This window comes from Nocardiopsis sp. B62 (assembly GCF_018070675.1).
GTDB classification, from domain to species: Bacteria; Actinomycetota; Actinomycetes; order Streptosporangiales; family Streptosporangiaceae; genus Nocardiopsis; species Nocardiopsis prasina.
This window is the reverse complement of the sequence record NZ_JAGPXK010000008.1, coordinates 172,397-228,662: the sequence shown is the minus strand read 5'-3', so window position 1 is coordinate 228,662 and position 56,266 is coordinate 172,397. Positions and strand designations below refer to the sequence as shown.

Annotated in this window: 56 protein-coding genes (2 of these 56 cut by a window edge); 24 read left to right on the top strand and 32 right to left on the bottom strand. The window is 71.8% G+C overall.

Annotated features, from left to right (window positions below; genetic code table 11):
- Both KBX21_RS12055 and KBX21_RS12050 read left to right on the top strand, forming a co-directional pair.
- Window positions 1–62, top strand: the end of a protein-coding gene (locus KBX21_RS12055) for a response regulator transcription factor (RefSeq protein ID WP_210841924.1). It extends 595 nt beyond the left edge of the window; only the last 62 of its 657 coding nucleotides appear in the window; its start codon lies off the left edge, out of view; the stop codon is at window positions 60–62.
- A gap of 1 nt (window position 63) precedes the next feature.
- The gene (locus tag KBX21_RS12050; RefSeq protein ID WP_307869193.1) at window positions 64–1,305 is read left to right on the top strand and encodes an ATP-binding protein; all 1,242 of its coding nucleotides are present in this window, start codon (window positions 64–66) and stop codon (window positions 1,303–1,305) included.
- A gap of 464 nt (window positions 1,306–1,769) precedes the next feature.
- Here KBX21_RS12050 and KBX21_RS12045 read toward each other — a convergent pair whose 3' ends face one another.
- The 6 genes from KBX21_RS12045 to KBX21_RS12020 all read right to left on the bottom strand — a co-directional run bounded on the left by KBX21_RS12045 (window position 1,770) and on the right by KBX21_RS12020 (window position 6,044).
- On the bottom strand, window positions 1,770–2,285 hold the full coding sequence (locus KBX21_RS12045; RefSeq protein WP_049579710.1) for a GNAT family N-acetyltransferase: 516 nt from the start codon (window positions 2,283–2,285) through the stop codon (window positions 1,770–1,772).
- An 11-nt stretch (window positions 2,286–2,296) separates the two neighbouring features.
- The gene (locus KBX21_RS12040) at window positions 2,297–3,871 is read right to left on the bottom strand and encodes an asparagine synthase-related protein (RefSeq protein ID WP_210841923.1); all 1,575 of its coding nucleotides are present in this window, start codon (window positions 3,869–3,871) and stop codon (window positions 2,297–2,299) included.
- A gap of 41 nt (window positions 3,872–3,912) precedes the next feature.
- Window positions 3,913–4,071: a hypothetical protein gene (locus KBX21_RS12035; protein WP_199560701.1), complete on the bottom strand. Its 159-nt coding sequence runs from the start codon at window positions 4,069–4,071 to the stop codon at window positions 3,913–3,915.
- A gap of 318 nt (window positions 4,072–4,389) precedes the next feature.
- Window positions 4,390–4,674: a hypothetical protein gene (locus KBX21_RS12030; RefSeq protein ID WP_210841922.1), complete on the bottom strand. Its 285-nt coding sequence runs from the start codon at window positions 4,672–4,674 to the stop codon at window positions 4,390–4,392.
- A gap of 218 nt (window positions 4,675–4,892) precedes the next feature.
- Entirely contained in the window at window positions 4,893–5,447 is a 555-nt protein-coding gene (locus KBX21_RS12025; RefSeq protein WP_210841921.1) for an ATP-binding protein, read from the bottom strand.
- 90 nt (window positions 5,448–5,537) lie between these two features.
- Window positions 5,538–6,044 (bottom strand): hypothetical protein, encoded by a 507-nt coding sequence (locus KBX21_RS12020; protein ID WP_210841920.1) that lies wholly within the window; start codon window positions 6,042–6,044, stop codon window positions 5,538–5,540.
- Between the two features lie 536 nt (window positions 6,045–6,580).
- Between KBX21_RS12020 and KBX21_RS12015 the strand changes: the two genes are divergently transcribed.
- The 6 genes from KBX21_RS12015 to KBX21_RS11990 all read left to right on the top strand — a co-directional run bounded on the left by KBX21_RS12015 (window position 6,581) and on the right by KBX21_RS11990 (window position 9,566).
- The gene (locus KBX21_RS12015) at window positions 6,581–7,426 is read left to right on the top strand and encodes a helix-turn-helix transcriptional regulator (protein ID WP_049578537.1); all 846 of its coding nucleotides are present in this window, start codon (window positions 6,581–6,583) and stop codon (window positions 7,424–7,426) included.
- 17 nt (window positions 7,427–7,443) lie between these two features.
- Complete coding sequence (locus KBX21_RS12010; RefSeq protein WP_082206698.1) at window positions 7,444–7,638, top strand: DUF397 domain-containing protein; 195 nt, start codon at window positions 7,444–7,446, stop codon at window positions 7,636–7,638.
- 211 nt (window positions 7,639–7,849) lie between these two features.
- Window positions 7,850–8,038, top strand: coding sequence for a DUF397 domain-containing protein (locus KBX21_RS12005; RefSeq protein WP_017544326.1), 189 nt, complete (start codon window positions 7,850–7,852; stop codon window positions 8,036–8,038).
- Window positions 8,039–8,266: 228 nt separating this feature from the next.
- On the top strand, window positions 8,267–8,464 hold the full coding sequence (locus tag KBX21_RS12000) for a DUF397 domain-containing protein (RefSeq protein WP_210841919.1): 198 nt from the start codon (window positions 8,267–8,269) through the stop codon (window positions 8,462–8,464).
- A 180-nt stretch (window positions 8,465–8,644) separates the two neighbouring features.
- Window positions 8,645–8,920, top strand: coding sequence for a DUF397 domain-containing protein (locus KBX21_RS11995; RefSeq protein WP_307869192.1), 276 nt, complete (start codon window positions 8,645–8,647; stop codon window positions 8,918–8,920).
- Window positions 8,921–9,143: 223 nt separating this feature from the next.
- Entirely contained in the window at window positions 9,144–9,566 is a 423-nt protein-coding gene (locus tag KBX21_RS11990) for a VOC family protein (protein WP_083927642.1), read from the top strand.
- Window positions 9,567–9,638: 72 nt separating this feature from the next.
- Here KBX21_RS11990 and KBX21_RS11985 read toward each other — a convergent pair whose 3' ends face one another.
- The 9 genes from KBX21_RS11985 to KBX21_RS11945 form a co-directional block, all read right to left on the bottom strand.
- Complete coding sequence (locus tag KBX21_RS11985) at window positions 9,639–10,535, bottom strand: DMT family transporter (protein WP_110051001.1); 897 nt, start codon at window positions 10,533–10,535, stop codon at window positions 9,639–9,641.
- Between the two features lie 42 nt (window positions 10,536–10,577).
- A complete protein-coding gene (locus KBX21_RS11980; protein ID WP_247665591.1) occupies window positions 10,578–11,666 on the bottom strand; it encodes an ATP-binding cassette domain-containing protein in 1,089 nt (362 codons plus the stop codon).
- A 3-nt stretch (window positions 11,667–11,669) separates the two neighbouring features.
- Window positions 11,670–12,497 (bottom strand): ABC transporter permease, encoded by an 828-nt coding sequence (locus KBX21_RS11975; protein WP_210841940.1) that lies wholly within the window; start codon window positions 12,495–12,497, stop codon window positions 11,670–11,672.
- A gap of 31 nt (window positions 12,498–12,528) precedes the next feature.
- Complete coding sequence (locus KBX21_RS11970) at window positions 12,529–13,335, bottom strand: ABC-2 family transporter protein (RefSeq protein ID WP_210841917.1); 807 nt, start codon at window positions 13,333–13,335, stop codon at window positions 12,529–12,531.
- A gap of 183 nt (window positions 13,336–13,518) precedes the next feature.
- Window positions 13,519–14,382, bottom strand: coding sequence for an ABC transporter permease (locus tag KBX21_RS11965; protein WP_210841916.1), 864 nt, complete (start codon window positions 14,380–14,382; stop codon window positions 13,519–13,521).
- A complete protein-coding gene (locus tag KBX21_RS11960) occupies window positions 14,375–15,175 on the bottom strand; it encodes an ABC-2 family transporter protein (RefSeq protein WP_210841915.1) in 801 nt (266 codons plus the stop codon). The genes KBX21_RS11965 and KBX21_RS11960 overlap by 8 nt, the downstream gene beginning before the upstream one ends.
- A gap of 178 nt (window positions 15,176–15,353) precedes the next feature.
- Entirely contained in the window at window positions 15,354–16,109 is a 756-nt protein-coding gene (locus KBX21_RS11955) for an SDR family oxidoreductase (RefSeq protein ID WP_049578528.1), read from the bottom strand.
- Window positions 16,110–16,384: 275 nt separating this feature from the next.
- Complete coding sequence (locus KBX21_RS11950) at window positions 16,385–16,993, bottom strand: DAK2 domain-containing protein (protein ID WP_049578526.1); 609 nt, start codon at window positions 16,991–16,993, stop codon at window positions 16,385–16,387.
- 11 nt (window positions 16,994–17,004) lie between these two features.
- Entirely contained in the window at window positions 17,005–18,000 is a 996-nt protein-coding gene (locus KBX21_RS11945; RefSeq protein ID WP_049578524.1) for a dihydroxyacetone kinase subunit DhaK, read from the bottom strand.
- Window positions 18,001–18,206: 206 nt separating this feature from the next.
- On the opposite strand from KBX21_RS11945, the gene KBX21_RS11940 reads away from it, so the two are divergent.
- On the top strand, window positions 18,207–19,418 hold the full coding sequence (locus KBX21_RS11940; protein ID WP_210841914.1) for a DUF418 domain-containing protein: 1,212 nt from the start codon (window positions 18,207–18,209) through the stop codon (window positions 19,416–19,418).
- A gap of 122 nt (window positions 19,419–19,540) precedes the next feature.
- Here KBX21_RS11940 and KBX21_RS11935 read toward each other — a convergent pair whose 3' ends face one another.
- From KBX21_RS11935 to KBX21_RS11920, 4 genes are read right to left on the bottom strand one after another with little or no spacing between them, the layout of a single operon-like run.
- Entirely contained in the window at window positions 19,541–20,149 is a 609-nt protein-coding gene (locus tag KBX21_RS11935) for a hypothetical protein (RefSeq protein WP_210841913.1), read from the bottom strand.
- Window positions 20,146–20,802: a DUF6286 domain-containing protein gene (locus KBX21_RS11930; protein ID WP_210841912.1), complete on the bottom strand. Its 657-nt coding sequence runs from the start codon at window positions 20,800–20,802 to the stop codon at window positions 20,146–20,148. Before KBX21_RS11930 ends, KBX21_RS11935 begins: the two co-directional genes overlap by 4 nt.
- Window positions 20,796–20,987: a hypothetical protein gene (locus KBX21_RS11925; RefSeq protein WP_049578515.1), complete on the bottom strand. Its 192-nt coding sequence runs from the start codon at window positions 20,985–20,987 to the stop codon at window positions 20,796–20,798. The genes KBX21_RS11930 and KBX21_RS11925 overlap by 7 nt, the downstream gene beginning before the upstream one ends.
- A gap of 45 nt (window positions 20,988–21,032) precedes the next feature.
- Window positions 21,033–21,545 carry an Asp23/Gls24 family envelope stress response protein gene (locus KBX21_RS11920; RefSeq protein ID WP_210841939.1) on the bottom strand — a complete coding sequence of 171 codons (513 nt, stop codon included), beginning with the start codon at window positions 21,543–21,545 and terminating at the stop codon, window positions 21,033–21,035.
- 212 nt (window positions 21,546–21,757) lie between these two features.
- On the opposite strand from KBX21_RS11920, the gene KBX21_RS11915 reads away from it, so the two are divergent.
- The 10 genes from KBX21_RS11915 (at window position 21,758) to KBX21_RS11870 (ending at window position 33,733) form a co-directional block, all read left to right on the top strand.
- The gene (locus KBX21_RS11915) at window positions 21,758–22,309 is read left to right on the top strand and encodes an RNA polymerase sigma factor (RefSeq protein ID WP_210841911.1); all 552 of its coding nucleotides are present in this window, start codon (window positions 21,758–21,760) and stop codon (window positions 22,307–22,309) included.
- Window positions 22,300–22,866, top strand: coding sequence for a hypothetical protein (locus tag KBX21_RS11910; RefSeq protein ID WP_049578510.1), 567 nt, complete (start codon window positions 22,300–22,302; stop codon window positions 22,864–22,866). The genes KBX21_RS11915 and KBX21_RS11910 overlap by 10 nt, the downstream gene beginning before the upstream one ends.
- A 153-nt stretch (window positions 22,867–23,019) precedes the next feature.
- Window positions 23,020–24,264, top strand: coding sequence for a hypothetical protein (locus tag KBX21_RS11905; protein WP_210841910.1), 1,245 nt, complete (start codon window positions 23,020–23,022; stop codon window positions 24,262–24,264).
- 66 nt (window positions 24,265–24,330) lie between these two features.
- Window positions 24,331–25,089, top strand: a complete 759-nt coding sequence (locus tag KBX21_RS11900) for a L,D-transpeptidase family protein (RefSeq protein WP_049578506.1) — start codon at window positions 24,331–24,333, stop codon at window positions 25,087–25,089.
- 66 nt (window positions 25,090–25,155) lie between these two features.
- A complete protein-coding gene (locus KBX21_RS11895; protein WP_049578504.1) occupies window positions 25,156–25,902 on the top strand; it encodes a hypothetical protein in 747 nt (248 codons plus the stop codon).
- Between the two features lie 433 nt (window positions 25,903–26,335).
- On the top strand, window positions 26,336–26,797 hold the full coding sequence (locus KBX21_RS11890) for a hypothetical protein (RefSeq protein ID WP_049578502.1): 462 nt from the start codon (window positions 26,336–26,338) through the stop codon (window positions 26,795–26,797).
- Window positions 26,798–27,143: 346 nt separating this feature from the next.
- Entirely contained in the window at window positions 27,144–27,671 is a 528-nt protein-coding gene (locus tag KBX21_RS11885) for a PadR family transcriptional regulator (RefSeq protein ID WP_017545795.1), read from the top strand.
- Complete coding sequence (locus KBX21_RS11880) at window positions 27,668–28,396, top strand: ABC transporter ATP-binding protein (protein WP_210841909.1); 729 nt, start codon at window positions 27,668–27,670, stop codon at window positions 28,394–28,396. Before KBX21_RS11885 ends, KBX21_RS11880 begins: the two co-directional genes overlap by 4 nt.
- A complete protein-coding gene (locus KBX21_RS11875; RefSeq protein WP_210841908.1) occupies window positions 28,393–30,774 on the top strand; it encodes an ABC transporter permease in 2,382 nt (793 codons plus the stop codon). Before KBX21_RS11880 ends, KBX21_RS11875 begins: the two co-directional genes overlap by 4 nt.
- Window positions 30,775–30,883: 109 nt before the next feature.
- Window positions 30,884–33,733 (top strand): DEAD/DEAH box helicase family protein, encoded by a 2,850-nt coding sequence (locus KBX21_RS11870; protein WP_210841907.1) that lies wholly within the window; start codon window positions 30,884–30,886, stop codon window positions 33,731–33,733.
- 371 nt (window positions 33,734–34,104) lie between these two features.
- Here KBX21_RS11870 and KBX21_RS11865 read toward each other — a convergent pair whose 3' ends face one another.
- Complete coding sequence (locus KBX21_RS11865; protein WP_234004125.1) at window positions 34,105–34,416, bottom strand: metalloregulator ArsR/SmtB family transcription factor; 312 nt, start codon at window positions 34,414–34,416, stop codon at window positions 34,105–34,107.
- A 193-nt stretch (window positions 34,417–34,609) separates the two neighbouring features.
- On the opposite strand from KBX21_RS11865, the gene KBX21_RS11860 reads away from it, so the two are divergent.
- Genes KBX21_RS11860 through KBX21_RS11845 form a run of 4 tightly spaced genes read left to right on the top strand, consistent with a single transcriptional unit; the run spans window position 34,610 to window position 39,659 of the window.
- Entirely contained in the window at window positions 34,610–36,217 is a 1,608-nt protein-coding gene (locus KBX21_RS11860; RefSeq protein ID WP_210841906.1) for an ABC transporter substrate-binding protein, read from the top strand.
- Window positions 36,214–37,242: an ABC transporter permease gene (locus tag KBX21_RS11855; protein ID WP_247665589.1), complete on the top strand. Its 1,029-nt coding sequence runs from the start codon at window positions 36,214–36,216 to the stop codon at window positions 37,240–37,242. Before KBX21_RS11860 ends, KBX21_RS11855 begins: the two co-directional genes overlap by 4 nt.
- On the top strand, window positions 37,235–39,022 hold the full coding sequence (locus KBX21_RS11850; protein ID WP_210841904.1) for a dipeptide/oligopeptide/nickel ABC transporter permease/ATP-binding protein: 1,788 nt from the start codon (window positions 37,235–37,237) through the stop codon (window positions 39,020–39,022). The genes KBX21_RS11855 and KBX21_RS11850 overlap by 8 nt, the downstream gene beginning before the upstream one ends.
- Window positions 39,006–39,659, top strand: coding sequence for an ABC transporter ATP-binding protein (locus KBX21_RS11845; RefSeq protein ID WP_210841903.1), 654 nt, complete (start codon window positions 39,006–39,008; stop codon window positions 39,657–39,659). The genes KBX21_RS11850 and KBX21_RS11845 overlap by 17 nt, the downstream gene beginning before the upstream one ends.
- Before the next feature lie 221 nt (window positions 39,660–39,880).
- Here KBX21_RS11845 and KBX21_RS11840 read toward each other — a convergent pair whose 3' ends face one another.
- The 6 genes from KBX21_RS11840 to KBX21_RS11815 form a co-directional block, all read right to left on the bottom strand.
- On the bottom strand, window positions 39,881–40,657 hold the full coding sequence (locus KBX21_RS11840) for an urease accessory protein UreD (protein WP_049578349.1): 777 nt from the start codon (window positions 40,655–40,657) through the stop codon (window positions 39,881–39,883).
- Window positions 40,654–41,355, bottom strand: coding sequence for an urease accessory protein UreG (ureG, locus tag KBX21_RS11835; RefSeq protein WP_049578365.1), 702 nt, complete (start codon window positions 41,353–41,355; stop codon window positions 40,654–40,656). Before ureG ends, KBX21_RS11840 begins: the two co-directional genes overlap by 4 nt.
- 52 nt (window positions 41,356–41,407) lie before the next feature.
- Window positions 41,408–42,124, bottom strand: a complete 717-nt coding sequence (locus KBX21_RS11830; RefSeq protein ID WP_210841902.1) for an urease accessory protein UreF — start codon at window positions 42,122–42,124, stop codon at window positions 41,408–41,410.
- 8 nt (window positions 42,125–42,132) lie between these two features.
- The gene (locus tag KBX21_RS11825; RefSeq protein WP_049578355.1) at window positions 42,133–43,842 is read right to left on the bottom strand and encodes an urease subunit alpha; all 1,710 of its coding nucleotides are present in this window, start codon (window positions 43,840–43,842) and stop codon (window positions 42,133–42,135) included.
- Complete coding sequence (locus KBX21_RS11820) at window positions 43,839–44,714, bottom strand: urease subunit gamma (protein ID WP_210841901.1); 876 nt, start codon at window positions 44,712–44,714, stop codon at window positions 43,839–43,841. Before KBX21_RS11820 ends, KBX21_RS11825 begins: the two co-directional genes overlap by 4 nt.
- A gap of 688 nt (window positions 44,715–45,402) precedes the next feature.
- Window positions 45,403–45,963, bottom strand: a complete 561-nt coding sequence (locus KBX21_RS11815; protein WP_049578357.1) for a TetR/AcrR family transcriptional regulator — start codon at window positions 45,961–45,963, stop codon at window positions 45,403–45,405.
- Window positions 45,964–46,047: 84 nt separating this feature from the next.
- Between KBX21_RS11815 and KBX21_RS11810 the strand changes: the two genes are divergently transcribed.
- A complete protein-coding gene (locus KBX21_RS11810) occupies window positions 46,048–46,998 on the top strand; it encodes an SDR family NAD(P)-dependent oxidoreductase (RefSeq protein ID WP_210841900.1) in 951 nt (316 codons plus the stop codon).
- A gap of 55 nt (window positions 46,999–47,053) precedes the next feature.
- On the opposite strand, the gene KBX21_RS11805 is transcribed toward KBX21_RS11810, so the two are convergent.
- The 6 genes from KBX21_RS11805 to KBX21_RS26620 all read right to left on the bottom strand — a co-directional run.
- On the bottom strand, window positions 47,054–47,860 hold the full coding sequence (locus KBX21_RS11805; RefSeq protein WP_210841899.1) for a siderophore-interacting protein: 807 nt from the start codon (window positions 47,858–47,860) through the stop codon (window positions 47,054–47,056).
- Window positions 47,857–49,143, bottom strand: a complete 1,287-nt coding sequence (gene entS / locus KBX21_RS11800; RefSeq protein WP_049578375.1) for an enterobactin transporter EntS — start codon at window positions 49,141–49,143, stop codon at window positions 47,857–47,859. Before entS ends, KBX21_RS11805 begins: the two co-directional genes overlap by 4 nt.
- A gap of 117 nt (window positions 49,144–49,260) precedes the next feature.
- On the bottom strand, window positions 49,261–49,467 hold the full coding sequence (locus tag KBX21_RS11795) for an MbtH family protein (RefSeq protein WP_210841898.1): 207 nt from the start codon (window positions 49,465–49,467) through the stop codon (window positions 49,261–49,263).
- Between the two features lie 42 nt (window positions 49,468–49,509).
- The gene (locus tag KBX21_RS11790; protein WP_307869191.1) at window positions 49,510–50,490 is read right to left on the bottom strand and encodes an ABC transporter substrate-binding protein; all 981 of its coding nucleotides are present in this window, start codon (window positions 50,488–50,490) and stop codon (window positions 49,510–49,512) included.
- A gap of 264 nt (window positions 50,491–50,754) precedes the next feature.
- Window positions 50,755–54,861, bottom strand: a complete 4,107-nt coding sequence (locus KBX21_RS11785; RefSeq protein WP_210841897.1) for an amino acid adenylation domain-containing protein — start codon at window positions 54,859–54,861, stop codon at window positions 50,755–50,757.
- Between the two features lie 142 nt (window positions 54,862–55,003).
- Window positions 55,004–56,266: the final stretch of an AMP-binding protein gene (locus KBX21_RS26620; RefSeq protein ID WP_247665588.1), read on the bottom strand. Its footprint extends 2,565 nt past the window's final position; only the last 1,263 of its 3,828 coding nucleotides appear in the window; its start codon lies off the right edge, out of view; the stop codon is at window positions 55,004–55,006.

Below are 56,266 nucleotides of genomic sequence, written 5' to 3'. Positions count from 1 at the left end.
GCCGCAAGCTCGGTGCGCCCGCGGTGATCGAGACCGTCCCCGGCCACGGATACCGGATCTGACGTGGCCGCCTCATCCGCGGTCTCCGGAGTGACGCGTCGGTGGCTGGACCGGTTCGCCAGCCTGACCCTGCGCACGAAGCTCGCCCTCGTCTACACGGGGGTCTTCGCGCTCGGCGGGGCGCTGCTCCTCGCCGCCAACTACGCGATGGTCTCCGCGAGCCTGGAGATGCGGGGGGTGGAGCTGTCGACGACGGCGGTGATTCCCAACGGCGACCCGGCCGAGACCCTCGTCGCCCCGGCACCGACCGTTCCCGCGCAGACCGGTGAGGCGGCACCGGTCACCGGGTGGGAGGAGACCGAGCCCCTGGCCGTCCTGGTCGACGACTACCAGGTGGGGGTGCTGTCGGACCTGCTCCTGAACTCGGTGCTGATCCTGCTGGGCGTCACCCTGCTGGCCGCGCTGGCCGGGTGGGTGATCGCGGGCGGGCCGCTCCGGCGCCTGCACCGGGTGACCGACGCCGCGCGCACCCTGTCCGAGAACGACCTGCACAGCAGGCTGGACCTGCACGGGCCGGACGACGAGTTCCGGGAACTGGGCGACACCTTCGACGGGATGCTGTCCCGACTGGAACGGGCCTTCGACTCCCAGCGCCGGTTCGTCTCCAACGCCTCGCACGAGCTGCGCACGCCGTTGTCGGTGCAGCGTGCGGCGCTGGAGGTGCCCCTGGCCCAGGACCGGGTGCCCGACGACCTGCGGCCCGCCTTCCGCAGGGCGCTGGACTCGGTGGCGCGCAGTGAGGCGCTGATCAGCGGGTTGCTGTTGCTCGCCCGGTCAGATCGGGGGCTGGCGCGAACCGAGGAGGTGGACCTGGCCGAGGTGGTCCACGGTGCGGTCGCCCAGCAGGCGGGCGCGGCCGAGGAAGAGGGGGTGGACCTGCGGTTGGACGTGGAACCCGCTCCGGTGGACGGCGATCCGGTTCTGTTGGAGCACCTGGTGCGCAACCTGGTGGAGAACGCGGTCCGCTACAACACCGCCGACGGGTGGGTGGAGGTGCGGGTGCGCACGGCGGCGGGACGCACGGTGCTCAGGGTGACCAACTCCGGGACGGAGGTGCGTGACGCGGAGGAGCTGTTCGAGCCCTTCCACCGGGGAGACGCGGTCAGACTGCACCGGGACCGGCCCGGGAGCGGGCTCGGGCTGTCCATCGTCCGTTCGATCTCCACAGCCCACGGCGCCAAGGCCACCGCGAGGGCGCGGCCGGAGGGGGGTCTGGTGGTCACCGTGGGTTTCCCGGAGCTCTGAGTCGGGGGCGGCGCGTGTCCCCCGGTCCGGGGTTCGCGGCGCCGAGTTCCCCGGTTCCCGGGCGTAGGAGTAACGCGGTGACCTGCGGCGGAACGGTCGCGGGGACGCAACTCACCGTGACGAAAATACGCAACGAAAGCCGACCCCTGCCGCTGGGGCGGTCCCGGCGGCGGTCGTCGTAACGTTTCTCGACCGGTTATCCACAGGCTGGGGACGGAACCATGCCCCAGCCACCCGTGTCCCTCGTCCAGGAACACCTCAGCCGCTTGTGCTGCCCGAGCATCTGACTCCGCTCCCGGCACGCCGGGGATGGTCCCAGACGGCCGGGGTGCGTTGGTGACGCATGGACGGCGTCCACCCCGAAGCGCGCCGCACAGCCGTCTGTGGCGACTTGTACGTCGTCGCCATGTGAAGCACCCCAGGCCGCCGTGGCGGCCTGGGGGCGCTCTTCGTCGTTGGTGGGGTCAGGCCGTCATCAGCCCGAGGGCGTCGAGGTCCAGGCGTTCAGCGCGACGCGCGAGTAGGTACAGGTGTCCGGCGCTGCGGTCCTGCTCCTTGATCAGGTCGTACCCCTGGGTCTCGTAGTACTTGACCAACTCGGGGAAGTAGCAGCCACGTCGTACCCACTGGCGTCCCTGCCGAGCGGCCTGGTCGACCGCCCACAACGCGATCAAGGTCCCCGGCTTGTGCTCTCGGTAGGCCGGGTCAGTCACGGTCGTGAACAGGTAGAGGGCAGGGTCAGCCGCTTCCTCTGGGGTCCAGTCCTTCGGCGGTGAGTGCGTGGTCACCGTGGTGCATCCGACGACCCGGCCGCCATCTTCGAGAACCCACATGAACCCGGAACCGGCCTGCCCGGCGAGATCGTCGACTTCCTCGCGCCAGGACTCCAGACCGCGCTGTTCCTGCCACCCGCAGCGGGCACGGATCATCTCGGCCACACCCGTGACGTCATCCTCGGTGGCCGGTCGCATGGTGAACACGCTTCGTCCTCTCAACCAAGGAACGCCGAAGCGCTCATGTGCAGACTCAGAACCTCTAGAAGCTTCGCGTCTCGCTCCTCGACGTAGCTGTCGGCGGTCAGCCTCTCGACCGCGACCCTCAGCCCGTCCGGGTCGACCAGACCATCGAACAGAGGCGAACCCCCGGCCAGCATACGAGCGAACAGCTTCGGCGCGTGAGTAGTCAACGAATGTCCGATGACCTCAGCGAACGACTCGCGCTCCACCGGGTGAATGACGTCCTCACTCATACCGAGCGCGCCCAGGCGTCGCCGCTGCACCTGCTTCAACTCGCGCCACGCGAACGGCAACTGCTCGCCCAGTTCAACCATGGCCGGATCAGCGAACGGGTGCACCGGCCACAACCCTTCCCGCAGCAGGGGCGGGGCCGTGGTCTCCAGCGACAACAGCGTCATGGAGTTGACCAGGGCCGGGGGCGCGATGCCGTCGTCGGAGAACTCCAACGCGGACTGAGCGCGCGGTCCGACCCACGGCAGGATCTGGGCGTCGGTGATCTCGCCCAACCCCTTGTGGGGCTCTTCCGCCTGGGTGAGCGCGACCATCTCATCACCGCCCAGTCCGGTCACCACCGTGCGGGCGCCAGCCTCGGCCACCGCCCGCGCCATCTGCGTGAACGGGTAGTGCAATGGCTCCTCGGTCGGCGCGGTCACACCTCCGCGAACCCACCGGCACTCGGGCGCCAGGGGCGGGTACTTCATGGCGTCGATGACGATGTCGAGGTCAGCGAACCTCACCCGGTCGCGGAGCTCGGCGCGGCGCCGGATCTGCTGCTCCCGCCCCGGGCCGCCGATCACCAGGGTGGCTGTGGGGAACAGGCCCGGATGGCGCTCGGCCGCGCGAGTGGCCACGGTGCCCGAGTCGAACCCGCCGGTCAGGTGAAACAGGGTGCTCCCTCGGGCCCAGGGGCGGCGGTCCATTGCGGTGTCCATGGTCGCGACGAACGCGCCCAGGACGTCGGCGCCTGGCGCCAGCTCCCGGGGAGTGCGGTGCAGCGCTGGGGCGGGGTAGCTGATCCACAGGTGCCCGCCATAGTGCGCGGTCGCGCGTTCGGTGAGCCGCTGGACGCCCCGGAACAGGGTGTCGGTGCTGTACCGGGGCCGGTAGATCAACAGCCGTGCGGCCTCCTTGGGGTTGATCCCGGTGGCGTGGGCGCGCAGATCGGCCATGTCCCAGGAGCCGAACAAGGTTCGCCCGTCGTTGGCCAGGTAGAGCGGCGTGGTTCGAGCTGATCCGGCGGTCACCCGCACGGGGCGTGCGGGTTCGGCCTCCACGAGTACGAAGTCGGTCGGCCAGTGGGTGGCGGCCTCGCGCGCCTGGTCGTACTCGGCCGAGGTGAGGGTGCGGACCTCGGGGTCACAGGCCGGTCGGTTGGCGACGCGCTCCCGGACGACGATCAGGGTCCGGCGCTCGTCAGTCGCCGCCAAGTGCTCCACCATCGAGTGGGTGAAGGGTTCGATTCGGCTCCTGGTGTCCTGGGAGATGTAACACGCCCCGGACCAGCTCCAGGTGAGATTTTCGCTGTAGGGGGTCAACTGCAATCGCAACATGGAGTGCTCCGGGGCGTGCGTTGATTCAGCGGGTCAGATGGTTAGCGCTTGGTGGTGTCGTAGGTGTGCGCCGCGTCGGAGGAGCCGGAACTCTTCTTGTACTCGTGGCTCTGCTCGGGGCTCTGCACGACGTCCCGGGGCGGGGACGTGAACAGGCCGGACGGAACGTTCACTGTGGGTGGGGGCATGAAGTCGGACAACGTAGGTCTCCTTCCGTGAAACGGGGGTTCCTGCCCGAAGGGATCTACCCGCTGGACAGGGGTTCGCCGCCGAGCGGGGCGACGTTCGGACCCGCTCGCCCGAGACGGGTCTCCGGGCCCACGGGGTTCGGGGGCGAAACGGGGCTCTACGTGTAGTCACCGCACGGCTTGCCTTGGCACGGCTCACCGCACTTTTCGCAGGCGGTCCATGTCGTCCATGGCGTCTCGCTTCCTCTCTCCAGGCAGTGGTCGCCTGCTTCCCGCGTTTGCGGGGGTGGTCGGGGCCCGGCGGGTGCCGGGCCCCGGCTTCTCGTCGGTTCAGGTCGGGATGCCGATCTCGTGGGTGAGGGTTCGGCTGAGGGTTTCCAGGGTGGTCAGGCCCAGGAGGAGGGTGGAGCTGATGGCGGTGGCGGGCCATCCCCACCATCGGCGGGGTGCTCGGTGGCGGCCCCGGGGGAGGGCGGGTTCTGGTTCGGCCTGTGCGGCGTCGGCTGCCCTTTGGGCCTCTTGGGTCTTCTGTTCGCGTTGTTGGCGGGCCACTTTGACCCAGTGTGGGAGGGGTCCGTGTTGAAGCATGTAGGCCACCCGGGGGTTGTCGCTCATCTGGCGCAGCAGGCGTTCCTGCCGGGCCTGGTGGGTCTCGTCCCAAGGAGACTCCGACGCTGGAGGCGGGACGGCCCGGGCCCGGGGCGACTCTGATGCCGGGGGCGGGACGGTCCGGGGAGAGGCGGGCTTGTGTGAACGTGCGTTTGGGCGGTGGAAGCGGTGGCCTCGGGGTGCGGTCAACACCGACCGCACCTCTGCGCTGACCTGGTGACCGGTCATCGGGCACCCCCGCCACGGGAGTCGCCAGCGCAGCTCAGAGCGGGGTGGGTGAACTCGGCCCAGATGACGGTGCCCAACCCCTGGCAGAAGGGGAAGTCCAGCACCGGGCGGGTTCCCCATCGGGTGGCGAGGTGGTCGAGCAGCAGCAGCCCCCGGCCGCGTTCTGCCCGATCCCATTCCTTCCTGGTGCGCCTGCGCGGGACCTTGGGAGAAGAGTCCGTATGGGTGTCGGTGCGGGTGCCGTCGTCGATGATCGAGATTCGGACTGTTCCCGGGCGGGGCGTGTCCAGGGTGCGGACCACACACCCTTCGGGGTCCTGCCCTGAACGGGAGTGGTCGCAGGCGTTGGCGAACATCTCGCTCAGACACAGCACCATGTCCTGACGGGCCTCGGCCCCGATACCGGTCAGCCCGTTGAGGTCTACGGCCAGGTCGGCGCGGACTTGGCGGATCTGGGCGAACTGTCCGGGGTAGAGGCGGCATTCCCACCGGTGCCCGGCGGGTGGGTGGTTCGTGTGGTCGAGGGCAGGGGTGTGCGGCACAATAGCCATGTCGGCAATTCGCTTTCTCTTAGACAGGGGTGGTTGTCGGCCTGCTCTGGGGGTGTTGACGCACCCGCCAGAGCTTTTTCATGGGCTTCTTCAGGCGGCGGTTGGGGGTTCGGGGCCACGTCGGTGGACGCCGAGGTGGCGGTGCGCGAGCAACCGCAGCAGTTCAGTGCGGTCGGGCGCGGTGATCCTTTCGTAGGGGTCTCCGTCACCGGTCCAGCCCAGAGGGCGGCGGGCCACGTAGACCTCGTGTGGGGGTGCGCCTTCCACGGTCATAGCCCAGTGCTTGTAGAGCAGGGCACAGAGCACGTGCTCCGGTATAGGGAGTCCCTGATCGGCGGTGCTCAGGTGCAACACCGACCCGGCCACGGCGGTGACGGTGGTGGTGGGATGGTCGTGGATGGCCTGGTCGATGAGCTGCATCGCCAGTTCCGCGTCACCGTGCTCACGGGCGCCGCGCAAGGCTTCCTGGATCAGCGGGAGGCGGTGGCGCAGGGTGTGGGAGTGCCACTCCGCGAGCTGGGCCGGGGTCAGGTGAGGGGGAGCCGTCAGGGCGTCCTCTGCCACGGCCAGCAGATCCCTGGTGCCAACGTCCAACATCACTGCTCTCCCTCGATCAGGGTCGGGTTGTTGGTCAGGTCGCAGAGCGGGAGGAACCAGTCCCGCTGGTGGGCCTGTTCGGGGGCGAACACGCTCACGAGGTCACCGCCAATCGCCGCAACCCGGCCAGGGCGGCCCCCAGAACCTCCAAGGGGACGGCGTCGACCGGCCGCCGAGGCGAGGGGATCAACGGGCTAAGCGGGCGAGAAGTGGTGCGGCGGGGGTTGGCGGCGAAGGCACGCACCCGCGCGGCCTGCCTGGGACGACGGCGACGGAACGCCTCAGACGCGAGAAGGCACATGCATGCCAGCGCGGAGAGATTCAGGGATCGGGGCGCCATAGGCGCACACCTCCTGGGACGGTTGCCGGGTGGGAGCCCAGCGGGAGTTAGACGTAACATCAATCATCGTTTCGAAAATTTAGAATCTCAAGTACATGCCTGAAATTCGCCACGCAATCATTTAGGTCCGAAAGATGAAGGTTGGGACCAATGATGTCGACGGCGATACGATCAGAGGTCTCAGGAGGAGGTCACCTTGGCAGGTCCCACGATCAGCAGGAGACAGCTGTCCGGTGTGCTCCGGCGCCTGCGTCGTGAACGACAGATGACGTTGGAGCAGGTGGCTGAGCGTCTGGAGTGGTCAACCGCGAAGGTCTCAAACTTCGAGACTGGTAGGACCGCGAAGCCATCAGTGACGGATGTGAGTGCACTTCTTCGCGTGTACGACATCTCAGCGGGGTCACCCGAGGACAGGGCAATCCTTGCTCTCGTGAGGCAGTCACGTCAGCGGGGTCGCTGGGCTCAGTACGGTGATGTCCTTACGGGTGAGTACGCCGGGCTTGAAGAGGAAGCCTCGCGGATCTCCAGCTACGAGCCGATTGTCATCCCTGGGCTTCTCCAGACTCCGGAGTACGCGCGACTGCACATGCAGTCGGCATCCGCTCCGCGTGTCGATAGCGAGATCGACCGAACCGTCGAAGCACGCGTGCAGCGACAAGAGGAAGTACTCCAGGGCTCAGCGCCAGAGCTGTGGGTGATCATCGATGAAAACGCTCTTCGCCGCATGGTGGTTGATCAGGAGGTCATGCGCGGTCAGATCGATCATCTGATCACGGTCTCTGAAGACCTCACCAACGCGATCACAGTTCAAGTTCTACCAGTCGCAACGTCCTTCCACAGCGGGCTTGTAGGGCCGTTTGTCATCCTGGAGTACGCCGATGAGGACATTGCGCCGTTCGTGTTCCTGGAGACTGACACGGATGGGCTGTACCTGGAGCGCGAAGAGGAGGTTGGCAGGTATCGGAGGCTCTTTGAGCAAGCTCAGTCCGTCGCCTTGGGGCCTCAGGACTCAGTTCAACTGATGCGCGGTCTCACCACATAGAAGAAAGCCGAAACCCCATGCGTCTAGCTCCCACACCCGTTGACCAGCTGGCCTTCCGCAAGTCGAGCTACAGCACCCCGCAGAACTGTGTCGAGGTCGCTGATCTACCGTCAGGCGCCGCTGTGCGCGACACTCAAAACCGGGAATTGGCCTGCCTGGTCTTCCCCGGGAAGGAGTGGACCGCGTTGCTACGGTCCACCACCCAGCCTTAGCTGAGCAATGAGGGAGGCCCCCGACTCAACTGAGTCGGGGGCCTTGTCTAACTCCCACGTCAATGTACTTCGTGGCTATGCGGACGGGAAGCGGGATCCCTCTATCCACAGCTGGACAGGGGTAGGGACGTTTTCTCCGCACACAGGGCGTAAAAGCGGGCAGGACTGTGTAGGAGTCAGTCAGTTCCCCACCCTCAGCGGAGGTCCCAAGATGCACCCTCACATCGACGAACTCACCTTCCACAAATCCAGCTACAGCGGAGCCCGTGACCAGAACTGCGTTGAGGTCGCAGACCTCCCGTCTGCGGCTGCCGTCCGCGACACCCAGCACCGCGATCACGGTCACCTCGTGTTCGAGGCCACTGAGTGGTCAGCACTACTCGGAACCGTCCGTAGGTAGATCTGGACAGCAGAAGGCCCCGACCGTCTCTCGCGGTCGGGGCCTTCTACATGCATTACCCAGTGCATTTCCCGCGAGGGCTGTACCCCTCTGGCTGCGGACGGGGGCCAGGCGCAACTGTCCGCAGCAGGACAGGGGTAGGGACGTTTTCTCCGCACACAGGGCGTAGAAGCGGGCAGGGCTGTGTATGAGTGAGTCACTGCCCCACCCCCAGCGGAGGACCCCAGGATGCACCTTCAAATCGACGAACTCACGTTCCGCAAAAGCAGTTACAGCACCCCTCAGGGGCAGAACTGCGTGGAGGTCGCCGACCTTCCCGGTGAGCACCTGGTCCGCGACACCCAGAACAGGCATGCCGGATACCTGGGGTTCGCAGGCACGGAGTGGGCCGCCGCCCTCAGGGTCATCCGCACCGACCAGGTGTAGGCCCTGGCACGCAAACTGGCCCTGGCTGTACTCAGCCGGGGCCTGTGCGTTCTACTAGCTGACGCAACTGGGCCGCGTTACCTTGTTGCCCCATGGACAGTGGGTGCCCATGTTCACAACTGGACAGAGCTCGGGACTTTCTCCTCTGAACACGTGGTGTAGAAGCGGGCAGGACCGTTCATGAGCCAGTCAGTACCCCCACCCCCGGCGGAGGCCCCAGAGATGCACTCCCACATCAACGGACTCACCTTCCACAAATCCAGCTACAGCAATCAGTCGCAGAACTGCGTGGAAGTAGCCCGGTACCGCGAATCTTCACACAGTGCGACCGCTAGCGATTGCATGGAGGTCGCTGGCCTGCGGCCCGGTGTCGCGGTCCGGGACTCCAAGTTCCCCGACCACGGACACCTCCTCTTTCCCGGCCCCGAATGGGTCGCACTCCTGCGTACGAAATAGGGCGTGTTTGCCGGGGCTCGGAAGGGGCCTGCCGATCCAGGCAGGTCGAGTCAGGACGGCCTGGCCCAGCCCGACGACCACGCACTCGGCCACTCACGGCGCCACGAGAAACTCGCCGCCCGCTATGAAGCCACCACCCAACTCACCTTGGTACGCCAGGCGCGGTGACCACATCCCAAGCGCCCCAGGTGCCGTGCCGCGTCTGGACTACAGTTGGCCCACCATGCCCGATCTCTACGGAATCAACCATCTGACGCTGTCCACAACCAACCTCGAACGGCTCGTGGCTTACTACACGGAGTTGCTCGGAGCAACGCTCGCATTCGAGCGCGCTGCAACCACTTCTGATCCTCGGATCGCAGTCATCGATGTCGGCGGGAATGACCACCTTATGATCGTCGAAACCGCTACTGCCCCCACCGTTGGTCTCGATCCCCTCAGCAAGGCGGGGTGGGGGCTGCGCGTGGGAACCTACGCGCAACTGTGTGAGGTTCGCGATCACATCCTGGCTGCCGGGTGGCCGGTCGGGCAGATCGAGACACTGCCCACGCAGTGGACGATGTCGGCTCGCGATCCCGACGGACGCCCTGTGGACGTTCGAGCCCATCGCTCACGTACCGCATCGCCGTCACGAACCGCTGACTAGTGGCACTTCAGAACACGCCCTAGGACCACACTGGCAGGCGGTGGCGGCATGAGCGCCCCAGCCCTACGCCCACTAAGCCCCCCGTATCCCCTCCGGCGTCGCTTCCTCTCCGTCGTCGGAGGGCACGGTCAGCAACCGAATCCCGTACGCCGCGACCACCGCGCACCCAGCGGCGACCACTCCCCCCAGCCAACCGCCCGCGTAGGTCTCCCCCATGAACGCCACACCGACAACCGCAGCAGCGACCGGGTTCGCCAGCGTGGTGATGCCCAGCGGCGCCCCCAGATCCATCCCCTGATAAGCAGCCTGCGCGAGAAGAAGCCCGAGCACGGCGATCACCGCCGTCGCCGGGCTCGACGGGTGCGTCAGCCCCGCCAGCACACCCTCGTCGAACGCCCACACGGCGGTCTTCACCGTCGCCGCCGAAACCCCGAAGGCCACCCCGGCGGCACCCGCGAGCAGGTAACTCCGCCAGGCCCTCGACGGCACCCGGCCAGCGACCCAGGCAATCACGGCGAGCAGGACCACCGTCCCAACGCCCACCAGCGCCGACGCCTCGAAGGACAGAACCCCACCATGGTCACCGGTGACCGTGACCGCGAGCAGCACCCCGAGCGCGAGCATCGTGAGGGCCGCACCCCGCCACTCCGCGCGGCTCACCCTGCGCCGGGCGATCCGCGCCGACCACGGGATGCCGAGCACCAGCACCAGCACACCGAGGGGCTGCACGACGGTCAACGGCGCGAAGCTCACCGCAGCCACCTGGAACCCGGCGCGGCCGCCGTTGAACACGAGGGAGATCCACCAGAGGGGATGCCGGAGCAGTGCTCCGATCTGGTGTCCGCCGGTCAGCGGCTCGGGTACGCGGACGGCAAGCCTGCGCTGCGCCACGGCCGCCGCCGTGTACGCGAGGCAGGACATCACTCCGAAGGCGACCCCGAGCCACAGGCCGTATGACAAAGGGGACATACAACCCATGATCCCCGATCGCGACACCTCGCGACACCGGAATCAGGCCCCACTTTCGCTGGGCACCGCCCCCCGGTAGAGAGCGGAGACCACGCCCTCGATATCGGGCTCCCGAAGGGTCAGGTCCGCCACCTCGTGCTCCGCCGTGACCCGGGAGATCACCCTCGCCGGGTTGTCCGCCAGCTCCAGCCACTGACGCGGCCCGTCCACCCGGACCGTGACGGCCCCCTCCACCTCGATCGCGGGCGCCGGAGCCACCAGGTCGACCACCAGCACGCGCGGCGTGGGAACGGTGGCGCGCAACCCGGGCAGATCCCCGTCGAAGGCGAGCCGCCCCTTGTCGATCACGATCACCCTGTCGCACAGCCGCTCCACGTCCCCGAGGTCGTGCGTGGTGATGAGGATGGTGGTCCCCCGCTCCCGGTTGATCCGCAGCAGGAACTCCCGGATCGTCGACTTGCTGACCACGTCCAGGCCGATGGTCGGCTCGTCCAGCACCAGCAGGCGGGGCGCATGCAGCAGGGCCGCCGTGAGGTCGCCGCGCATCCGCTGCCCCAGGCTGAGCTGGCGCACCGGGGTGTCCAGGAAGGGCTCCAGCTCCAGGAGTTCGGTGAGTTCGGCCAGGCGCTCGGCGTGGAGATCGGCAGAAACCCGGTACAGGTGCCGTGTGAGGGTCAGGCTGTCGCGCAGCGGCAGGTCCCACCACAGGGTGGTGCGCTGCCCGAACACGACCCCGATGTCCCTCGCCAGACGGGTGCGCTGACGGGACGGGTCCCGCCCGACCACCCGGACACTCCCCGCGGTGGGGGTGAGGATGCCGGTGAGCATCTTCATGGTGCTGGACTTCCCCGCACCGTTGGGCCCCAGGTAGCCGACGATCTCCCCCCTCCGCACGGAGAAGGTCACGTCCCGGACGGCGCTCACCCTGCGCCGGGTACGGCGCAGGAAGGGGCCCTCGGACACCACGAAGTCGCGGCCGAGCCCCACCGCCTCGATGATCGGTTCGGCATCGGGTCCGGCCTCGGGCAGCGGGCCTGGTGCGGCGGCCTCCTCGCGGGTCTCGGTGGTCCCCGCAAACTCCCCGGGCTCAGTGGCCCCGGTGGTTGGTTCCTCTGTTCCTTCTGCGGTCATCGTTCAGCTCCCGGTGGATCGGTAGTGGCGCAACCCGAACCGCCACAACAGGGCGGCTCCGGCGCAGGCGAGTACGGCGACGACCGGGCCCGCGTAGCGCAGGGCCTCCGGCATGCCGAGGGGGTCGGGTCGGTCGAGCACGAGAAGAGCGGGCTGCCAACTGACGAAGGCCAGCGGCACCACGTACGTCACCGAGCGGACGACCTCCCGGCCGTAGATCGCCAGCGGGTACTCGGTGAGCGCCTGCCCGCCGTAGGTGAGCGCGTTGGCCGCCTCCCGGCCGTTCGCGACGAAGAACTGGAGACAGGCGGTGGCCACCCAGATCGCGCCGCAGATCAGCACCCCGGACAGCGTCATCCCCAGGAGCAGGAGCCCCTTGCCGGGAGTCCACTCCACGTCGGTGTTGGCCAGCGCGATCCCCAGCACCACCAGCGCGGGAACGACCTTGCCGAGGCGGCGCGGGGAGAACTCGTCCGCGGCCAGCTGGACCAACGGCGAGACCGGTCGGACGAGCATGGCGTCGAAGGAACCGCTGCGGATGTGCAGGCCGAGCCGCTCCACGGCGCCCATGAACAGGTCCGCGATCCCGAAGGCGCTCGCGGCCAGCCCGAACACCAGCAGGCCCTCGTACACCGTGAACCCGGCCAGCGTCCCGGCGTGACCGAACACGATCACCACCGCGCCGACCTGGGCGACCACGCTCACGGCGACGGCCAGGGACATCAAAATGAGGGAGGTCGGGTACTGGGCGAAGGCGCGCACCCAGATCCACGCGAGCCTGCGGTAGTCCTGGACCGGCCGGAGGGCGGCCTCGGCGGCACGGGCCAGCAGGTTCCCGGGCGCGCGATCCCGTGTTGAAGCCTCAGCCACCCTGGATCACCACCCTGCGCGTGGCCCGGCCCGTCAGCCAGGCCGCCAGCGAGAGCAGCGCCACCGCCCACCCCGACTGCAACGCCAATCCGCCGAACGCGCTCGCCCCCGGAAGCGAGTCCTTGCCGAGCAGGATCTCCGCCGGGATCTGCACCATCGACGCCCACGGCAGCCACCGCAGCACGTCGGCCAGCGCGGTCGGGAACAGGGCCAGCGGCAGCAGCATCCCCGCGGCCACCGGCGCGACCAGACCGCTCGCCATCCACAGGCCCCGGGTGTCCATCAGCCAGAACCCGCTCAGCGAGCACAGGTAGCGCAGCGCGAACCCGATCACGGCGGCCAGGACCACTGAGAGCAGCACAGCCACGGACTGGACCGCGCCGTCCGGCACGACCACGTCGAACAGGAGCAGGCCGACGCAGAAGGTGGGCACGCCACGGAAGAGGAACGTGAACGTGGCCCGGCCGAGGTCCTCCGCCATCCACCAACCCAGGAGCGGCACCGGGCGGAGCAGGTCCGTGGCCACGTCGCCGCCGCGCACGCGTTCGGCCAGGTCGAGGGAGGGGGCGGTGTTGACGATCATAGTGACGGCGATCAGCGCCTGGCCGACGAACACCTGGGTGACGGCGTCGGTGGCGTCGTAGCCGTTGATCTCCGGACGGGCGGCGAACACGGCCAGGAGCACCATGGCGTTGATCGCGCCGAAGACCGAGTTGGTGAGGGCGCCCGCGACGAGCGCGGCGCGGTAGGTCGAGTGGCGGCGCAGCCCTCGGGCGTACACCGCTGCGTGGACCCGCAAGTGGGCACACTCCTTTCGGACGGTCGGATGGACAGACGGTCGGACGGTCGGGTTGGGGGATCGGATCGGGGGTCGGGATCGGAGTCGGGTCGGGTCGGGTCGGGTCGGGTCGGGTCGGAGGGAGCGTCGGGCCTTCGCGTGTCCGGGCGGTGCCCGGGTCAGCCGTGCCGGTCTCGGCGGGGGTCAGCTGCCGGTGGAGCGGTAGCGGCGCAGGCCGAACCGCCACACCAAAGACGCCACCAGGGCGAGGACGACCGCCACGACGGGGCCGAGGAAGCGCAGGAACTCGGGCAGGCCGGTCGGATCGGGCCGGTCCAGCAGGTGCAGCGCGGGCTGCCAGCTCACGAAGGCCAGCGGCACCACGTAGGTCACCGACCGCACCAGACCTCGGCCGTAGATCGCGATGGGGTACTCGGTGAGCGCCTGCCCGCCGTAGGTGACCGAGTTGGCGGCCTCACGGGCGTCGGTGGCGAAGAACTGGAGACAGCCCGCGATCAGCCACACCGAGGTGCAGATGGTCACTCCCGAGGCCAGCAGCACCGGGACCATGAGTGCCCGCCCGGCGGTCCAGTCGATGTCGCACATGACCAGGGCGAACACCAGCACGACCACGGCCGGGACGATCCTGCCGAAGCGGCGGGGCGAGAACTGGTCCGCCGCCAGCTGGACCAGCGGGGACACGGGGCGGACCAGCATGGTGTCGAAGCTGCCCGTGCGGATGTGGTCGCCGAGGTGGTCCACCGAGCCCGTGAGCAGCTGCGCGGCGCCGAAGGAGAACGCGGCCAGCGCGTAGACGAGCAGGCCCTCGTACACCGTGAACCCGGCCAGCGTGCCGGCGTGGGCGAACACCACGACGACGGCGCCCATCTCGGCCAGGGAGGCGAGCGTGATCCCGAAGGTGAACAGGGACAGCGCCATCGGGTACTGGGCGACCGCGCGGGTCCAGGTCCAGGCGAGGCGGACGTACGTGCGCAGCTCCGGGCCCAGGTCCGCGAGGGGGCTCGGGGGAGCCGGGGCACGCCGCCCCCGCGTGAGCGCGTCAGCCACCCTGGACCACCACCCTGCGCATGGCCCGACCGGTCAGCCAGGCCGCCAACGAGAGCAGCGCCACCGCCCACCCCAACTGCAACGCCAACCCGCCGAGCACGCTCCCGCCAGGCAACGACTCCTTGCCGAGGAAGACCTCCGCGGGGATCTGCACCATCGACGCCCACGGCAGCCACCACAGCACGTCGGCGACAGCAGCGGGGAAGAGCGTGAGCGGGAGGAGCATCCCGGCCAGAACCGGCCCGGCCGGGCCCATCACGGCCCACACGCCACGGGTGTCCAGGAGCCAGAACCCCACCACCGAGTACAGGTAGCGCAGCGCGAATCCCACCACGACGGCCAGCACGAACGAGACCATCGTGACCAGCCAGCGCAGGGGGTCCACCGGCAGCCCCAGCGTGAACAGGAGCGCGCCGACCGCGAAGGTGGGCGCGCTGCGGAAGGCGAAGTCGAAGGTGACCCGGCCCATGTCCTGGGCCAGGTTCCAGCCGAGGAGCGGGACGGGGCGGAGCAGGTCGACGCCGACCGCGCCGCTGCGGATGCGTTCGCTGAGGTCGAGTGCGGGCCCCATGATGGCGAGCGGGGCCAGCAGCGCCTGGGCGACGAACACCTGGGTGACGGCGTCGGTGGCGTCGTAGCCGTTGATCTCCGGGCGGGCCTCGAAGAGCGCGAGCAGCACCATGGCGTTGATCGCGCCGAAGACCGAGTTGGTGAACACCCCGGCGACGGTGGCCGCGCGATAGGTGGAGTAGCGGCGCAGCCCACGGGCGTACACCGCGCAGTGGACACGCACGGGCGTGGCTCCCTGGCAGCTAGTGAACGTGCAGAAACGTCCGCTCTCCACCACGGGCCCTCGAAGGGCGGGGGAGACACGGGTTCGGCACGTCCCTGGGCCGGGAGGCCAGGTCCGGGTCGCCGCGAAGGAGTGACGTTAGCACGGCGCCCCGCGGGCCGCCACGGGTTCGTGGAACTCAGCCGCGCCCGGCGAAGGGCATCTCCCGGGCCATCACGGTGACGGCGGGCACGTTCACGTCGAGGGGCAGGGAGACGATGTGCGCGATGGTGTCGGCCACGTGGGTGACGTCGATGGTGGGTTCCGGACGCACCGAACCGTCGGGCTGGCGGGCGTTGGCACCGAAGCCCGTGGTCATCGTGGTGGCGGCGTTGCCGACGTCGATCTGCGTGCAGGCGATCCCGTGGCCACGCAGGTCCAGGTTGAGCGAGGCGGTGAGGCCGTTGATCGCGTGCTTGCTGACGGTGTAGGCCACGCTCGACGGCCGCGGGACGTGCGCGGAGATCGAGCCGTTGTTGATGATCCGACCGCCGCCGGGGGTCTGGGCCCTCATCATGCGCGCTGCCTCGCGGGCGCAGTTCATCGAGCCGGTGACGTTGGTGTCCAGGACCTCGCGCCAGGCGTCGTCCTCGATCTCGTCCACCGACGCGGCCGGGCCGAACACCCCGGCGTTGTTGAAGAGCACGTCCACGCGCCCGAAGCGCTCGCGGACGGTTCCGAAGAGCGCAGCGACCGACTCCGAGGAGGTCACGTCCGCCTCGACCACCACCGCTCCGGGGTTCTGGCCCGCCGTCTCCTCCAGAGTCGCCCGGTGCCGCCCCGCCAGGACCACGGAGTGGCCGTCGCCGAGCAGTCTCCGGGCCGCCTCACGGCCGATCCCGGCGCCGGCACCGGTGATCACGATGACCTTGTGGTCGTTGACAGCGGCACCCATGGTGGCTCCCTCATTGGTTCGGTCCGGCCCACTCGGGGCCGCCAGCTGGAGACTACCGACCCGACTCCGAACACTTGTCCACAGGCTGTGGACAACCGGACGGCGACTCCGCCTTCCCCCTGGCCTCGACAGGATCCCGGGTCCCACCGTGCGGGGTCGGTCACGCTTCGCCGCCGATGTCCGCGCCGGTTCCCGGCCCGGCTCCTCCCGGACCGGGCTCCCAGGTGCGCACGGGAACCCGGTCCCGGAGGCCGGGCGCCGGGAGGGCGTCCGGATCAGATCCCGTCGGCCGCCTCGAAGAACCAGGCGATGGAGACGGCCCCGGGGTCGAGGACCTCCTGGGCCCGTTCCCCCAGGTAGCTGGCGCGCCCCCGGTGGGCGACCATCCCGCTGGTGGAGTCCGCCCCGGCCCGCGCGGCCTCGGCGGCCTCACCGAGGGCCTCACGCCAGGAGGTGGCCCGCGTGGCGGCGAGGGCCTCCGTGGCGGGCACCATCGCGTCGACCATGGTCTTGTGTCCCACCTCCGCCCTGCCCAGGCGCCGAACGGCGCCGGTGGCGGTCTCGAAGGCACCGGCCAGGTCCGGAACGGTCCAGGGCGCGGAGGGCCCCGCGCCGAGCCGTCCGAACCAGAGACCGAAGAGCGGGCCGCTGGTGCCGCCGGAGGCCAGGAAGGTGTCGGAGACGGACTGGAAGACCCCGGCCGGATCGTCCCCGTGCAGGTTGGCGCGGGCCCGCTTCAGGGCGGAGCCGATGTTCCAGCCGAAGTCGCCGTCCCCGGCCTGCCTGTCGAGTTCGGTCAGCTCGTCGGAGTCGGAGTCGATCCGGTCGGCGAAGGCCAGCAGCCAGGCCCTGGCGTCCGCACCGGTGAGTTCGTTCTCGGGCATGGTCGTTCCTCTCACCAGGCCAGCGCGGGGGTCCGCACCGGCGCGTCCCAGAGCTTCGCGAGGTCGTCGGTCAGCGCGGTGAGCGTGATCGACAGCCCCTTCATGTCCAGTGAAGTGACGTACGGCCCCACGAGCGACCGCGCGATGGTCACACCCAGTCCGTCGAGCACCCTGCGGGTCTCACGGGCCGCCACGCCCAGCTCCAGGCCGTGGGTGGCGCCGAGCCCGTTGACGATCGCCAGGACCCGGTCGCCCCGCCCGATCCCCACCGACTCGACGAGGGGCCCGACCAGGCTCTCCACCAGTGCGGCGGCCTCGGGGGCGGTGCGGGTCTCGATGCCGCGTTCGCCGTGGATGCCCACGCCGAACTCCATCCGGCCGGGCTCCAGCTCGAAGGAGCGCTTCCCGGTCATCGGGTTGGTGCAGGCCTCGAAAGCCACGCTGAGCGTCGCCGAACGCGCCACCACGTCCTGGCCGAGCGCCTTCACCGCGGTGACGGGCGCCCCGGCCTCGGCCGCCGCACCGCAGATCTTCTCCACCGCCACCACGGCCGCCGTGCCCCGGCGTCCGGGGCCGCCGTCGTCCTCCCTCTGGGTGGCGAGGTCGTCGTCGACCAGCACCTGCTCGACCCGGTGGGTCTCGGCCAGGAGTTCGGCGGCGATCGAGAAGTTGAGGACGTCGCCGGTGTAGTTCTTGACGACCATCACGGTGCCCTCGCCAGCGTCCACGGCCCGGATGGCGGCGCGCACCTGGAGCGCGGTGGGGCTGGCGAACACGTCGCCGGGCACGGCGGCGTCGAGCATCCCCGTCCCCACGAATCCGGTGTGCAGGGGTTCGTGACCCGAGCCCCCTCCGGACAGCAGGGCGACCTTGCCCCTGGCGGGCGTGCGCCGGGTGACGAAGAGGGGGTCGGTATGGACGTCGACCAGTCCGCCGTGGGCCTCGACCAGCCCCTCCAACGCCTGTTCGACCAGGGTCTCGCGTTCGTTCATGAAGAACCGGCTCATGCCGCCTCCTGGTTCTGGGATCCCTCGGCCGGGCACCGCGCGCCCCGAGGCGCGCCGCGTCCCACCTCCTGCCTACCCAGTTCTGGCCGATCGGCTGGCCGGTCGGCCGATGTCCCGCACCGACCGGCTGGCGGAGACTGCCACCAGGCTCCCAGAGGTGGCGGCAACAGAGGGGGCGTGACACCAAACAGAGGGGAAGAACCGACATGTCGGCAGCAACGGAGGGCGGGCTCCCTCCGAGGGCCCCGCGCAGGCTGGCCCCGGACCTGGCACGCGGCGCCATGCTCCTGCTCATCGCGATGGCCTACGCGGGGGTGTACGTCGGGGCCGGGTTCGGCACGGACGTCGTGGGGTACCCGCTCCAGGACCGGGCGGCCTCGCTGCTCACCACCCTGTTCCTGGACAACCGGGCCTTCCCGATGTTCGCGATCCTCTTCGGCTACGGGATGGCCTGGATGGTCTCCCGGCAGCTGGACAGGGGCACACCTGAGCGGGAGGTCCGGCGTCTGCTGCGGCGGCGCGGCGGCTTCCTGCTGCTGTTCGGCTTCGTCCACGCGTTCCTCGTCTTCCCCGGCGAGATCCTCACCTCGTACGGGCTGGCGGCGCTGGTCACCGGGTGGCTGCTGCTGCGCTCCAACCGGGCCATCGTGCGCGCGGCCGTGGTGTTCGCGGTGTTCTACGTGGTCACGGTGCCGATCGGGATGGTCGGCATGGTCATGGCGGACGGTTCGGCCGCCGACGACTACGCGCTCGTTCCCGGCTACCTCACCGCCGGGGACTGGTTCGAGCGGCTGGTCTTCCTGCCGTTCGGGCCGGTGTTCATCGCCATCGCCTTCCCCCTGCTGATCCTGGTGGTGCTGGGCTACCGGGCCGGTCGGGCCGGTCTGCTGGACGACCCCGAAGCGCACCGGGGCTTCCTCACCCGGGTGGCGGTCGTGTGCACCTCGGTCTCCGTGCTGGGCGCGCTGCCCGTCGCGCTGACCGTGCAGGGCGTGCTCTCCCCGGGGACACTCACCGAGGGGCTGTACATGGGCCTCCAGGTGCTCAGCGGAGTGCTCGGCGGCGCCGGTTACGCGGCGCTCTTCGCCCTGTGGGGCACCCGGCTGGAACGCCGGAAGGGCCCGCTGGCCGGGGCGGTCGCCGCGATGGGCCAGCGCTCGCTGACCTTCTACATCCTGAACTCCGTGCTGGTCGCGGTGATGCTCCACCCGGACCTGGTCGGTCTGGGTACCCAGGCGGGTCCCTTCGGCGCACTGCTGGCGGCGGCTCTGGCGTGGTCGGTCAGCCTGGTGCTGGCGGCCTGGCTGGAGGTCCGGAACCGGCCGGGTCCGCTCGACCAGCTGATGCGCCGCTGCGTGTACGGCGGGCGGAGAGCCCGCGAAGCCGCGCGCGACGAGCCGGTCAGAAGAGACGGCTGAGATTCGGACGGGGGTGGGGGCCGCACCGGGTCCTCCCCAGTGACCCGGGGCCCACACCACCCCCGTCGCTCAGCCTGATCCCGCACGCGTGCGCGGCGGGTTCAGGCGAGTTCGCGGCCGGTTCAGGCGAGTTCGCGGCCGGAGGGCTGCCCGGAGACCGAGACCCGCAGCACCGTGGGCAGCCGTTCCAGGCCCAGGGAGAGCCGCAGTCTGACGAGGGCCTCGTCGCGGCACCGTCGCCAGACGGCGACAGGGTCGGCGTCCTCGGCCAGGACGAGGTCCAGGTGCAGACAGGGTTCGTTGGGGGACTCGGTCAGCTGGGCCCGCCCCCGGCGCACCCCCGCGTAGCCGCCGATCTCCCTGGCCAGGGCGGAGCAGGCGGCGCGGGCCGCGACGTCGGTGCGTCCCCGGTCCCCCTCGTCGAGGCGGAGCGAGGACACCCGCGCGGTGCGCCCCTGGACGAGCAGCCACCGCAGGGACAACACCGTCACCACCACAGCCAGCGCGGCGGCCGCGTACGGAACCCACGGCGCGGACAGATGGGGGGAGAGTCGTCCGACCACCGATCCGAGCGTCTCCCCGGCCACACCCGACGGAAGGGAGTCGAAGGGCCCGTACACGAGCAGGGGGACCACGGCCCCCACCGACGTCAGCACCACGCCGACCAGGGCCAGGCCCTGCCGGTTCCCCCGGGCGGTCCGGCGTGCCGAACGGTGCGGGTAGCGCCTCACCGGAGGCCTCCTTCCACCCTCCGGAGCCTGGCGCGCACGCGCACCGGCCCGGTGGGGTCGAGTTCGAGCAGTCGGCCGCGGACCCGGTCCTCCACCCGTGCCCGCAGCCCGGGGTCGACCGGCGTGGGGACGCGTGCGGTGATCCGGACGGTTCGGCGCCGGACCCGGGCGTGCGCGCCGGTGACCCCGGCCACCTCCCGGGCGGTGGTCTCGGCCAGGTGGCGCAGCCCTCGCCGGGACAGGCCGACGACCAGGTCACGGTCGTCGGTGCGCAGCACCATGTGGCTGCCCTTCCCTGGGACGAGCGCGGTGAGCAGCAGGAAGAGGCCGACGACGGCGGTGACCGCCGAGGCGGCGAGCATCTCCGGGCCGTCCCAGTGGACGCCTGCGGTCGGCTCGGCGACCCGTTCCAGCGGCAGGATCCGGAGCGGACTACCAACCAGCGCGGCGATCACCTCGGCGGCGGCCACCCCGGCGACCAGCGCCGTGACGGAACTGACCAGGACGGCGGCGGTGGACCGCCGGGGCCGGAAGGTGCGGACCGCTACTCGGCGGGCGGCGCGTGCGTCGGGCCCGGGGGCGGCCGGGCGGACACCCGCCGGGCCGCCCGCCTCCGGATCGATCACCGGGACGCTCAACGGGGCGCTCACCATCGCGCGTCCCCACCCGAGCGCTCACGGGAGAAGAGGGGTGACAGGTCCGTCTCCCCCGCGTAGGCGCGCCCGGCCAGGAACCCGACCGCTCCGAGGAGCAGGACGAGGAGGAAGGCTCCGAACCCGCCGAAGTAGGCCACCAGGCCGAGGAAGGACCCGTAGGCCAGTCCGACGATCGACCACATCGTTCGTGCTCCTTAGGTGCTGTGACTGCGATGGGGGGAGCGGCGTCAGCGGACGCGCGGCTCGGACGGGGACTCCTGGGCGGTGGTCTCGTCGTCCGGCAGGTGGATGTCGTCGACGGTCACGTTGACCTCGGTGACCTCCAGGCCGGTCATGCGCTCCACGCCCGCGGTGACGTTGCGGCGCACCACCCCGGCGAGGTCGGGGATGGAGATTCCGTACTCGACGACCAGGTTGATGTCGACGGCCGCCTGGGTCTGGCCGACCTCGACGGACACGCCGCGGGCAGCGGCGTTGGTGGAGGTGGAGCCGGGGATCCGCTCGCGGACGGCGTCGAAGGCGCGGGCCGCTCCCCCGCCCATCTGGTGGACGCCGCGCACCTCGCGGGCGGCCATCCCGGCGATCTTGGCGACGACGTGGTCGGCGATGTCGGTGCGGCCGTTGTCGCCGGAGCGCTCGGGGCTGCGGTCGGTGCGGCCGGACGAGGTGGTGTCCAGGACGGCCGGGGTGGGGGCCTCGTGGATGTCGGCGCGGGCGGTGTTGGGGTCCTTGGCTGCCATGTGGTGCTCCTGTGAGTCGGTCTGGACGGTGTCGGTGCGGCCCTTCCCGTCGTGCTGTGTTCGGGCCGTCATGTGGAGGACACGGCTGGGGGGCGTGGGCTCACGCGAAAATCATTGTGACCTGAGGCACACTGGCCACGGCCGCGTTCTTGCGTAATGTGGTCAACTTCTGACGACAGGTAGTCGACCGGTTCGGGAGCTGGACTCCGCAGATGCACACGGACACCGCACTACCGGAGAGCGTGCTCGTGGAACGGGCACAGGACGGCGACGACCGCGCCTTCGAGATCCTGGTGCGCCGCCACCAGGACGCCGTCTACCGCATCGCTCTGCGCACCCTCGGCGACGCCGCCGAGGCCAGGGACGCCGCGCAGGAGGCCCTCATCACGGCCTGGCGCAGGTTGCCCGACCTCCGGGACCCGAAGGCGTTCCCCGCCTGGCTGTACCGGATGGTCGGCCGCCTCGCGCTGAACGCCCTGCGCGCCCGCCGCCCCGAGGACCCCGCAGAGGAGGACCACAAGGGGCTGAGGGAACGCGGCGCCGGCCCCGCCGACAGCGCTCTGGCCACCGACCTCCACGAGGCCCTGCGCGAGGCGTTGTCCGGGCTGCCACCCCCACAGCGGATCTGCTGGGTTCTCCGAGAGATGGAAGGATTGGGATATGAGGAGATAGCGGAGATCGTCGACACGACCCCGACCGCCGTACGCGGGCGCATCCACCGCGCGCGTACCCATCTCGTGGAGGCGCTCGAACCATGGCGGTAGACCCGTCCGACGACCACGAACAGCTGCCCTGCGGCACCTCCGCCGACACGCTCCTGGAGCACCTCAGGGCGGGAACCGTCACCGCGCACGAGCGGACCTGTCCGCACTGCCGGGCGGCCGCCGACGAGTTCCGGCCCCTGCTCTCGGCCCTCGACGCCGCGCTGGACGACGACCGGGAGGTCACCGCGCCGCCCGGTCTCCTCGACGACGTCATGAGCGTGGTGCGCGCCGAGGGGCGTTCACGCGGCACGCTCCGACTGCCCGACACCGGTTCGGGCGGCACCCCCGGGGACACACGCGTCCGCCACTCGGCGGTCTCCGCGATGCTGCGCGCCCGGGTGGACCCGGCCGGAGGGCTGCTCCTGGGCCGCTGCCGGATCGAGGACACCCCGGAGGGTCTGGTCGTCACCGCCACCGCCCGGGTCCTGACCGGAACCGTCATCCCCGACGCCACCGCGAGGGCCCGCCGCGACATGAGCACCTTCGTCGAGGACCGGCTGGGCCTGCGGGTGGCGCGGATCGACATCGACGTGACCGACGTGATCGACCTCCCCTGAACGGGCCGCCCCAGCCACCCACCTGGGCGTCCCCACGAGGGGCGGCGTCCGGCACGGGGTGCTTGTAGGGTCGGGACCGGCGTCGCCACCCTCCCCGCAGCCGACCGCACCAGGTCCGGGCGGGGACCGTCCCCGGAGCGAAGGGCACCACCCATGACATCGGCACTCCCCGGCGCCTGGAAGCTGTTGGAGGCGGGAGACGCCCCTGCGGCCGTGCGCTCGCTGAGGAACGCGTCGGACGACCTGCCGCTGGGGGACCTGGCCGAGTTCACCTCGGCGGTCGCCGACGGCCTGGGCCTCGACGACCTCTCGACCGTCTCCGGGGCGCTGCGGGCGGATCCCGGCAGCGCCCAGGCCTGCTACGACTTCGGCTTCGAGTGCCTGGAGGTCGGCGCCCCGCACCTGGCGGTCCCGGCCCTGCGCGCGGCACGTCGGCTCGCCCCCTCCGCCGCCCCCGCCCTGTGGGAACTGGTCTCGGCCCTGGAGGACCAGGAGCGGCACGGCGACGCGGTCCGCGAGCTGCGAGCCTGGGAGGACGGCCTACCGGACTGGCCGGGCGGCTACCTGCTCGCCTACAACGCCCTGTGCTCCGGGGACGTGGAGACCGCACAGGAGGTCCTCGCCCGCCTGTCCACGCCCGAGGACGACGGCTGGGACCTGGCACACGACCGGATCACCCGCATGGTGGAGCGCGCCGGTGCCGCCCGGGCGGCGGGCCCCCTGGGCGACCGTGACCTGCGCGGATGGCAGTTCGCTCTGACCGGGGCGATCCTCGGGCAGATCTCCCCGCACGGGTTGGACGAAGGCATGAACGGCCGGTACGCCCACCTCGGCGACTCCTACGACGCGTGCCGGACCGGGATCCGTGACCTGGCCACGGTGCTGGAGGCCACGGGGAGCCGACCGGACGCTGTCATGCCGCTGCCGGACCGCTCCAGCCGTGTCCTCGGACTGGCCGCCGCCCGGTTGTTGGACCTGCCCGTGGTCCCGGTGGACCCGGAGCGCTCGGACGCCCTGGTGGTCGCCTACGACCTCACCGACTCGGATCCGGACCTGCTGCGCGCGCTGGTGCCCCGCGCGCCCGGACAGATCCTGTTCGAGCACGCCTCCTGCTGGACCTCGCCGCCCGGCGCCACCGCCGACGTCGTCTCCCTGCTGCACCAGAACGTCATGCCCCCGTGGGGCGACCACCTCCGGGTGGTGGACGGCGAGGTGGAGCAGGTCCCCGCCGACGAGTCACCCGAGGAGGAGCTGGCCGATCGGGTCGTCGCCGCCGGGACCGAGGACCGGGACGCCGCGCTGCCGACCTTCGCCGCGGCCGTCGCGGACCACTGGGCGCGGGGGCCGCGTCTGCCCGTGTCGACCTCCGGACCGGTGCGCAGCTCACGCTTCGAGTGACCCGCCGCGGGGACGTCCGCCGCCCCGAATCCGGGACGGCGGCGGAGTTGTGGGTAAATGGAACCTATGGTTTCCCCCCGATCACACTTCGCAAGGAACACAGTCCGCACCACGACCCTCACCCTCGGGGCGGCCTGCGCCCTGGCGGTGGGCTCGGCGCTGCTCGCCAGCCCCGCGCACGCCGTCCCGACCACCCCCACCGCCTCGGCGTCCTCCGCCGCGGACGTGACGACCGACCTTCGCAAGGGTGACTCCGGCGCCCAGGTGAACGCCCTCCAGGAAAGACTGTCCGCACTCGGTTACTGGATCGACGGCGTGGACGGCGAGTTCGGACCGCACACCGAGCACGCCGTGATCGCGCTCCAGAAGGCCGCCGGGATCGACCGCGACGGTCTCGTCGGCCCCGCCACCCGCGCCGCTTTGGAGGAGGGCACGGTGCCGTCCGCCACGAGCGCGGGCACGGCCGTGGAGATCGACCTCGAACGCCAGCTGTTGCTGGTGGTCGTCAGCGGCGAGGTCGAGAAGGTCATCCACACGTCCACCGGCTCCGGCCAGCCCTACGAGGGCTCCGACGGTTCCGAGCGGATCGCCACCACGCCCACGGGTGAGTACTCGGTCTTCCGTGACGTCGACTCCTGGGACCCGGGGCCCTACGGCGCGCTGTACCGGCCCAAGTACTTCAACGGCGGCATCGCCGTGCACGGGTACCCCAGCGTTCCGGCCCAGCCCGCCTCCAAGGGTTGCGCCCGAGTGAGCCTGGCCGCCATGGACTGGCTGTGGGAGCAGGGCCACATGGACGTGTACGACACCGTGGTCGTGCGCTGACCGAAACCCCGCCCCCTCCTGCCCCCGGGCCGTGTCGGCCCGCCTGTCGCGGGTAGGAGGGGGCTCGTGCCCTTCCACATCGCCACCGCGCCCGGGCGCCCCGACCGCCCGAACGAGGACTTCGCCGCCGCGACCGCCACGGTCGCGGTGCTGCTCGACGGGGTGAGCGCCCCCACCGATCTGGACGACGGCTGCTCGCACGGGGTCTCCTGGCACACCCGGCGCCTCGGGTCCCTGCTGCTGGCCGCGCTCGACGAGGGCGCCGCCCCGCGTGAGGCGCTGGCGGAGGCGATCACCACCGTGTCGTCCCTGCACGAGGGGACCTGCGACCTCGGCCTCCAGGAGACTCCCTCGGCCACGGTCGCGGCGGTCCGGATCGAGGCGGACCACCTGGAGTACCTGGTGCTGTCGGACGCCGTGCTGCTCACCGAGGCCGACGGCGGGGTCCGGCTGATCGCTGACACGCGGCTCGACGACCTGAGGCCCCGGGTGGGTCCCGGGCAGGCCATCCGCGCCTGGCGCAACGTCACGGGCGGCTTCTGGACGGCGGGCGCCGACCCCCGCGCCGCCGAGGAGGCCGTGGTCGGGACGGCTCCCCTGAGCCCCTTCCTGGCGATGACCGACGGAGCAGGCCGCGCCGTGGAGGTGTTCGGGGACCTGCCCTGGGAGGGCGCGTTCGAGCTGGTCCGGCACCGAGGGCCCGCCGCACTGGTGAACCGGGTCCGGGAGCTGGAGGCGGCCGACCCCTCCGGCCAACGGTTCCCGAGAGGCAAGGTCCGGGACGACGCCACCGCCCTCTGGTGGACCCCCTGACCGCTCGCCGGGTTACGGACACCCGAAAGTGGGAGTTCCGGCCGCCGAATCTGTCAGAAATGAAAGATCATTTCCCAGTGGTGCCCGAGTGAACTGGGAAAAGAATGTTCCCGGCATTGCTGACGTTTGTAATGGGGCCACCGATCACCGGGAATCCGTTTTCTGAGAGAACTTCCCAACGGAACACCGCACCTTGAGGCCCTCACCTCGAAAAAGAGACGTACGCCTCGCACGGACCCGAGCGCCGGTCGCTTTCGCGTTTCGTCTTCTTCGGGTAGATTCCCTGCAACCGGCCAGTGAGCGTTCCCGCCACAACGCACCGTCAGAAGGTCGGCTCTCTTTGACCCCCTTGCCCGTACCCGTGACCCACGGGTACTGGAGAGTCTTTTCCATGACCCAGGCCGTCGCCACCGACCGCCGAAAAGGAGACCGTGTGAGTGTCCCGGGACTCCTCGAACCGACCGGACCCAACCGCGCACCGCACCGGACCGGTTGGCTGGACCGCGTCCCCTCCGAGGACATGACCCTCCCCATCGAGCCCGTCGAGAGCGTGCGCCCCGATCCCGAGCGGCGCCCCAACCCCATGGACGCGCGGACCCCCGCCGAGTTCCTCCTCACCATGCGCCGCTACCTCTCCTGGGCTGGCGGCTGGTCGTACCTGGAGTTGGAGTACAAGTGCGGCGGCGTGGTCAGCGCCGCCAAGTTCCAGCGTGCGCTGGAGGGCACCGGTCTGCCCGGGTACGTGTTCCTGATGGCCTTCGTCACCGCCTGTGTGGGCACCGACGAGGGCGAGCGCCTGCGCTGGGCCACCTCCTGGCATCGTCTGCGCCGCGCCGCCCGCGCCGAGGAGGACGCCCAGCGCGTCGCGAGACAGGACGAGCAGCACCAGCACTGACGGCCGGGCGGCTTCCCGGCCCGCGGCCCCTACTCGCGCGCCGGGCCGTTGGCCCCTGCCCGCGTGCCCGAACCGGTGACGCCCGGCCGACACCGCCGACGCCGCACGCACTGGCGCCTCCGGAACGCCTCCGGCTCACGGAACCCCGTCGTGGCCTCACGCACCACCGCCCAGGCGCGTTGTCCCCTGGGCAACACCACCCGCACCGGTGATCCCCCCGGCCAGCCTCCGTTCCGGTGACCGGAATCCGCACCCTGCCTCCGGGCCGCCCCTCCCGCCCCCCTGGACCGTGCAGCCGCCTCGGCCTCTATACATGCCATGTATACCTCGTGTGTATAGTCGACCCATGTCACTCGGCCAGACTCTCCTGGGGCTGCTGGAAACCCGCCCCCAGCACGGATACGACCTCAAGCGCGCCTACGACGAGCGCTTCGCCACCAAACGGCCCCTGGCCTACGGGCAGGTCTACGCGACCCTCTCGCGTCTCCTCAAGAACGGGCTCGTGGAGGTGGACGCCGTCGAGCCCGGCGCCGGACCCGAACGCAAGCGGTACACCGTGACCGAAGCCGGGGTCACCGACGTCGAGCAGTGGCTCACCCAGCCGGAGACCCCTGAGCCCTACCTCCAGAGCACCCTGTACACCAAGGTCGTGCTGGCCCTCCTCACCGGCCGACCGGCCGATCAGATCCTCGACGTGCAACGCGCCGAGCACCTGCGCCAGATGCGCGAACTCACCCGCCGCAAGACCGGCGGGGACCTCTCCGACCAGCTCATCTGCGACCACGCGCTGTTCCACCTCGAAGCCGACCTGCGCTGGCTCGAACTCACCGCCGCCCGACTGAACGACCTCGCCGGGGAGGTGCGCGGTCGATGACCCCTCCCACCCCCCACCCCCTCCCCGACCAGCTCCCCGGGCCTGCCGGGAAACCCCTGCTCGTGGCGTCGGGACTACGCAAGTCCTTCGGTCTCACCAGGGCCCTGGAGGACGCCTCCCTGAGCCTGTACCCGGGTGAGATCGTGGCGATCATGGGCCCCTCCGGCTCCGGGAAGTCCACCCTCCTGCACTGCCTGGCCGGCGTGGTGCGCCCGGACGAAGGGGGGATCGAGTACGACGGGCGGGACCTGGCGAACACCTCGGACACCCGGCTCAGCTCCCTGCGCCGCTCCGAGTTCGGCTTCCTCTTCCAGTTCGGCCAGCTCGTCCCCGAACTCTCCTGCCTGGAGAACGTCGCCCTCCCCCTGAGGCTGGGCGGCAGCTCGCGACGCCGGGCCGAACGTACGGCCGCGCAGTGGCTGGACCGACTGGACGTGGGCGAGCTGGCGAGCAGGACCCCCGGCGAGTGCTCGGGCGGTGAGGGACAACGGGTCGCGGTGGCCCGGGCCCTCATCACCGGCCCACGCGTGGTGTTCGCCGACGAACCCACCGGCGCCCTCGACTCCCTGAACGGGGAACGGGTGATCCGCATGCTCACCGACGCCGCCCGGGAGAGCGGGGCGGCCGTCGTCGTGGTGACCCACGAACCCCGGGTGGCCGCCTACGCGGACCGCGAGGTCGTGTGCCGGGACGGCCGCACCCGGGACGTCGGAGGGCTGGGATGAGCCCGCGTGAGCGCTCCCCCCGCGGGAGCGACACGGAGAGGGACCGCCCCTCCATCCTCGGAGACCTCTCGCTGGGTGCGCAACTGTCCCTGCGCGGCGGCCGGGAGGTGGTCCTGCGGACCGTGCTGACGGCGATCGGGGTCGGCGTGGCCACCGCCGCCCTCCTCCTCGCCGCGTCCCTGCCGACCATCCTGGACAACCTGGCCCAACGGCACGCTGACCGCATGGACTACCAGGTGGCCCTTTACCCGGAACCCCCCGCTGGCGACGACACCCTGCTGGTCGGCCTCGCGGACACCCAGTACGACGGGCGGGACATCCACGGGCGGGTGGTGCGCGCCGAGGGGTCCAACCCCCCGCTCCCGCCGGGGTTGGCCGAGATCCCCGGCCACGGCGAGATCGTGCTCTCCCCCGCTCTGGCCGACCTCCTCGGCGATCCCGAGGCGAAGGCCCTCCTCCAGGGGTTCGGCCACCACACCGTCGTCGGGGAGATCGGACCCGAGGGCCTCATGGGCCCTGGCGAGCTGGCCTTCTACCTCGGCAGCGCGGGCCTCTCCCTGGAGAACGCCGGCATCCGCGTCACCGAGTACGGCGGCGAACCCCGTGCCGTCCTGGAGGGACCGGTCATCCTGCTGATCGGCGTGGTGGGCGTGGTCGTCATGCTCACCCCGGTCGTGGTGTTCCTGGGCGCGGCCGTGCGCTTCGGTGGCGAGCAGCGGGACCGCCGCCTGGCCGCGCTGCGGCTCATGGGCGCCGACCGGCGGGCCACCCGGCGCATCGCGGCCGGTGAGACCCTGCCCGGGGTCGCGCTCGGCCTGGCTCTGGGAACGGGGATCTTCTTCCTGGGGCGCCCGATCGTGGAGTCGGTCTCGGTGTCCTCGGGACTCTTCACCGCCGACGTGACACCCCAGCCCCTGCTCGCGCTCCTGGTCCTGGTCGGGGTCCCGATGCTCTCCCTGTGGGTGGTACTCGGTTCCATGAAGGGTGTGGTGGTCGATCCGCTCGGCACGGTGCGCCGCGCCGAACGGCCGAGCCCCAGGCTGTGGTGGCGTCTGCTGCTGCTCGTGCTCGGGGTCGTCCTCATCGTCCTGAGCATGGACTTCGAGATGACCAGGCGTCTCGGCCTGACCGGGGCCGCGTGGCTGCCCCTGGTGTCGATCGGGCTCCTGGCCGTCCTGTTCGGCACGACCGCCGCACTGCCCTGGTTGGTGGAACGTGTCTTCGGACGCGCCTCGGGCGGCCCCCTCTCCCTCCAGCTGGCCCTGCGCCGTCTCGGGGCGGCGGGCGGCGGCCCCACGCGCGCGGTCAGCGGGATCATCGTGACCGTCGCGGGCGCCATCGCGTTGCAGAGCCTGTTCGCGAACGCCTGGGCGGAGTCGACGGTGGTGCGGGCGGAGACCCGCACGCAGGCGTACGCGGAGGACGAGTTCGGGGGGTCCGGGTTCCAGATCCAGGCGGACCTGATGATGCCTCCGGCCGACAACGACCCCGTCGCCGCTGTGTCGGAGGTCCCCGGGGTGGAGGAGGCCGTGGCCTTCAGTACGGTGTGGGGCGTCGCCGACAGCGGTGCCGACGTCGTCGTGCACGTCGCCGACTGCGCCGCTCTGCGGCAGATGGCCGACCTGCCGGAGTGCTCCCCCGGGGACGCCTTCAGCGGGGTGCCGGGGTTGGCGGCCGGTGACACGGTCACGGTCCGGCCCAAAGACGAGAGGGCCGAGAGCGCGTGGACGGTGCCCCGGCTCACCGAGTTCGAGGGACCGCTGGTCGAACACCCCTGGCACACCTGGGGGCACACGGCACGGGACGTCGTCCTCGCCACCCCCGAGGCCGCCGTGCTGCCAGGGGAGATCGCGACACGGAGTTCGGTCTGGATCCGAGTCGACCCGTCCGTCCCGGAGATGGAGGATGAGCTCAGGTTCGCGGTCGTGGCTCTGGATCCGACGTCACGTGTGGACTTCCCCATGCTCAGCGCCACCTACTCAGCCATGATCAACATGCGTGACGCGCTCATCGCTGGCGCCCTGGCCTCTCTGGCGGTCATCGCCGCCGGACTGGTGGTGGGCACGGTCGAGCAGGTCCGCGAACGCAGGAGGGTGCACGCGGTCCTCACCGCCTTCGGCACGCGGCGGAGCACGCTGGTGGCCTCGGTCCTGTGGCAGACCACGCTGCCCGTGCTCCTGGGCGTCGCCCTGGCCGCGACGGTCGGGACCGCGCTCGGCCTCCTGGTGCAACGGGTGGCGGGGATCCCCCTGGCCTTCACCCCGATCGACACCCTGGTCATCGTGGGCGCGGGCGTGGGGGTGGCGTTCCTGACCACCCTGTTGGCGATCCCCGCTCTGCTGCGCACGATGCGCCCGGAGGGGCTGCGCTCGGAGTGAGGGACGCGGTGGGTCCGCCCGCGACGGCGGGCCCACCGTCCGACCCGGACCCACCGTCCGGCTCGGGCCCGGCGGGGGCGCACCGGACCGCCCTGGCTAGGCTGGGGCGATGTCACAGACCGGGGAGCCCGAGAGCGGGCCAGCACCGGACACCGCACCGCTGAGTGGCGCCGCCTGGCCCGGCGAGCTGCGCCCCTACCAGCGCGAGGCGCTCGCGAAGGTGGACCGGCGCTGGTCGGACGGGGCCCGAAGGACCTGGATCGTGCTCCCTCCCGGCTCCGGCAAGACCCTCGTCGGCCTGGAGGCCGCCCGCCGCCTGGGCCGCCGGACCGTGGTCCTGGTCCCCAACACCGCCATCCAGGGGCAGTGGATCCGGCACTGGGAGGGGTTCGACCGGCCCGAGGGCCGCACCGCCGGAAGCGAACGGGACCTCGGGCACGCCGTCAACGTGCTCACCTACCAGTCGTTGGCCGTTTTCGACCCGGACGCCGAGACCGACGAGGAGGGGCGTTCGGCCACCCCGGTCCGCGACCGACTGCACGCCAACGGACGGGCTCTGGTGGACGCCCTGCACGGCGCCGGTCCGCTCACACTCCTGTTGGACGAGTGCCACCACCTCCTCCAGGTGTGGGGGCGCCTGCTCGCCGAGATCCTCGACGAACTCCCCGACGCCCACGTGATCGGGCTGACCGGGACCCCCGCCGCGAGCCTCACCGCGACGGAGAAGGACCTGGTCGACCGGCTCTTCGGCCCTCCCGTGACCGGGGCGTCCATCCCCGCGCTGGTCCGGGACGGGTACCTGGCCCCGTTCGCCGAACTCGTGCACGTCACCGAACCCACGCTGACCGAGCACGAGTACCTGGCCGGGCAGGCGGCGAGGTTCGACGAGATGTGCACGGACCTGCTCGCCCCCGGGTTCGCCACCACCGACTTCCTGCCCTGGCTGGACGCGCGCTTCGTCTCCCGGGACGCCCGGGAGGGCGGCCGTGTGGACTGGGGAGCCCTGGCCGTGCGGGAACCGGAGCTCACCGACGCCGTGCTGCGCCTGCACCACCGGGGCCTGGTCGCGCTGCCCGAGGGCGCGAGGGTGCGTGAACGCCACCGGCACCCGCCGCAGGCCGAGGACTGGACGGCGCTGATCGGCGACTACGCCCGGCACTGCCTGGACCCGTCCTCCGCGAGGGACCGGGAGGCGCGTGACCGGGTCCGCGCCGCTCTTCCCTCCGTGGGCTACCACCTCACACGCAACGGTGTCCGTCGCGGCGCCTCACCGGTGGACCGGGTCCTGGCCCGGAGCGCCGCGAAGTCCCTTGCCACGGTGGAGATCCTCGCCGCGGAGAAGGACGCCGTGGGCCCACGGCTGCGCGCGCTGGTCCTGTGCGACCACGAACGCGCCTCCGCCCGCTCCCCCGCCGCGCTCCGGGGCGTGCTCTCCGACGACGCGGGGTCGGCCTGGCTCCAGGTCAGCCAGCTCGCCGCCGATCCGCGCACCCGCGCCCTGGACCCGGTCCTGGTCACCGGCCGCACCGTGGCGACCGGGCCGGGCACGAGCGCCGCGTTCCTGGAGTTCGCCCGGTCCGAGCTGCCCGGGGTGGACCTGACCCTGCGCGAGACCGACGGCCTGCACACGGTGGAGGGGGCGTGGACCTCCCGCACGTGGGTGGGCGTGGTGACGCGTTTCCTGGAGTCCGGTGGCTGCCAGGTGCTGGTGGGTACGCGCGCACTGCTCGGTGAGGGGTGGGACGCGCGAGGAGTGAACACCGTGGTGGACCTGACCACCGCCACCACCCCCACGGCGGTCGTTCAGAGCCGGGGACGGGCGCTGCGCCTCGACCCGGCGTGGCCGGAGAAGGTGGCGCACACCTGGACGGTGGTGTGCGTGAGCCACGGGCACCCGCGCGGCGCCGCCGACTGGAACAGGTTCGTGCGCAAGCACGAGGGTTACCTGGGAGTGGGCGCCGACGGCGGGGTGATGAGCGGGGTGGCGCACGTGGACCCGGAACTGTCCCCGTACGACCCGCCCGAGGACCCGCTGCGGATCAACCGCCGGATGCTCGGACGCGCGGCCGACCGCGAGGGAACCCGGGCCCGGTGGCGGCTGGGCACGGGTTACGCGGACGTGCTGCTGCCCACGCTCCGGGTGGACGAGGGGCGGACGATGCCGGTGGAGGTCCCGGAGGCGGGCATGGACCTGGCGCTTCCCGGGCCGCCCGAGGTGCTGGTGGGGGATCAGGGGATCCATCCGGAGCCGGTCGACACACCGCCCGCCCGGCACCTGGCACCCACCCTCGTCACGGGCGCGATCGCCGCGCTCTGCCTGGTGTTCGCTCCCCTCGGGCTCGGGCTGCTCGCGGGGGCCGCCGGGTTCGGTCTGGCGGCCCTGGTCCACTGGTGGCGCGACTCCCTCCGGGTCAGCCGGGAGACCCTGCGCAGAGAGCGGGAGGCCGCTCGCGTGCGCTCGTTGGCCCGCGCACCGGTGGGGACCTCGCGGTACGCGTGCGCGGTGGCCGACGCGCTGCACTGGGCGGGCCGCTCGGACACCGGCGCCGAGGGGGTCCGCGTCCACGTGGACACCGACGGGGTGTACCGGTTCACCCTCGCCGACCCGGGTTCGGCGGAGCTGTTCGCCGAGTCACTCGACGAGACCCTGGGCCCGCTGGTGGGCGACCTGCGCTATCTGGTCCCCCGGCACGTCCTCACCGCCCAGGAGGGGGACGGGACCGGTGAGGGTTCCGGGGTGACGCCGACGGACACGACCGTGCCGGTCTTCCACGCGGTGCCCTCCGCCCTGGGCCGTAACCGGAAGGGCGCGCTCGCGTTCGAGCGGGCGTGGTGTCGGTGGGTGTCCCGGGGCTCGGTGGTGCACACCCGCTCCGACGAGGGGCGGGCCCTGCTCGCCGCCCACTTCGGCGGCTCCCCCCTGGAGGTGACCACGGCCCGCCGTCTCGCCTGGGAGTGAGACGGGCGGTGCCGGAGAGCGGGTCCGGGTGGAGCAGGAGGCCGGTCGAGCCTGCCGAACCCACGGGCTTCACCGGCTTCATCCACAGGACACCGGCGGTTCGGGGGCGCGGAGTGGCCGAGCCTCATCAGCGCCGATGACTCACCGGTCCCGGGCGTGCCGGGGCTCGTCGTGGCCACCGAGGTCTCCGGCAGCTGTTCCGGGTCGACGAAGGCTCGGACGGAGCAGGGTGCCGGTCGAGCCTGCCGAACCCGCGGACTTCATCGGCTTCATCCACAGGGCACCGGCGGTTCGGCCCGGAGTCCGCCGCCGGGAAGTCCACAGGTGACGCCGCCGGGTCGGTGCGTGAAGCGCCCGCCCCGACGGCGTTCTCAGTGTTCGGCGCCCATCAGGTGCAGCAGCGAGTGCACCGTGGTGTCGACGAGCGTGTAGCGCACCGTGCGCCCGTCCCGTTCGTCCTGGACCCAGCCCTGGAGGCGGAGGGTCCTCAGGGCCTGGGACGCGGCGACGTCGGTGATCCCGGCCGTCGCGGCGAGCTCCCCGACCGAGGCCTTCGCCGGGCCCGCCTGGTGCATCGCGGCCAGCAGGCGCAGGCGGGTCGGATCGCCGAGCAGACGGAAGCGGTCCGCCCAGGCTCCGATGTCGATGTGGTGCTCCGAAGAGGCATCGCTGTGGGAGGTCATCGGGTCCATTATCCCCGATCGGGCCCCGGAGGGTGGCCGTCGTCTCCGGCCTCACGGGGCGGTCGGGCGCCGCCTCCGGTTCAGGGGGCCTGGTCGGACACTCGGCCGAGGGGAACGATCGATACCTTATCATCTGATCAGATGGTCAACCTTTCGCCATCGAAAGAACACGACTCCCACAAGGAAGCACTGAATGAACGGAACCGTCCCGACACGCGCCCTCCTCGCGACCGCCCTCGCCCCGACCCTCCTGCTGACCGCCTGCACCGGCTCCACCGAGGCCGACGCCACGGGAACCCCGACCCGTATCGTCCTCGCCGACGCCCAGCCCCTCGGTGAGTTCGACCCGGTGAACGGCTACGGCGAACTCGGCGTCTCCCCGATCTTCGAGGGCCTCCTGCGCCCCGAGTCCTCCGGCGACGACGCGCTTCCCGAACTGGTCCCCGCCCTCGCCGCCTCCGCTCCCGAACCCAACGAGGACAACACCGTCTGGGACGTGGAGCTGCGCACCGACGTCACCTTCTCCGACGGCTCCGCCCTCGACGCGGACGACGTGGTGGCCACCTACTCCGCCGTGCTGGACCCCGACACCGCGTCGGAGGTCGCCGGTTCCTACTCGATGATCGAGTCGGTCACCGCAGTCGACGACCACACCGTGCGCTTCACCCTCAACTACCCCTACTACGCCATGCCCGCGCGGCTGACCCTCGGCATCACCCCGTCCGAGGAGATCACCCCGGGCCCGGCCGCCGACTCCGAGCGCAACCGCGCACCGGTGGGCACCGGCCCCTACGTGCTGGCCGACCTCAGCGCCGACCAGGCCGTGTTCGAGGCCAACCCCGAGTACCACGGCACCGCGCCCGAGGTCACCGAGCTGGTCATCCTCTCCGTCCCCGACGACAACACCCGGGCCCAGCGCATGCGGGCGGGCAACATCGACGGCACCGTGCTCCCCCCGGTGACCGCCGAGACCTTCGCGGACGTCGACGGCTCCGAGGTCCTGCCCGTGCGCACCGCCGAGTGGCGCGGCCTCTCCCTCCCCTCGGACCACCCCTTCACCGCCGACCCGGACGCCCGGCTCGCGATGAACCTCGGGGTGGACCGCGACGGGATCGTGGAGAACGTGCTCGCCGGTCACGGGCGCCCCGCGCACACCCCGGTCCCGGACGTCTACGGTGAGGCGCACGACCCGGAGGCCGTCTTCGCGTTCGACCCCGACGCCGCCGCCGAACTCCTGGACGAGGCCGGTTGGGCAGAGGGCCCGGACGGCGTCCGTGTCCGTGACGGCGACCGCGCCGAGTTCACCCTGTACTACCTGGCCTCGGACCACCTGCGCCGCGACCTCGCCACGGCCTTCGCCGCCGAGATGGAGCCGCTGGGGATCGAGGTCGACATCCAGGGAGCCTCCTGGGACGAGATGGGCGAGAACTCCACCGGGGCCGGCATCCTGCTCGGCGGCGGCGACAAGCCCTACGACCTGGACACCCAGGTGTACGCCACCCTGCACACGCGCGAGGCCGACACCCCCACCTACGAGAACCCGGGCGACTTCGCCATCCCGGGCGTCGACGAGGACCTGGAGGAGGCCCGCCGGACCCTGGACCCCGACGAGCGCGTCGAGGCCTACCACCGGGTCCAGCAGGCCTACGTCGAGAACCCCACGTACGTGTTCATGGCGTTCGTCGACCACACCTACGTCGCCGCCGAGGACGAGTGGGACCGCGGCCCGCTCGTGCTCGAACCCCACGCCCACGGGGTCTCCTGGGGTCCGTGGTGGAACCTCGCCGAGTGGCGTCGATGAGTTCCTCCCCCGTCCACCGGATCCGGTCGCACCGGACCCGGTGGCGGGACCGCCGCCGCGAGCTGGCGGGGCTGGTGGCGCGCCGCGTCGCCATCGGGCTCCCGATGCTCGTGGGACTGAGCGCGCTGGTCTTCCTGCTCGCCGCGCGCTCCCCGTTCAACCCGCTCGCCGCCTACCTGGGCGCGGGCTACCAGCGGACCACCGATGAGCAGCGGGAGTCCCTCAGCACCGCGCTGGGGTTCGACGTCCCCTGGTGGCGGGCCTGGTGGTCCTGGGCCACCGACCTGCTCCAAGGGGACCTCGGCTGGTCCCGGGGGTACGCGATGCCGGTCTCCGAGGTGTTCGCCGAGCGGCTCCCGTGGACCCTGCTGCTCTCCGGCACCGCCCTGGTCGTGGCCGTGCTGTCGGCCCTGGTGTGGGGCACGGTCGCCGGGCTCCACCCGGGGTCGTGGCCGGACCGGATCGTCACGCGCGTCGGCGTCCTGGTCCAGGCGGTCCCCCCGTTCGTCCTCGCCCTGGGCTCCGTCACCGTGTTCGCGGTGATCCTGCGCTGGGCCCCGGTGGCGGGGGCCGCCGCCCCGGGCGAGGCCCCCACGTTCGGCGGGGTGGTGGCCCACCTGGTGCTGCCCGCCTGCACCCTCGCCCTGACCCAGATCCCGTGGCTGCTGCTGGCGGTGCGCACCGCCGTGGCGCGCGCCCGGGGGTCGGAGCCGGTCCGTGCCGCCCGGGCGCGCGGTGTGTCCCCGGTCAGGGTTGTCACCGGGCACGTGCTGCCGGTCTCGCTCGCCCCCCTCGTGACGATCGTGGGGGCGCGACTGCCCGAACTCGTCGTGGGCGCGGTGCTGGTGGAGGAGATCTTCGCCTGGCCGGGAATCGCCGCGGCCCTGGTCGCCTCGGCGCAGTCGCTCGACTTCCCGCTACTGGCCGCCCTCACCCTGGCCACCACCGCCGTGGTGCTGCTCGGATCGCTGCTGGCCGACTCCACCTATCTGTTCCTGGACCCGAGGGTGAGCGCCGATGTCTGAGCCCGACCCCGGAACGAGCGCGACGGCCACCCGGCCGCGTCGACGCCCCACCGTCCGGTTCCTGCCCGCCGCGACCCTGACCGCCCTCGTCGGCTACGCCGTCCTCGTCCCCTGGTGGGCCGGGACCCAGACGGCCGACTTCGCCCAGGCCCTGCTGCCACCCGGCCCGGGGCAGTGGTTCGGCACCGACCACTCCGGCTACGACCTGTTCGTTCGCTCCGCCGAGGGGCTGCGGGTGTCGCTCCTGGTGGCGCCGGTGTGCGCCGTGGTGGCCACGGTGCTGGGGGTGGCGGTCGGAGCGGTCGCCGCCACCGCGGGCGGCCGGGTCGACCGGTTGCTCATGCGCACCACCGACGGGGTGAACGCGCTGCCCCACCTGTTGATCGGCGTCGTCATCGTCGCCCTCTACCCCGGATCACTGCCCGCGATCATCGCGTCGATCGCACTCACCCACTGGCCGCAGATCGCCCGCGTCGTGCGCGCCGAGATGCTCTCGGTGCGCTCCTCGGACTACGTCGAGACCGCCTACCTGTGGGGCGCCTCCCGGGGACAGGTGCTGTACCGGCACCTGCTGCCCGCCGCGCTCCCGCAGGCCACGGTGGGTCTGGTGATGCTGGTCCCGCACGCCGTCTGGCACGAGTCCACGCTCAGCTTCCTGGGCCTTGGCCTCTCACCCGACGAGGCCAGCCTGGGCACCCTGCTGGAGGTCGCGCGCGGCGACGTGTTCACCGGGGCCTGGTGGACGCTGGCCGCCCCGGCCGGTGTGCTCGTGGCCACCACGCTGTCGGTGGCCGGACTGAGCCGGGCGCTGGACGGCGGACGTCCCGGTCGGCGGCGCGGACGCGGTTCGGTCCCGCCACAGGTCACCGTGCCCCCGGGCGGCGAGGGGCCGGACGACGGGGACCCGGGCGGCACCGCCCCTCCCCTGGTCCGGGTACGGTCCCTGACCCTGCGGCTGCCGACCGACGACGGCCGCTGGGTGCACGCTGCCACGGAGGTCGACCTCGACCTGCGCGCGGGCGAACTGACCGCCCTGGTCGGGGAGTCCGGTTCCGGAAAGTCCACGCTGGCCTCGACCCTGTGTGGTCTCTCACCTGCGTGGACCCGCGCCTCCGGGAGCGTGCTGATCGACGGCCGGGAGATGCTCGGCGCCGACGAACCCGCCTGGCGTGCGCTCCGAGGGCGCACGATCGGGTGGGCCGCCCAGTCCGGGGCCGGAACCTTCACTCCGGTGCGGCGGGTGGGACCGCAGATCGCCGAGGTGATCTCCGCGCTGGGCACCGAGGAGTCGGTCCCCGGACTCCTGGAGCGGGTCGGTCTGGAGGCCGACGCGGCGGAACTGTTCCCGCACGAGCTGTCCGGGGGTATGGCGGTGCGGGCGGTGACGGCCGCCGCGCTCGCCGGCCGACCCCGGGTGCTGCTGGCCGACGAGCCCACCGCGGGGCTGGACCCGGAACTGGCCGCGCAGGTCCTGCACCTGCTGCGACGCGTGGCCGACTCCGGCACGGCCGTCCTGGTCATCACCCACGACCTCCAGGCACTGGAGACGACGGAGGTGGCCGACCACGTGGCGGTGATGTACGCGGGGCGGATCGTGGAACAGGGCCCCGCCCGGCGGGTGCTGTCCGAACCCGAACACCCCTACGGCAGGGCCCTGATGGCGGCGCTGCCCGCGCACGGGCTGCACCCGCTGCCGGGGCTGCCACCGGAGCTGACCGACCTGCCCGCCGACCACACCTTCGCCGACCGGACGGGAGAGACCGATGTCGTTGGTGGCTGACCGCGTCACCTGCCGCTACGGGGGCCGGGTGGTCCTGCGGGGAGCGAGCCTGGCCGTCGCTCCGGGCCGCGTCCTGGGGCTGACCGGCCCGTCCGGCAGTGGCAAGTCGTCCCTGGCCCGGATCCTCACCGGCCTGCGCCCACCCGATGAGGGAACGGTGCTGGTCGACGACCGGTCACTGTCCACCCGGCGGGGTCGGATGGACGGTCGGCTGGGTCTGCTGCACCAGTCGCCCGGAGCGGCCACGGACCCGAGGATGCCGCTGCGGCGGATCATCGCGGAACCGTTCTCCGCGCGGGGCCGGTCCGGTCCGCGCGGCGTGGAGGCGGCCGACCGCGCCGCCGAGCTGGCGCGCCGGGTGGGCCTGACCCCGGACCTGCTCGACCGGTACCCCGACCAGGTCTCGGCCGGTCAGCTGCAACGGGCCTGCGTGGCGCGGGCGCTGGCCGCCGCCCCGGCCTACCTGGTCTGCGACGAGCCCACCGCCATGCTCGACGCCGCCTCCACCGCGACCATCGCGCACCTGCTGTCCGAGCTCGCCGCCGAGGGTGTCGGCGTGCTCGCGGTCAGCCACGACCACGCGCTGCTGGACGCCTGGGCCCACGAGGTGGTGGACATCGGGGAGCTGGCTGGCTGACCCTGAGGAGGGTCGTCCGGCCAGTGGTCCGACAGCCGACCGTCCGCTTCTGTCGAACGGCTGGCCAGGTGGACGGTGGGGGAAGGGATCCGGTTGGCTGAACGGCGAGGGATCGGGTTGACCGACCGACACCACGCCCCCTGCGGCCGAACGCGGCGAAGGGCCGGGGAGCGTGCTCCCCGGCCCTTCGTGGTCCGTGCGGTTCGTGGTCGGTGCGGCTCTCAGGCGAACACGTCCGCCGATCCGGCCGCGCCCTCGTACCCGACCGGATCGGCGAACCCCGCACGCCACCGCGCCCAGGTGTCGGCGACCTGCGCGTCCGCCTCGTGGGCGTGCTCGGCCACCGCCCGTGCCAGCGCGCCGGGCCCGTGCAGCAGGGTCTCCCGCACACCCACCGATCGCTCCGGACGGGCACCGAACAGGAAGGTCGAGCTCTGCACCCGGTTGCCGCCCATGACCCCCGGGGCCGCGGACAGCAGCGGATCACGCAGGTCCAGATCCTCCACCAGGAGCGGACGCCCGTCCACGTCGGCCCGGGTGACCGAACGCAGCGGCCCCCCTGAGGCCTCGTAGCTGCGGCCCAGCACCAGGGTCTCGTGCACCAGCGCCCGACCGGAGCCGGACAACCGCACCCGCGTGTGCCGGGTGATGTCCGCCCCCGAGCTCACCACGAACGGGGCGCCGCGCCACACCAGGCACGCGCCGTCGGCCACGTTCAGGTCGGCCCGCCAGCTCGCCGCCCCTCCCCGGGCGTCGTAGGCGACCATCCCGGACGGCTCCACCAGCTCCAGCCACACGCCGGGGCCGACAGTGATCTCCATCCGCAGGTCGTCCCCGGCGAGCAGCAACGCGTAGGTCCCCAGTAGGGCCACCCGCGCGGTGTCACCCCGAACGCCCAGGGGTTGGGCCCGCAGGTACGTTCCGCCGGACAGGTCGGTCAGGCGCACCCGCCCGCCGACCCGCTCGACGGTCACGCGGGCCGCGACGGTCTCACTCATCCGTGCTCGTGGCCGTCCCCGTCACCCTCGTGGGTGTGGGAGGTGCCGTCGGCGTGGGTGTGCGGGGCCATCGGGCCCGGGTCGCGCGGCACGTGGCTACCGGCGCGGTAGTCGGCCAGCACCTGGTGCACCCACCCGGCGAGGGCCTTGATGGAGACGTCGTCGTGCTGGCTCAGGGCCAGTACCGGAAGACCGCCACGGGAGCTGGAGGCGTCGGCCACCATCTGCTCCGCGTCCACGCCCACGTGCGGGGCGAGGTCGGTCTTGTTCACCACGAGCAGGTCCGCGCGCTCGATGCCGGGGCCGCCCTTGCGGGCCACGTCGCCGCCACCGGCCACGTCCAGGACGAAGATCTGCGCGTCGGCCAGGGCGGGGCTGAACGTGGCGGTGAGGTTGTCGCCGCCGCTCTCCACCACGACCAGGTCCAGCGGGGCGAACTCCGCCTCCAGGTCCTCCACCGCCAGCAGGTTGGGAGTGACGTCGTCACGGATGGCCGTGTGCGGGCAGGCACCGGTCTCCACCGCGTGGATGCGCTCGATCGGCAGGACCCCGGCCGCGCGCAGCAGGCGGGCGTCCTCGTCGGTGTAGATGTCGTTGGTGACCACGGCCATGCTCAGCTCGTCGGCGAGCTCACGGCACAGGGTCGCGATCAGCGTGCTCTTGCCGGTTCCGACCGGACCGGCCACGCCCAGGCGCATGGCGCGCCGGGTGCCGGTGGTGGAGCCTGCGGCCGCGTTTGCTTCGGTCTGCTCAGGCAACGAAGATCCTCCTGGTCTTGAGTTGGTGTTCGAGGGACCACCCCTCGATCTGGGGTGCGGTACGGGCCGGGAGGTCGTCGGGCCCCCGGACCGCGAGCGCCTCCGCGACGGACGCGGAGATCACCCCCTCGGCTCCGAGCACCCACCCGGCCGCTTCAACCGGGTCGACGGGTGCGAGCTTGAGCGCGGCGGAGGCCACGGTCTGGGCGTCGTCGTACAGGCTCACCCGCGCGACCTCGGCCTCGTCCGGCCCCATGACGGCGGCCACCACCCCGAGGGCGATCGGCCGCTGCGGGGCCCGGCCCAGCGTGCGCAGCGCCTTCACCGCCGGGTGCTCCGGCCACAGGCGGTCGGCGAGGCGGACCAGCCCCCGGCCGAGCAGCCCCGAGATGTCCCGGAGCGGCTCGCTCGGCGAGCGGGCCAGCAGCGCCTCGTGCACGTCGGCGAGGGCCCCGGCGTCCACGCCGACCCCCTCGGGCCCGTCCGTGGTGGGGCCGGGAGCGGCGGCGCCCCCGACCGCCCGGTGGGCCAGGACCGAGGCCGCCGCCTCCACCAGCCCGACCGTGCGGGTGCGGGCCGCGATGTAGTCCGCGATGCGGTCCGAGGGCATGCCGTCGAGAAGGGCCGGTTCGAGCCCGGCCGAGTAGGTGTGGCCACCCACCGGCAGCCGGGCGTCGGCCAGCAGCAGTGTGCCCAGTCCAGTACTCACACGGCGGCCTAGAACATCGAGTACCGCTGCGCGAGCGGCACCACGTCCACGGGCTGCGGCTTCACGAACTCACCGTTGATACTGATCGCGAACGTCTCCGGGTCCACGTCGATCTTCGGCAGCGCGTTGTTGTTCGGCATGTCCGCCTTGGTGACGTCGCGCGTGGGCCGCACGCCCACCAGCCTGCGCTGGAGCCCCAGCCGCTCGGCCAGCCCGTCATCGATCGCCATCGGGGACACGAAGCTCACCGCGAGGTCGGCCGCCGACGTGGGCTGCGCGGCCAGGGTCGGGCGCAGCAGCACCGGCTGCGGCAGGGGGACGGCGCCGTTGGGGTCGCCCAGCGGAGCGGCGACGATGGCACCGGCCTTGATCACCGCGGAGGGCCGGATGCCGAAGAACGCGGGGTCCCACAGCACCAGGTCGGCCATCTTCCCGGGCTCGACGGAACCGATCACGTGGTCGACGCCGTGGGCCACCGCGGGGCAGATGGTGTACTTCGCGACGTACCGGCGGGCACGGGCGTTGTCGGCGGGCAGCTCCGAGGAGAGGCGCCCGTACCTGTTCTTCATCACGTGCGCCACCTGCCACGTGCGGCAGATCAGCTCACCGATCCGGCCCATCGCCTGGGCGTCCGTGGAGGTGATCGCGATCGCGCCCATGTCGAGCAGGACGTCCTCGGCCGCCATCGTGGAGGCGCGGATGCGCGAGTCGGCGAAGGCCAGGTCCTCCTGGACACGCGGGTTCAGGTGGTGCACCACCATGAGCATGTCCATGTGCTCGGCCACGGTGTTCACCGTGAACGGCAGGGTCGGGTTGGTGGAGGCGGGCAGGACGTTCGACTCACCGGCTGTGATGATGATGTCCGGCGCGTGGCCGCCGCCCGCGCCCTCGGAGTGGAACACGTGGATGCCGCGACCGGCGATCGCCTCCAACGTGCGCTGGACGTAACCGGTCTCGTTGAGCGAGTCCGCGTGCAGCGCCACCTGGAGACCGAACTCGTCGGCGCCACGCAGGGCGGCGTCGATCGCGGCCGGGGTCGCGCCCCAGTCCTCGTGGACCTTGTAGCCGCCCGCCCCGGCCAGCGCGTCCTCGCGCAGTGCCTCCACGGAGACGGTGCTGCCCTTGCTGAACAGCAGGACGTTGAGCGGGAACTTGTCCAGGGCGCGGTGCATCATCCGCAGCGCGTGCGCGCCCGGAGTGACCGTGGTGGCCTTGGAGCCCTCCGTGGGACCGGTGCCGCCGCCGATCACCGTGGTCGTACCGGTGGTCAGCGCCTCGTGCATCTCGATCTCGCTGAGGAAGTGCACGTGGGTGTCGATCGCCCCGGCCGTGAGGATCTTGCCCTCACCGGCGATGACGTCCGTGCCGGGGCCGATCAGCAGGTCCGGGTGCACGCCGTCCATGACGTCCGGGTTCCCGGCCTTGCCGATGGCCACGATGTCGCCGTCGCGGATACCGACGTCGCCCCGGACGATCCCCCAGTGGTCCATGACGACCACGTTGGTGATCACCAGGTCGAGGGCGCCCTCGGAGCGCAGGGTCATGCCCTGGCCCATCGACTCGCGGATGCTCTTGCCGCCGCCGAAGACGACCTCGTCACCGCCGACGGTGCGGTCCTCCTCGACCTCGATCCACAGATCGGTGTCGCCCAGGCGGATCTGGTCCCCGACCGTGGGTCCGTACAGCTGCGCGTACTCACGGTGGTCGATGCGGCTCACGGCTGCTGCTCCTCAGTGTCCTCTGTCGCGTCCGGGTCACCAGGCAGGACCTCGGTGGGCACCACCTCGGCCGGGTCGCCGTCGTGCGCGTCGAGCTCACCGACGCGCATCGTCGCACCGGAGGCGCGCTCCGGTTCGGGGACCTCGACGCCGGGGGTGCCGAACGGGATCACCGGCCGCGGCACACGGTCGTCGGTCTTGGGCTCCTTGCTCAGGTCCTGGATCTGAAGGCCCGGGACGTACCGTCGGCCGCCGAGGGCGACCAGTTCGACGGTGCGGCTCACGCCGGGTTCCAGGCGGATCGAGGTGCCCGCGGGGACGTCCAACCGGAACCCCTGGCACGCCTCGCGGTCGAAGCGCAGCGCGGGGTTGGCGTCCGGGAAGTGCAGGTGGGAGCCGATCTGGATGGGTCGGTCCCCGGCGTTGACGACGACGAGGGACAGCCGCTCGCGGTCGGCGTTCAGGTCCAGGGGGGCGGAGCGGGTACGGATCTCACCGGGAATCGCGGGGTCGTTCCGGGGACGGGTCAGCTCCGGGGACGGGTCGCCTCCGGGGTCGGGCCGGGTCCGTGACTGGATCGGCTCCGTGATCGTGACGAGCTTGCGTCCGTCGGGGAAGGTGGCCTCGACCTGGACGTTCGGGATCATCTCGGAGACCCCGTCCATGACCTCCTCACGGGAGAGCACGGTGCGCCCCTCGTTCATCAGGTCGGCCACCCTGGCACCTTCACGGGCCCGCTCGATCACCCAGCAGGACAGCAGCGCTACCGATTCCGGTTGGTTGAGCTTGACACCCCGGTCCCGCCGGTCTCGGGCGATCATGCCCGCGACGGCCAGGAGAAGCTTCTCGGTATCGGAGGGAAGTAGATGCATGAACCACCTCTCAACGATTCGTTATGGGTTTGGTAGCAACACCAACCCACCTAGGTTTTAGCACGTGAGAGCCGTGTGGCAAGTCCATACAGGCTTCCGGGCAGCCTCGGCGCACCCACCCGGAGCCCCCGGAAGCACTGTCGGACAAGGGCAAACACACCCGAACCATGTGCGACAAACACTGGTACATTTTTTGGTGAGACGCCCCCTCCGCCCCGCTCTCACGGAGTGATCGAGCCGCCTCCCGAGGACACACGCGTTCGTGGTTTTTCCGGAGGCGCCGACGGGGTCGTTCGTCATCCCCTCAGCCGGTCACCGCGATCGTCGACCCTTCGCCACGTTCGCCGTCCGGGTCGTCTTCCCGAAGGTGACAGCACCGGCTCGGGGGTGGCCGGGACTCGCGGCCGGTCGCGGGGACTCCTGGTTCGTGGAGGTCTCGGTTCTGGCAGGACGCCCCCGCCCAAGGGGGCCCACGCAAGCGGGCTTGCGACCTACCCGACGGGGCCGCTGCCCTCGGGCCCTTCGGCCGCTCAAGCCGAAGATCAGCTCGTCGACCCCTCCGGCACGGGCTCGGGCTCGAGCCGTCGCCCCGAACCCGGACTCGCTCGGAGGGAGTCGGGCGCGGCGGGTTCCTCTCCCCAGGACCGGGTGTCAGCGTGCGGGCGGGTTCCTCGTCCCGGGGTCGGGATCAGCGTGCGGGCGGGGCCGCGGCGGGCGGCCTCAGGCCAGCGACGAGGGTGTCCACGAAGACGTCGCGGTCCTCCGGCGCCCCCAGGCGGATGGCGTGTTCGATCCCGCAGACCAGGCGCTCCACCTGGGCCGTCGTCAGGTCCCCGCGGATCGCGCCGCTCCCCTTCGCCCTGTCGAGCAGATCGGTGAGCTCACCGAAGATCGAGGCCTTGAGCGCCGCCACCTCCTCGCTCACGTCGTCGTTGGCGAGCAGGACCGCCTGGAGGCCGCCCGCCTCCAGGTGCAGGTCGACCACGGCGCCCAAGGCCACGTCGAACCCGCGACCCGGGTCCGGGTCGGCGCAGGCCCGCGCGGTGAGCGCCCGCAGGCGGCCCAAGGTCTCCACGGTGAGTTCCTCGACGAGCGCGTGGGACGTGGGGAAGTGGCGGTAGACGGTCCCGACCCCCACCCCCGCCTCACGGGCGATCTCGTTGAGGCGCAGGTCCTTGGGGTCGCTCCGCCGCGCGACCTCCAGGATGCGCTCGCGGCTACGGGCGGCGTCTGCGCGCAGTGCGTTCATGGGGACATCCTAGCCGAATCGGATAACTCATCCGATTGCTGTTACAGTAAGCGGATAAGTCATCCGATTGATGGGAGAGGCGCCATGGACTGGGACCCCGAAGTGCTGCCCGAACAGCGCGAACGCACACTGGTGGTGACCGGGGCGACCGCGGGCATCGGCTACTTCGCGGCCGAACGGCTCGCCGCAACAGGCGCGCACGTCGTGCTCGCAGGGCGTTCGGCCGAGCGTCTGGGCACCGCCGAGGCCGCGATCCGCACACAGGTGCCGGACGCGAGTCTGAGCTCGTTGCTCCTGGACCTCGCGTCGCCCGAGTCGACGTCCGGGGCCGTCTCGGAGCTCGCGGAGTACGAACGCCTCGACGGGCTGCTGCTGAACGGCGGCTCCATGTCGCTGCGCGCCGCCGACCGGACCCCTGACGGCCTGTCGATGCTCCTGGCAACCCACGTGCGAGCGAACGTGGGTTTGGTGGCGGGGACGCTCCCGCTCATGGAACGAACCGCGCGTGAGCACGGCGCGACCGCGAGGATCGTGCACACCTCGACGTCGTTCGTGGACCTGCTGCGCAAGGGGGTCCGGGACGTGCGGCACGGTTCCCGCGTCGGCGTCCTCGCCTACACCCGGAGCAAGGCGGTCACGGAGATGTTCGCCTACGAACTCGACCGTCGGCTGAGGGCGGCGGGTACGCCGGTGGCCTCGCTGGTCTCGCGCCCGGGGGTCGGTGTGGACGCCCGGACACCGCGCCGCCCGGGGATCCGGGACGAGACGATCCCCATCCAGCGCAACCCCTACACGTTGTGGGCCCAGGGCAAGGACGCCGCGGCCTGGTCCGCCCTGCGCGCCCTCACCGATCCCCGGGCCCAGGGAGGCGACCTCTACTCCCCGAGCGGTGGGGTCAAGGGGCGCCCGGCCCGCCTGACCCCGAACCCACTGACCCAGTCACCCCCTCCGGACGCGCTGGAGTCGGTGTGGAAACAGCTGGAGGCCCTGGCCGGGGTCCGGCTGCCGACCACCGGTGACCGCGCCCCGGCCTGAGCCGCGACCGGGTGCGCCGTCGTCGTTCGGGACGGTTGGTCGTCGTTCGGGACGGTTACTCGTCGTCGTCCTCGTGGTGGTCCAGGTTGGCGGTGCCGCGGCGCCAGTAGCCGTCGACCTCGCAGGTCTCGTTGCGGACGAACCCGCGCTCCTTGAGGAGCCTGCGGATGGGCTTGAGGGTGCCCGCCTCACCCGCCGCGTAGACGAAGCCGTCGCCCTCGGGCAGCTCCAGGGCCTCGAAGGCCCTCAACAGCAGGTCCGTGCTGCCGGGCTCGGCGTCGCCCCGGTGCAGCCAGGTGAGCTCAGCGTCCTTGGGGGTCCGGACCAGCTGCTCCTCGTCGGCGTCGGCGACCTCGAAGAAGGCGCGGACCGTGGCGTCCTCGGGGAGTTCCTCCACGTAGCGGGCGGCCGCGGGCAGGGCGGTCTCGTCGACGAGGAGGACGTGGTAGTCGAACTCACCGGTGATGTGGGCGGTGCCGCGCGGGCCCAGGACGCCGAGCCGGTCGCCCTTCACCGCGTTGGTGGCCCAGCGCCCGGCGGGGCCGTGGTCGTGGGCGACGAAGTCGATGGTCAGGCGCCGCGCGTCGTGGTCGAGATGGCGCACCGTGTAGTCGCGGAAGACCACTCCCTCCGCCCGGAAGTTCAGGCAGCGGTCGTCCTCGACGACCGGGAGCACGTGGTCGCCGGCCTCGTTGGGGAACCAGAGCTTGACGTGGTCGGCGAAGCCGTCGCTCTGGAGCCCCTCGAAGTCGGGACCCTCCAGGTGCACGCGGATCATCCGGGGGGTCACCCGCTCGATCTCCGCCACCTCGAGCACGCGGCTCTTGAGGGGGTACATCTCGATGCGGCGTTCGTGGGTCACTGCTTCTCCTGCTGCGGTTCGGGGTTGCTGTTCGGACTGGTTGCGGGGGCGGGGGCGATCTCGGGTTCTCGGAGGACCTGTGCGGTGCGCAGCCCGGCGAAGGCCACCGCGAGCGCCCCGACGCTGACGACGGTGAGCGCTCCCCCGGCCATCATGGCGCCCGCCGCTCCGATGACGGGGGCCAGCCCTCCAAGGGTGAGCGCGCCCGCCGAACTCCCCACGGTGGACTGCGCCGTCCACACCGAGTTCACGCGGCCACGCAGGCGGTCCGGGGTGTGGGACTGGAGCAGCGCGTACCGCAGGATCTCCTCCACGACCTGCCCGAAGCCGAGGAAGACCAGGAACGCGAAGGCGACCGGCGCCCAGGTGCTCGCCCCGAGCCCCAGGACGGCCAGCCCGCAGAGGGCGACGGCGACGAGCAGGAGCGCGCCGGTGCGTCGGGCGCGTCCGGCCCAGCCACTGGTCAGCGATCCGATGAGCGCGCCGATCGCGGGCGCGGTGTACAGGAGGCCGACCAGGGTGGGGCCGCCGCCGAGGACCTTGTCGGTGAACTCGTTGATGAGCACCTGGGGCGCGGCGAAGAGCATCTGGGCCAGGCCCAGCAGCAGCAGGGGCCCGACGACGCGGTGCCGCACCGCGAACCCCGCGCCCTCCCGCAGGGCGGTCAGTACCGGCTGGGTACGGCTCTCCTCCGGGGGGTCCAGGCGAGGCAGGCGCCAGACGAGCACGGTGGTGAAGAGCGAGAGCAGCGCGGTGACGACGTAGTTCCCGCCCATCCCCAGCGCCGCGATGATCACTCCGCCGAGCGCGGGCGCCAGGACGGAACCGAGTTCGCCGTTGAGGGCGAGCAGGGCCCCGGCGGCGGGGAGCCGGTCGCGCGGGACGAACCCGGGGGCGGCCGCCTGGAGGGCGACGGCGCTGAAGGAGCCGAGGAAGCCGTTGAAGGCGGCGACCGCGTAGATCACCCAGAGCCAGGGTTCGGCGGGCACGAGGGTGTTGACGGCCAGGGCGCCGAAGCCGATGACGGCCGAAGCGCGGCCGATCACGATGAGGCGCCGCCGGTCACTGCGGTCGGCGAGCATGCCGCCGACGAGGGTGCCCGCGAGGACGCTCACCGCGGAGGTGGTGTGGACGGTGGCGACGAGCAGTGAGGACCCGGTGAGCTCGTAGACCTGCATGGGCAGGGCCACCGCCGCGAACCCCAGCCCGAAGATGGAGACGAGCCGGGCGACGAAGACGATCCTGAACTCACGGCTCAGGCGCAGTGGGCTGATGTCGACCATCAGCTGGGAGAGCTTCACGGGGTCCTTCACGGGTGGGGCGGGCGGTGGCCCGCTCTCGCGGTCTGCCGGTGTTCGGTCGCGGTGGGCCCCCTCCTGGTGAGGGGCCCACCGGTTCCGTCAGGCGAGCGCCTCACGCAGGCTGCGGGGGCGCAGGTCGGTCCAGTGCGCGTTGACGTAGCCGAGTGCCTCGTCCCGGGAGACGGGGCCGTGGACGGAGGTCCACCCCTCGGGGACACGGGCGAACCCGGGCCACAGCGAGTACTGCTCCTCGGCGTTGACGAGAACGAGGAAGGTGCCTTCGGTGTCGTCGAAGGGGTTGGTCATGGTCGCTCCTTCGTTGGGGTCGCGTGTGACACGGGCCTGCGGCTAGAGGGTCTCCAGGACCTGTTCGATCTGGTCGAGGACGTCGTTGCCCTGGGCCCAGGTGCGCGCGGCGCTGTACCGCAGCGGGTGGACCTGGTCGTTCTCCACGGCGGTGAGGGGTTGCCAGAGGTCCTGCTGGAGCAGGTCGGCGGTGAAGGGGTCGGGCTCGTGGGCGACGTCGGTCTCGTAGAAGACGACGTCGGCGTCCTGGAGCTTGTCGATGTTCTCGTAGGACTGCCAGGCGGCGAAGTCGGTCCCGGCCTCCTCGGTGACGGACGCCGCCTCGGCGCCGAGTTCGTCGAGGATGAAGGCGCCCCAGGCGTTGGTGTTGATGACGGCGAACTCGTTGTCGACGCCGAAGACCACCGCGAAGGTGTGGTCCTCGAGCTGGTCGGCGTGGGTCTGGCTGATCTCGGTGACGCGTTCCTCGTAGCGCTCGCGCTCCTCCTGGGCGCGTTCGCCGTCGCCGACGACCTCCGCGAGCCGGAGGCTCATGTCGCGGAGTTCGTGCCCGGCGCCCTCGAAGTCGAACAGGACGGTGGGCGCGATCTCGGAGAGGGTCGCGAAGTGTTCCTCGTAGTCCTCGTGGCTCTGCTCGCGGACGCCGCCGATGATGAGGTCGGGTTCGGCGGAGGCGATGGCCTCGATGTTGAGTTCGAGGCTGGAGGCCTGGACGACCGTGGCCTCCTCCAGGACGGCGAGTTCCTCGGGGGTGTGGAGTCCGGGGTTGGGCTCGATCACGCCGACGGGGTCGATCCCGGCCTCGACGAGGATCTCGTTGCCGAACTCCAGGGCGACGATCCGCTCGGGGTTCTCGGGGACCCCGACAGTGCCGTAGTCGGTCTCGACCTGGACGGTCGCCCCGGCCTCGTCGGTGCCGTCGGCCGTGTCCGAGGTGTCGCCGCAGGCGGTGAGGGCCAGTGCCAGGGCGAGGCCGCAGGCGATGGGGGCACCTCCCCTGAGGTGGGTCGTCAGCTGTTTCACGGTCTTCGCTTTCGTGGGAGTGGGGTGGGGCGGTGGGGCGGGGCCGGGTGGGGCCCGAGGGGTTCGGGGCAGGGGTGCGAGGCTTCGCGCGGTGCGAACCCTCGCGTGCCCGTCGGCGGGAGGACTCGAACCCGGAGTAAGGCTAGCCTTGCCTTACCAGTCTTGGGAACCCGGGGGCGGCTTTTTCTCGGGTGAGGCTCCCCTCCCGCGCTCGGTGGGCGCTCTCGGGTGAGGCTCCCCTCCCGCCTCGCCGGGCGGCCCGCGTCACGATCGCCCGCCCCTCAGGGCCCGGTCGAGGACCGGGCCGATGACGGAGAGCGCGGCAGGTCCGGTGAGGTCGTCGTGGTGGTGGTCGACGGGGGTGTCGTGCACCTCGCCGCGCACGTGCTCCTTCCACAGCTCGGCGGTGATGCCGGAGTCGGGCTCGCGCTGGGCGGTGGCGGAGAAGAAGTGCAGGTCACCGTCGTAGACGCGGTAGCCGGTTCGGTACATGACCTCGTTGGTGTACATGCGGGCCCGGACCACGCGCTCGATGGTGTCGGAGTCGAAGTCGGCCCAGACGCCGTCGCTGTCACGCATGAACTCCACGACCTCCTCCCGCCGGTAGGGCGCTCTCAGCCAGGAGGGGAGGTCGCGCTGGGAGCTGGAGAGCAGGAACTCCAGCGCCTCCTGCTCGGCCTCGGCTTCGGGCATGGCCCCGCCCGCCCGAAGGACGGGTTCGGAGTCGGTGGGATAGGTGTCCAGCAGCCCGAGGAAGGCGACCTTCTCCCCCTCGGCCTGGAGGAGGGTGGCGAGGCCGTGCGCGATCTGTCCGCCGAACGACCAGCCGACCAGGTGGTAGGGACCGTTGGGCTGGACGGTGCGGACGAGGCGGGCGTAGCGCTCCACGAGTTCGTCCATGGTGGGCGGCAGGTCGTCCTCGCGCAGGCCCGGGAACTGGATGCCGACGATGGGCCGCTCCTTGTCCAGGTGCGGGGCCAGCCCCGCGTAGGACCAGCTGAACCCGCTCGCCGGGTGGAAACAGAACAGCGGGCTCCTGCGTCCGCCCTCCCGCAGGCGCAGCACCGGGGCGAGGAGGTCCTCGCGGCGCGGGGACTCCAGGTACTCCCGCAGGCGGGCGACGGTGGGCGCGGCGATGAGGTCGCCCGCGCGCAGCCGCTGCCCCGTGCGCTTGCGGACGCGGCCGACCAGTCGCATGGCCAGGAGCGAGTGCCCGCCCAGGTCGAAGAAGTCGTCGTCGATGGTGAGGGCGGCGGGCTCGGAGGCGTCCGCAGCGTCGTTCAGGCCGAGGACGGCGGCGAAGTCGGCGCACAGGTCGCGGTCGACGTCGTCGCGCGGCGGGCGGCCGGTGCCGCCCGTGTGCGCGGGGGCGGGCAGGGCGGCCGGGTCGAGTTTGCCGTTGATGGTGAGCGGGAGCCGGTCCAGGGTGGCCAGGGCCGAGGGCACCATGGCGTCGGGCAGGGTGCCCTGGAGATCCCGGCGCAGCGCGTCGGTGTCGACCTCGGCGCCCGAGGCGGGGACGAGGTAGGCCGCCAGCCTCTTGAGGCCGGGGGTGTCCTCGCGGACGACCACCGCCGCCTGCGCGACGGCCGGGTGCTCCTCCAGCGCGGCCACCACCTCACCGGGTTCGATGCGCACACCGCGGATCTTGACCTGGTCGTCGGCCCGGCCGAGGTAGTCGATGAGCCCCTCGGTGTCCCAGCGGACCAGGTCGCCGGTCCGGTACATGCGTGATCCGGGCGGGCCGTACGGATCGGCGACGAACCGCTCGGCCGTGAGGTCGGAGCGGTTGGCGTAGCCCCGGGCCAGGCCGACCCCGGTCACGTACAGCTCGCCGGGGACTCCGGGGGCGACGGGGCGCAGGGCGGAGTCGAGGACGTGGACGTCGGTGTTGGCGATGGGGCGCCCCACCGTGGGGGTGCGGCTGTCGTCGGTGCCGCCGCCGAGGGTGTTGATCGTGTACTCGGTGGGCCCGTACAGGTTGTAGCCGAGCACGTTGTCGGCCTCGCGGAGGGTGTCCCAGACGGTGGCGCTGACCGCCTCGCCGCCGAGCAGGACCAGCGGCGGACGGTGGGCGCCGTCGTGCCTGGCCGCGTCCGTCGGTGCGTCCGTGGGAGAGCCCCCCGAGCCGCCCCCGTCAGTGTCCGCGGGCCGGCCGAGGAGGCCGTCCTCGATGAGCTGCCCGCAGTAGGACGGGGTCACGTTGACGACGTCGATGTCCTGGTCCGCGCAGTAGGCCACCAGGGCGGCGGAGTCACGGCGCAGCTCCTCGTCCATGAGGTGCACCTCGTGGCCGTCGATCAGCCACAGGAGCTCCTCCCAGGACATGTCGAAGGAGAACGACACGGTGTGGGCGACCCGCATGACCCGTCCGCCCTGGGCCTCGACCACCGGGTCGAAGATCTCCGTGCGGTGGTTGACCAGCATGTTCACCAGGCCGTGGTACGGGATCTCCACGCCCTTGGGGCGCCCGGTGGAGCCCGAGGTGAAGATGACGTAGGCGAGGTGGTCGGGCCGGTGGGCGGCGGGCGTCCGGGGCCGGGAGAGGTCGACCCGGGCGAGGTCCGCCCGGACACCCGGATCGTCCAGGAGAAGACGGCGGCCACCGGAGTCGTACCCGCCGCCCGCCTTGGAACCCCGCTCCCCGGGCAGGTTCTTCGAGGCGTCGGCGGTGGTGACGGTGACCAGGGGGCCGGAGTCGGCGAGCATATGGCCGAGCCGGGCCGCCGGGTGCTCCAGATCCAACGGCACGTAGGCGGCGCCGAGCTTGAGCACCGCGAACAGGGTCACCACCCAGTCGGCAGAGCGGTGCAGCGCGATGGCGACCCTGGCCTCCGGGCCCACACCGAGCTCCGCGAGCAGGCGGGCCAGGCGTTCGGCGCGTTCGTCGAGTTCGGCGAAGGTGAGGCTCTCGTCCCGGGTGACCAGGGCGGTGCGCTCGGGGGCCCGACGCGCGGACTCCTCGAAGATCCCGGCGAGGGTGGTGTCGGGAAGCTCGCGGCGCACCCCCTCCCCCAGCCCGAGGGCGGTGCTGGCGGTCTGCGCGGAAAGCGCGTTGAGGTCGGCGACCGGGGCGCCGGGCTGCGCGGCGATCTGCTCGAGCAGCCGCACGACCCGGTCGTACAGGTCCTGCGCGGTCTCGGCGGTGACGACATCGGTCCGGTAGGCGAGGCTGAGCCGCAGTTCGTCGCCGGGCTGGGCGACGAAGGTCAGCGGGTAGTGGGTGGCGTCGTTGCCAGTGACCGACTCCAGGCCGGTCCGCTCGCGCACGCTCTGGTAGCGCTCGTCGTCGCGCGGGATGTTGCGCTGCACGTAGAGCGAGTCGAAGAGCCGCTGCCCGCCGACCGCCCCCTGGATGTCGGCGAGGCTCACGTGGTGGTGCGGGAGCAGGTCGGCCTGCTCTCCCTGGAGCCGGACGAGGAGGTCACGGACGGTCTCGGCGGGACGGACCCGCACACGGACCGGCACGGTGTTGAAGAAGACGCCGACGATCGAGTCGACCCCCTCGATCTCGGGCGGGCGCCCGGCGACGGTGCTGCCGAAGACGATGTCGTCACCACCGGTGTGGGAGCGCAGGGCCAGGCCCCAGGCCGCGAGGAAGAGCGTGTTGGGGGTGACCCCGGTGTCGCGTGCCAGCGCGGTGAGGCGGCCGACCAGGGCGGGGGCGACGACCCCGTCGACGGTGCGGGGCATGATCGTGGTGTCCCCGGCGTCGGCGGCCGAGACGAGCGTGCCCTCCTCGACGCCCTCCAGAGCGGAGCGCCAGGCGTCGACGGAGCGCTGGTGGTCCTGGCGCGCCAGCCACACCAGGTAGTCGCGGTAGGGCCGGGGCGCGGGCAGTCCGGTGTCGTCCCCTCCACGCAGGTACAGGTCCATCAGCTCGGCGTTGTAGAGCTCGCCGGACCAGCCGTCCATGACGATGTGGTGGAAGGTGAGGACGAGGACGTCGCGGTCGTCGGGCAGATGGACCAGGACGTGCCGGATGAGCGGCGGCCGGGAGAGGTCGAAGCGTCGCTCGCGCTGGCCGACGCGGATGTGCTCGAACCGGCGGCGGGCCTCCACCGCGGGCAGGTCGGACAGGTCGGTCTCGTGCCAGGCGACGGGGACCTCGCGCGGGATGAACTGGACGGGGCGTTCGACGCCCTCGTGCATGAATCCGGCGCGCAGGGCGGGGTGGCGCCGCAGGAGGGTGCCCGCCGCGTCGCGCAGGGCGGCGGCGTCGACCCGGCGGGTGAACTCGAAGACGTTCTGGACGGTGTAGACGTCCAGGTGCTGCTCGTCCTTGACGGAGTGGAACAGCAGACCCTCCTGGAGGGTCGCGAGGGGGAGCACGTCCTGGATGTCGCCCGGGCCCGTGGCGCTGGCGTTCATGGGTGTCCTCTTCTGGTTGGTGCTGGTGTGGCAGGTGTGGGTGGCGTTGGGGCGGGTGCGCCCGGACCTTCACCGGATGTGCCGGAGGTGGTCCGGTGGCCGGAGAGGGTCCGCAGGTCTCCGGAGAGGGTCCGCAGGCGGCTCAGTCCCGTGAGTCCCAGAGCTGTTGGAGCTGGTCCATGTCGCCCGCGTCGAGGAGGTCGGCGAACTCCTCTCCCCGGGCCGGGGCGGGTTCTGGTTCGGGTTCCGCCGGGTCCGGTGAGCCGGGCCCGGACCGCTCCTGGTCCGCGCTCCGCGCGGCGTGCGCGGCGAGGCGCTCGGGGGTTCGGTGCGTGAACACGTCCCGCACGGTGAGTTCCAGTCCGGCGGCGCGGGCTCGGCCGACCAGGCGGATGGAGGTGACGCTGTCCCCGCCCAGGGTGAAGAAGTCCGCGTCGGCGGGGACCGGACCTCCGGCCACGCCCAGGAGGTCGGCGACGGCGGAGGCCAGGACGAGTTCGGCCTCGGTGGCCGGGGGCCGCCCCGAGGCGGCGGCGGGCACGGGCTCGGGCAGGGCGCCCCGGTCGAGCTTGCCGTTGACGCTCAACGGCAGCCGGTCCAGGACCGTGACGGTGGCGGGGACCAGGGCCGGGGGCAGCGCGGTGGCCAGCTGGGCGCGCAACTGGTCCGGGTCCGGCGTGTGTCCGGGCACGGGTACGACGTACCCGGCGAGGGCGGTGGCACCGGAGCCCCGGGCGGTGCGCACGGTGACGGCGGCGTCGGCGACACCGTTCAGGGCGCGCAGGACCGACTCGGCCTCGCCCGGTTCGACGCGGACGCCGTTGATCTTGACCTGGTCGTCGGAGCGTCCGAGGTAGACGAGGGCCCCGTCCGCGCGTCGGCGGACGAGGTCGCCGGTGCGGTAGAGCCGGGCCCCTGCCGGACCGCTGGGGTCGGCGACGAATCGGGACGCGGTGAGGTCGGGGCGGCCCACGTAACCGCGTGCGAGCTGGACCCCGCCGAGGTAGAGCTCCCCGACCGCTTCGGGCGGGACGGGGCGCAGGGCGTGGTCGAGCACGTGCGCGGTGGTGTTCCAGACGGGGTGCCCGATGGGGACCGGACCGCCGGGGAGGTGCTCGGCTGCGGAGTCCGCCCCCGGGACTGCGGCGGGGTGCGAGGTGACGTCGACGGCCGCCTCGGTGGGGCCGTAGAGGTTCTCCAGACGGGTGGCGGGCAGGGCGGTGGCGAAGGCGTGCGCGAGGTCGCCGCCGAGGGCCTCACCACTGGCGATGACCAGTCGGAGCGCGGAGGACGAGGTGGAGGACGACGTGGTCGCCAAGGCGGAGACCGACGCTGGGTCCGAAGCGGAGGACGATGTGCCAACCGAGGCAGAGAACGGCTCGGGGTCCGACGCTGATTCCGACGC

Bases quoted from the DNA above. Each gene is read 5' to 3' on its own strand.
- KBX21_RS11840 (WP_049578349.1), bottom strand. From the start codon at position 40,657: ATGAGTGAGACCGTCGCGGCCCGCGTGACCGTCGAGCGGGTCGGCGGG.
- KBX21_RS12005 (WP_017544326.1), top strand. From the start codon at position 7,850: ATGCACCCTCACATCGACGAACTCACCTTCCACAAATCCAGCTACAGC.
- KBX21_RS11815 (WP_049578357.1), bottom strand. From the start codon at position 45,963: ATGAACGCACTGCGCGCAGACGCCGCCCGTAGCCGCGAGCGCATCCTG.
- KBX21_RS11875 (WP_210841908.1), top strand. From the start codon at position 28,393: ATGAGCCCGCGTGAGCGCTCCCCCCGCGGGAGCGACACGGAGAGGGAC.
- KBX21_RS11955 (WP_049578528.1), bottom strand. From the start codon at position 16,109: ATGGGTGCCGCTGTCAACGACCACAAGGTCATCGTGATCACCGGTGCC.
- KBX21_RS11995 (WP_307869192.1), top strand. From the start codon at position 8,645: ATGAGCCAGTCAGTACCCCCACCCCCGGCGGAGGCCCCAGAGATGCAC.
- ureG (WP_049578365.1), bottom strand. From the start codon at position 41,355: ATGCGCCTGGGCGTGGCCGGTCCGGTCGGAACCGGCAAGAGCACGCTG.
- KBX21_RS11980 (WP_247665591.1), bottom strand. From the start codon at position 11,666: ATGACCGCAGAAGGAACAGAGGAACCAACCACCGGGGCCACTGAGCCC.
- KBX21_RS11850 (WP_210841904.1), top strand. From the start codon at position 37,235: ATGTCTGAGCCCGACCCCGGAACGAGCGCGACGGCCACCCGGCCGCGT.
- KBX21_RS11900 (WP_049578506.1), top strand. From the start codon at position 24,331: ATGGTTTCCCCCCGATCACACTTCGCAAGGAACACAGTCCGCACCACG.
- KBX21_RS11785 (WP_210841897.1), bottom strand. From the start codon at position 54,861: ATGAACGCCAGCGCCACGGGCCCGGGCGACATCCAGGACGTGCTCCCC.
- KBX21_RS11985 (WP_110051001.1), bottom strand. From the start codon at position 10,535: ATGTCCCCTTTGTCATACGGCCTGTGGCTCGGGGTCGCCTTCGGAGTG.
- KBX21_RS11860 (WP_210841906.1), top strand. From the start codon at position 34,610: ATGAACGGAACCGTCCCGACACGCGCCCTCCTCGCGACCGCCCTCGCC.
- KBX21_RS11870 (WP_210841907.1), top strand. From the start codon at position 30,884: ATGTCACAGACCGGGGAGCCCGAGAGCGGGCCAGCACCGGACACCGCA.
- KBX21_RS11880 (WP_210841909.1), top strand. From the start codon at position 27,668: ATGACCCCTCCCACCCCCCACCCCCTCCCCGACCAGCTCCCCGGGCCT.
- KBX21_RS11845 (WP_210841903.1), top strand. From the start codon at position 39,006: ATGTCGTTGGTGGCTGACCGCGTCACCTGCCGCTACGGGGGCCGGGTG.
- KBX21_RS12030 (WP_210841922.1), bottom strand. From the start codon at position 4,674: ATGAGCGACAACCCCCGGGTGGCCTACATGCTTCAACACGGACCCCTC.
- KBX21_RS11990 (WP_083927642.1), top strand. From the start codon at position 9,144: ATGCCCGATCTCTACGGAATCAACCATCTGACGCTGTCCACAACCAAC.
- KBX21_RS12000 (WP_210841919.1), top strand. From the start codon at position 8,267: ATGCACCTTCAAATCGACGAACTCACGTTCCGCAAAAGCAGTTACAGC.
- KBX21_RS11820 (WP_210841901.1), bottom strand. From the start codon at position 44,714: ATGCATCTACTTCCCTCCGATACCGAGAAGCTTCTCCTGGCCGTCGCG.
- KBX21_RS11855 (WP_247665589.1), top strand. From the start codon at position 36,214: ATGAGTTCCTCCCCCGTCCACCGGATCCGGTCGCACCGGACCCGGTGG.
- KBX21_RS11795 (WP_210841898.1), bottom strand. From the start codon at position 49,467: ATGACCAACCCCTTCGACGACACCGAAGGCACCTTCCTCGTTCTCGTC.
- KBX21_RS11940 (WP_210841914.1), top strand. From the start codon at position 18,207: ATGTCGGCAGCAACGGAGGGCGGGCTCCCTCCGAGGGCCCCGCGCAGG.
- KBX21_RS11885 (WP_017545795.1), top strand. From the start codon at position 27,144: ATGTCACTCGGCCAGACTCTCCTGGGGCTGCTGGAAACCCGCCCCCAG.
- entS (WP_049578375.1), bottom strand. From the start codon at position 49,143: ATGGTCGACATCAGCCCACTGCGCCTGAGCCGTGAGTTCAGGATCGTC.
- KBX21_RS11915 (WP_210841911.1), top strand. From the start codon at position 21,758: ATGCACACGGACACCGCACTACCGGAGAGCGTGCTCGTGGAACGGGCA.
- KBX21_RS11865 (WP_234004125.1), bottom strand. From the start codon at position 34,416: ATGACCTCCCACAGCGATGCCTCTTCGGAGCACCACATCGACATCGGA.
- KBX21_RS12010 (WP_082206698.1), top strand. From the start codon at position 7,444: ATGCGTCTAGCTCCCACACCCGTTGACCAGCTGGCCTTCCGCAAGTCG.
- KBX21_RS11910 (WP_049578510.1), top strand. From the start codon at position 22,300: ATGGCGGTAGACCCGTCCGACGACCACGAACAGCTGCCCTGCGGCACC.
- KBX21_RS11810 (WP_210841900.1), top strand. From the start codon at position 46,048: ATGGACTGGGACCCCGAAGTGCTGCCCGAACAGCGCGAACGCACACTG.
- KBX21_RS11945 (WP_049578524.1), bottom strand. From the start codon at position 18,000: ATGAGCCGGTTCTTCATGAACGAACGCGAGACCCTGGTCGAACAGGCG.
- KBX21_RS11905 (WP_210841910.1), top strand. From the start codon at position 23,020: ATGACATCGGCACTCCCCGGCGCCTGGAAGCTGTTGGAGGCGGGAGAC.
- KBX21_RS11925 (WP_049578515.1), bottom strand. From the start codon at position 20,987: ATGTGGTCGATCGTCGGACTGGCCTACGGGTCCTTCCTCGGCCTGGTG.
- KBX21_RS11930 (WP_210841912.1), bottom strand. From the start codon at position 20,802: ATGGTGAGCGCCCCGTTGAGCGTCCCGGTGATCGATCCGGAGGCGGGC.
- KBX21_RS12020 (WP_210841920.1), bottom strand. From the start codon at position 6,044: ATGTTGGACGTTGGCACCAGGGATCTGCTGGCCGTGGCAGAGGACGCC.
- KBX21_RS11950 (WP_049578526.1), bottom strand. From the start codon at position 16,993: ATGCCCGAGAACGAACTCACCGGTGCGGACGCCAGGGCCTGGCTGCTG.
- KBX21_RS12040 (WP_210841923.1), bottom strand. From the start codon at position 3,871: ATGTTGCGATTGCAGTTGACCCCCTACAGCGAAAATCTCACCTGGAGC.
- KBX21_RS11920 (WP_210841939.1), bottom strand. From the start codon at position 21,545: ATGGCAGCCAAGGACCCCAACACCGCCCGCGCCGACATCCACGAGGCC.
- KBX21_RS12025 (WP_210841921.1), bottom strand. From the start codon at position 5,447: ATGGCTATTGTGCCGCACACCCCTGCCCTCGACCACACGAACCACCCA.